The sequence below is a fragment of the Pandoraea sp. E26 genome (assembly GCF_000681415.1).
Lineage (GTDB): Bacteria > Pseudomonadota > Gammaproteobacteria > Burkholderiales > Burkholderiaceae > Pandoraea > Pandoraea pnomenusa.
The window spans coordinates 1-57,671 of sequence record NZ_AYXJ01000035.1 but is presented as its reverse complement, the minus strand read 5'-3'; the positions used below and the strand labels follow the sequence as shown (position 1 = coordinate 57,671).

General features: G+C 64.7%; 49 protein-coding genes (1 of these 49 running past the window's edge). 17 read left to right on the top strand and 32 right to left on the bottom strand.

The features are described 5' to 3' along the window. Both oxc and oxlT read right to left on the bottom strand, forming a co-directional pair. A protein-coding gene (gene oxc, locus W930_RS0122350) for an oxalyl-CoA decarboxylase (RefSeq protein ID WP_023596921.1) crosses the window boundary here: on the bottom strand, positions 1-35 show its 5' end (the start). It extends 1,756 nt beyond the left edge of the window; the window shows 35 of its 1,791 coding nt (coding positions 1-35); the start codon lies at positions 33-35; the stop codon falls past the left edge of the window. Positions 36-219: 184 nt separating this feature from the next. Further along, a complete protein-coding gene (gene oxlT, locus W930_RS0122345) occupies positions 220-1,566 on the bottom strand; it encodes an oxalate/formate MFS antiporter (protein ID WP_023596922.1) in 1,347 nt (448 codons plus the stop codon). A gap of 752 nt (positions 1,567-2,318) precedes the next feature. Between oxlT and W930_RS0122340 the strand changes: the two genes are divergently transcribed. The 7 genes from W930_RS0122340 to W930_RS0122310 all read left to right on the top strand — a co-directional run bounded on the left by W930_RS0122340 (position 2,319) and on the right by W930_RS0122310 (position 10,956). Next, positions 2,319-3,335 carry a 2-dehydropantoate 2-reductase gene (locus tag W930_RS0122340; RefSeq protein ID WP_023873587.1) on the top strand — a complete coding sequence of 339 codons (1,017 nt, stop codon included), beginning with the start codon at positions 2,319-2,321 and terminating at the stop codon, positions 3,333-3,335. 570 nt (positions 3,336-3,905) lie between these two features. Further along, on the top strand, positions 3,906-4,184 hold the full coding sequence (locus tag W930_RS28520) for a hypothetical protein (protein WP_141571129.1): 279 nt from the start codon (positions 3,906-3,908) through the stop codon (positions 4,182-4,184). A gap of 29 nt (positions 4,185-4,213) precedes the next feature. After that, complete coding sequence (locus W930_RS0122330) at positions 4,214-4,927, top strand: GntR family transcriptional regulator (RefSeq protein WP_023596925.1); 714 nt, start codon at positions 4,214-4,216, stop codon at positions 4,925-4,927. Between the two features lie 627 nt (positions 4,928-5,554). Next, on the top strand, positions 5,555-6,022 hold the full coding sequence (locus W930_RS0122325) for a formate dehydrogenase subunit gamma (RefSeq protein ID WP_023596926.1): 468 nt from the start codon (positions 5,555-5,557) through the stop codon (positions 6,020-6,022). Beyond that, a complete protein-coding gene (locus tag W930_RS0122320; protein ID WP_036642257.1) occupies positions 6,019-7,611 on the top strand; it encodes an NADH-quinone oxidoreductase subunit NuoF in 1,593 nt (530 codons plus the stop codon). Before W930_RS0122325 ends, W930_RS0122320 begins: the two co-directional genes overlap by 4 nt. A gap of 13 nt (positions 7,612-7,624) precedes the next feature. Then, entirely contained in the window at positions 7,625-10,489 is a 2,865-nt protein-coding gene (gene fdhF, locus W930_RS28515; protein WP_023596928.1) for a formate dehydrogenase subunit alpha, read from the top strand. Positions 10,490-10,722: 233 nt separating this feature from the next. Next, positions 10,723-10,956 carry a formate dehydrogenase subunit delta gene (locus W930_RS0122310; protein WP_023596929.1) on the top strand — a complete coding sequence of 78 codons (234 nt, stop codon included), beginning with the start codon at positions 10,723-10,725 and terminating at the stop codon, positions 10,954-10,956. A 144-nt stretch (positions 10,957-11,100) separates the two neighbouring features. Here W930_RS0122310 and W930_RS0122305 read toward each other — a convergent pair whose 3' ends face one another. Both W930_RS0122305 and W930_RS28510 read right to left on the bottom strand, forming a co-directional pair. Next, positions 11,101-11,949 carry an EamA family transporter gene (locus W930_RS0122305; RefSeq protein ID WP_023873583.1) on the bottom strand — a complete coding sequence of 283 codons (849 nt, stop codon included), beginning with the start codon at positions 11,947-11,949 and terminating at the stop codon, positions 11,101-11,103. Positions 11,950-12,300: 351 nt separating this feature from the next. Continuing rightward, the gene (locus W930_RS28510) at positions 12,301-12,777 is read right to left on the bottom strand and encodes a hypothetical protein (protein WP_023596931.1); all 477 of its coding nucleotides are present in this window, start codon (positions 12,775-12,777) and stop codon (positions 12,301-12,303) included. Positions 12,778-13,090: 313 nt separating this feature from the next. Here W930_RS28510 and W930_RS0122295 point away from each other — a divergent pair, with 313 nt between their 5' ends. Further along, positions 13,091-13,612 carry a DNA-binding protein gene (locus W930_RS0122295; RefSeq protein WP_023596932.1) on the top strand — a complete coding sequence of 174 codons (522 nt, stop codon included), beginning with the start codon at positions 13,091-13,093 and terminating at the stop codon, positions 13,610-13,612. Here W930_RS0122295 and W930_RS29340 read toward each other — a convergent pair. The 6 genes from W930_RS29340 to W930_RS29335 form a co-directional block, all read right to left on the bottom strand. After that, positions 13,596-14,882, bottom strand: coding sequence for a ShlB/FhaC/HecB family hemolysin secretion/activation protein (locus W930_RS29340; protein ID WP_144347384.1), 1,287 nt, complete (start codon positions 14,880-14,882; stop codon positions 13,596-13,598). The genes W930_RS0122295 and W930_RS29340 overlap by 17 nt on opposite strands. 239 nt (positions 14,883-15,121) lie before the next feature. Next, positions 15,122-15,286 (bottom strand): hypothetical protein, encoded by a 165-nt coding sequence (locus tag W930_RS30530; protein WP_155252878.1) that lies wholly within the window; start codon positions 15,284-15,286, stop codon positions 15,122-15,124. A gap of 82 nt (positions 15,287-15,368) precedes the next feature. Then, complete coding sequence (locus W930_RS0122285; RefSeq protein WP_023596934.1) at positions 15,369-16,982, bottom strand: bifunctional aspartate transaminase/aspartate 4-decarboxylase; 1,614 nt, start codon at positions 16,980-16,982, stop codon at positions 15,369-15,371. Positions 16,983-17,117: 135 nt separating this feature from the next. Then, a complete protein-coding gene (gene aspT, locus W930_RS0122280) occupies positions 17,118-18,803 on the bottom strand; it encodes an aspartate-alanine antiporter (RefSeq protein ID WP_023596935.1) in 1,686 nt (561 codons plus the stop codon). A 156-nt stretch (positions 18,804-18,959) separates the two neighbouring features. Further along, positions 18,960-20,648 (bottom strand): aspartate-alanine antiporter, encoded by a 1,689-nt coding sequence (aspT, locus tag W930_RS0122275; RefSeq protein WP_023873581.1) that lies wholly within the window; start codon positions 20,646-20,648, stop codon positions 18,960-18,962. Between the two features lie 819 nt (positions 20,649-21,467). Continuing rightward, positions 21,468-21,800, bottom strand: coding sequence for a YXWGXW repeat-containing protein (locus W930_RS29335; RefSeq protein WP_072619091.1), 333 nt, complete (start codon positions 21,798-21,800; stop codon positions 21,468-21,470). 283 nt (positions 21,801-22,083) lie between these two features. On the opposite strand from W930_RS29335, the gene W930_RS0122265 reads away from it, so the two are divergent. Then, complete coding sequence (locus W930_RS0122265) at positions 22,084-23,415, top strand: MATE family efflux transporter (protein ID WP_023596938.1); 1,332 nt, start codon at positions 22,084-22,086, stop codon at positions 23,413-23,415. A 67-nt stretch (positions 23,416-23,482) separates the two neighbouring features. On the opposite strand, the gene hisN is transcribed toward W930_RS0122265, so the two are convergent. After that, a complete protein-coding gene (gene hisN, locus W930_RS0122260) occupies positions 23,483-24,292 on the bottom strand; it encodes a histidinol-phosphatase (protein ID WP_023596939.1) in 810 nt (269 codons plus the stop codon). A gap of 210 nt (positions 24,293-24,502) precedes the next feature. Between hisN and rarD the strand changes: the two genes are divergently transcribed. From rarD to W930_RS0122240, 3 genes are all read left to right on the top strand, one after another. Then, positions 24,503-25,423, top strand: a complete 921-nt coding sequence (gene rarD / locus W930_RS0122255) for an EamA family transporter RarD (RefSeq protein ID WP_023873579.1) — start codon at positions 24,503-24,505, stop codon at positions 25,421-25,423. 136 nt (positions 25,424-25,559) lie between these two features. After that, on the top strand, positions 25,560-25,814 hold the full coding sequence (locus W930_RS0122250; RefSeq protein WP_023596941.1) for a hypothetical protein: 255 nt from the start codon (positions 25,560-25,562) through the stop codon (positions 25,812-25,814). Between the two features lie 313 nt (positions 25,815-26,127). Further along, positions 26,128-26,589, top strand: a complete 462-nt coding sequence (locus W930_RS0122240; RefSeq protein WP_023873578.1) for a universal stress protein — start codon at positions 26,128-26,130, stop codon at positions 26,587-26,589. A gap of 102 nt (positions 26,590-26,691) precedes the next feature. Here the strand turns inward: W930_RS0122240 and W930_RS0122235 are convergent, their stop codons facing one another. The 14 genes from W930_RS0122235 to W930_RS0122170 form a co-directional block, all read right to left on the bottom strand. Continuing rightward, on the bottom strand, positions 26,692-27,576 hold the full coding sequence (locus tag W930_RS0122235; protein ID WP_023596944.1) for a carbohydrate ABC transporter permease: 885 nt from the start codon (positions 27,574-27,576) through the stop codon (positions 26,692-26,694). Then, the gene (locus tag W930_RS0122230) at positions 27,573-28,469 is read right to left on the bottom strand and encodes a carbohydrate ABC transporter permease (protein WP_223272123.1); all 897 of its coding nucleotides are present in this window, start codon (positions 28,467-28,469) and stop codon (positions 27,573-27,575) included. Before W930_RS0122230 ends, W930_RS0122235 begins: the two co-directional genes overlap by 4 nt. A gap of 93 nt (positions 28,470-28,562) precedes the next feature. Continuing rightward, on the bottom strand, positions 28,563-29,867 hold the full coding sequence (locus W930_RS0122225; RefSeq protein ID WP_023873577.1) for an ABC transporter substrate-binding protein: 1,305 nt from the start codon (positions 29,865-29,867) through the stop codon (positions 28,563-28,565). Between the two features lie 85 nt (positions 29,868-29,952). Then, on the bottom strand, positions 29,953-31,140 hold the full coding sequence (locus tag W930_RS28490) for an ABC transporter ATP-binding protein (RefSeq protein ID WP_023596947.1): 1,188 nt from the start codon (positions 31,138-31,140) through the stop codon (positions 29,953-29,955). A gap of 235 nt (positions 31,141-31,375) precedes the next feature. Beyond that, on the bottom strand, positions 31,376-32,245 hold the full coding sequence (locus W930_RS0122215; RefSeq protein WP_023596948.1) for a carboxylesterase: 870 nt from the start codon (positions 32,243-32,245) through the stop codon (positions 31,376-31,378). Between the two features lie 2 nt (positions 32,246-32,247). Then, positions 32,248-33,129, bottom strand: coding sequence for a DUF4118 domain-containing protein (locus W930_RS29330; protein WP_023596949.1), 882 nt, complete (start codon positions 33,127-33,129; stop codon positions 32,248-32,250). A 255-nt stretch (positions 33,130-33,384) separates the two neighbouring features. Then, a complete protein-coding gene (locus W930_RS0122205) occupies positions 33,385-34,203 on the bottom strand; it encodes a M55 family metallopeptidase (RefSeq protein ID WP_023873573.1) in 819 nt (272 codons plus the stop codon). A gap of 24 nt (positions 34,204-34,227) precedes the next feature. Then, entirely contained in the window at positions 34,228-35,376 is a 1,149-nt protein-coding gene (locus W930_RS0122200; protein WP_023596951.1) for a P1 family peptidase, read from the bottom strand. Between the two features lie 20 nt (positions 35,377-35,396). Beyond that, positions 35,397-36,305, bottom strand: coding sequence for a glutathione ABC transporter permease GsiD (gene gsiD / locus W930_RS0122195; protein WP_023596952.1), 909 nt, complete (start codon positions 36,303-36,305; stop codon positions 35,397-35,399). A 10-nt stretch (positions 36,306-36,315) separates the two neighbouring features. Then, positions 36,316-37,236, bottom strand: coding sequence for a glutathione ABC transporter permease GsiC (gene gsiC, locus W930_RS0122190; protein ID WP_023596953.1), 921 nt, complete (start codon positions 37,234-37,236; stop codon positions 36,316-36,318). Between the two features lie 95 nt (positions 37,237-37,331). Beyond that, positions 37,332-38,891, bottom strand: a complete 1,560-nt coding sequence (gene gsiB, locus W930_RS0122185) for a glutathione ABC transporter substrate-binding protein GsiB (RefSeq protein WP_023873572.1) — start codon at positions 38,889-38,891, stop codon at positions 37,332-37,334. A 197-nt stretch (positions 38,892-39,088) separates the two neighbouring features. Continuing rightward, a complete protein-coding gene (locus W930_RS0122180) occupies positions 39,089-40,975 on the bottom strand; it encodes a dipeptide ABC transporter ATP-binding protein (protein WP_023596955.1) in 1,887 nt (628 codons plus the stop codon). Between the two features lie 117 nt (positions 40,976-41,092). Then, positions 41,093-42,049, bottom strand: coding sequence for an isoaspartyl peptidase/L-asparaginase family protein (locus W930_RS0122175; protein ID WP_023873571.1), 957 nt, complete (start codon positions 42,047-42,049; stop codon positions 41,093-41,095). Next, positions 42,046-43,185 carry a MurR/RpiR family transcriptional regulator gene (locus W930_RS0122170; protein WP_023596957.1) on the bottom strand — a complete coding sequence of 380 codons (1,140 nt, stop codon included), beginning with the start codon at positions 43,183-43,185 and terminating at the stop codon, positions 42,046-42,048. The genes W930_RS0122175 and W930_RS0122170 overlap by 4 nt, the downstream gene beginning before the upstream one ends. Before the next feature lie 424 nt (positions 43,186-43,609). On the opposite strand from W930_RS0122170, the gene W930_RS30700 reads away from it, so the two are divergent. Beyond that, entirely contained in the window at positions 43,610-44,020 is a 411-nt protein-coding gene (locus W930_RS30700; protein ID WP_023596958.1) for a hypothetical protein, read from the top strand. Here the strand turns inward: W930_RS30700 and W930_RS0122160 are convergent. The 3 genes from W930_RS0122160 to W930_RS0122150 all read right to left on the bottom strand — a co-directional run bounded on the left by W930_RS0122160 (position 43,994) and on the right by W930_RS0122150 (position 47,039). Continuing rightward, positions 43,994-44,551 carry a YggT family protein gene (locus W930_RS0122160; protein ID WP_023596959.1) on the bottom strand — a complete coding sequence of 186 codons (558 nt, stop codon included), beginning with the start codon at positions 44,549-44,551 and terminating at the stop codon, positions 43,994-43,996. The genes W930_RS30700 and W930_RS0122160 overlap by 27 nt on opposite strands. Before the next feature lie 64 nt (positions 44,552-44,615). Beyond that, positions 44,616-45,800: an enoyl-CoA hydratase/isomerase family protein gene (locus W930_RS0122155; protein ID WP_023873570.1), complete on the bottom strand. Its 1,185-nt coding sequence runs from the start codon at positions 45,798-45,800 to the stop codon at positions 44,616-44,618. Positions 45,801-45,905: 105 nt separating this feature from the next. After that, a complete protein-coding gene (locus W930_RS0122150; RefSeq protein ID WP_023596961.1) occupies positions 45,906-47,039 on the bottom strand; it encodes an acyl-CoA dehydrogenase in 1,134 nt (377 codons plus the stop codon). A 447-nt stretch (positions 47,040-47,486) separates the two neighbouring features. On the opposite strand from W930_RS0122150, the gene W930_RS0122145 reads away from it, so the two are divergent. From W930_RS0122145 to W930_RS0122135, 3 genes are all read left to right on the top strand, one after another. Then, positions 47,487-49,148 carry an acyl-CoA synthetase gene (locus W930_RS0122145; protein WP_235195575.1) on the top strand — a complete coding sequence of 554 codons (1,662 nt, stop codon included), beginning with the start codon at positions 47,487-47,489 and terminating at the stop codon, positions 49,146-49,148. A gap of 67 nt (positions 49,149-49,215) precedes the next feature. Then, entirely contained in the window at positions 49,216-49,983 is a 768-nt protein-coding gene (locus W930_RS0122140) for an SDR family NAD(P)-dependent oxidoreductase (RefSeq protein ID WP_023873568.1), read from the top strand. A gap of 137 nt (positions 49,984-50,120) precedes the next feature. Then, positions 50,121-51,131: an AraC family transcriptional regulator gene (locus W930_RS0122135; RefSeq protein ID WP_023596964.1), complete on the top strand. Its 1,011-nt coding sequence runs from the start codon at positions 50,121-50,123 to the stop codon at positions 51,129-51,131. Between the two features lie 89 nt (positions 51,132-51,220). Here W930_RS0122135 and W930_RS28475 read toward each other — a convergent pair whose 3' ends face one another. From W930_RS28475 to W930_RS28470, 3 genes are all read right to left on the bottom strand, one after another. Then, positions 51,221-52,576 carry an MFS transporter gene (locus W930_RS28475; RefSeq protein WP_023596965.1) on the bottom strand — a complete coding sequence of 452 codons (1,356 nt, stop codon included), beginning with the start codon at positions 52,574-52,576 and terminating at the stop codon, positions 51,221-51,223. Between the two features lie 90 nt (positions 52,577-52,666). Further along, entirely contained in the window at positions 52,667-53,749 is a 1,083-nt protein-coding gene (locus W930_RS0122125) for a porin (protein WP_023596967.1), read from the bottom strand. A gap of 405 nt (positions 53,750-54,154) precedes the next feature. Next, positions 54,155-54,970 (bottom strand): IclR family transcriptional regulator, encoded by an 816-nt coding sequence (locus W930_RS28470; RefSeq protein ID WP_023873566.1) that lies wholly within the window; start codon positions 54,968-54,970, stop codon positions 54,155-54,157. A gap of 726 nt (positions 54,971-55,696) precedes the next feature. Here W930_RS28470 and W930_RS0122115 point away from each other — a divergent pair. Next, positions 55,697-56,092 (top strand): transposase, encoded by a 396-nt coding sequence (locus tag W930_RS0122115; protein WP_024788698.1) that lies wholly within the window; start codon positions 55,697-55,699, stop codon positions 56,090-56,092. A gap of 280 nt (positions 56,093-56,372) precedes the next feature. Here the strand turns inward: W930_RS0122115 and W930_RS0122110 are convergent, their stop codons facing one another. Continuing rightward, on the bottom strand, positions 56,373-57,476 hold the full coding sequence (locus tag W930_RS0122110; RefSeq protein WP_023596970.1) for an NAD(P)/FAD-dependent oxidoreductase: 1,104 nt from the start codon (positions 57,474-57,476) through the stop codon (positions 56,373-56,375). Between the last annotated feature and the right edge of the window lie 195 nt (positions 57,477-57,671).

Below are 57,671 nucleotides of genomic sequence, written 5' to 3'. Positions count from 1 at the left end.
GCCTTGCCGACTGGCACGGTCATCGCAATGGACATAATTCTCTCCTCCAATTTTTCCGGTTTCAGTGTTGCGTCGTCTTGTCTGACGATTAGTGGGTGTTCCTGTACAGCTTCTCTACTTGCTCATCCGGTCGTGCAACCGGGCCCGGGAGGACCCGGATTGCACGCCGGTCAAACATTTCGCTAATCCATTCAGCCAGGCTGCTTCTCGGTGCCTTGCTTACGTGGTGCTGCGGCTCAGGTCCGCGGGCTTCACGATCGTCTCGCCGGATTGCTCCCGGTAGTCGTTGGCGTAACGCTGTGCCAGACGAGCCCGCATCGGCTTGAGGACGAACAGGGCGAGGAAGGCGGCAAAGGCGTTCATGGCGCAAGCAATCATGAACACGGCCTGCCAGCTCCCGGTCGACGAGGTGATGATGCTCGAGAAGGGCACCAGCAATGCGGCGGTCCCCTTCGCCGTGTACAGCATCCCCGCGTTGGTCGCGGCGTACTTCGAGCCATACGTGTCGGCGCACGTTGCCGGGAACAGGCTGTAGATTTCGCCCCAGGCAAAGAACACCAGGCCGGTCAGGATCACGAAGGCCACCGGGTGCTGGCCGAACTTCGCCAGCGCGTAGATCCCCGCGGCTTCCATCGCGAATGCGATGAACATCGTGTTTTCACGACCGATCTTGTCCGAGATCCAGCCGAACACCGGACGCGTCACCCCGTTGAGCACACGGTCGATAGCCAGTGCGAAGGTGAGTGCGGGCAGCGTGAGGCCGAGAATCGACACCGGCGCCTGATCCAGACCGTAGTCCTTGGCGATCGGGCCGAGTTGGGCCGTCGCCATCAGACCGCCGGCAGCCATCAGCACGAACATCAGGTACATCATCCAGAACACGGGCGAGCGCATGACTTCCGTCGGCTTGGCGTTGTAGCGCATGGCGCCCGGAGCCAGCTTCTTGAGCGCTTCGATCGATGCCGGCGGGTTGGCGAGCGCCAGACCAAGCACCAGCACGATGATCCCCTGCCCCAGACCGAAGGTCAGGAACGTGTTCTCATAGCCGCTCGACTTGATCATGTTGGCGATCGGTACCACGGTCAGCGCCGAACCTGCACCGAAACCGGCAGCCGTCAGGCCCGCGGCAAGACCGCGACGATCCGGGAACCACTTCAGCGCGTTGCCCACGCAGGTGCCATACACCGCACCGGCGCCGACACCGCCGACCGCCGCCGCGAAATACAGCATCGGCAGCGACGACGCATAGGCGTTCAAGACCCATGCCACGCCGCACAGCAAACCGCCGCCCACCACGACCGGGCGCGGACCGAACTTGTCGACCAGATACCCTTCGATCGGCACGAGCCAGGTTTCGGTCACGACGAAAATCGTGAATGCCACCTGAATGGCCGTGCGGCCCCAGTGATACTTCTCGTCGATCGGGTTGACGAACAGCGTCCACCCGTACTGCAAGTTGGCGATCATCGCCATGCAAATCACGCCGAACACGAGCTGAACCCAAGGGCTCGCGAACACGGATTGCTTACCGTGTTGATTAGTCGTCTCCACTTGTACCTCCTCCATCGGTTTCCAGTTGTTTGGCAGCTTCACAACAACAACACCTTCCGGATGGGGTCTGTGCCCCCTGGGTATGCTTTACGAGGTCTTTGCCTCGTCGACTTGTCTCTGATGCCTACGGGAGTCCATTGCGTTTTCCCGTAAATATACCGAACGAAATATACGATATATCAGATATAAGTCAACACTAATTTATTGCTGTCCTCGTTTTTCCCCTCGCGTGCCGAAGTCGTTTTCGTCCATTGCATCGACAACAACTCCGGCACGCGAGGCACTGTTCTAAGTGGCGGCTAGATACAGTAACGCCACTGTAGGACGAAGCGCCGCAACAACGCAATGCGAAAACACTAAGGAGTTAACCCGATCCCAGGGGCTTGTCCAACAAGGCGCTCCGCCCTTTTACATCGGGCTCCTTGGCAATTTTTAAAACGAGCACAAGACGATATTTTTGATAGTTTATTTCACAAGAACACGAACGACCCGTGGCCTCCCGTTGTCTGTAACACACCGTAATAATTCACTCATTCGACGCCTGACACGAATCCGTGCCCGCATTTCATTGCCGTTGGGCTCACAGATCGACTGCCCCGATTTTCGGCCATCTGCGGGGAAACCATGAGGGCAATTCGCCCGCGAATGCTTGGCGCTACCCGCTATGTGATATACGATATACAACATTTGGTATTAGTAGAAATTAGAACAACAAAACGGCCCATACCAGGCCCAGGTTTCGATTGACCTTTGGAGGGAGAGACTTCATGAAGATTTGCATCTATGGCGCCGGCGCCATCGGCGGCTATCTGGGCGTGCAACTCGCGCGTGCCGGAGCCGAAGTCAGTCTGGTTGCACGTGGCCCGCATCTGGCGGCCATGCGCGAGAACGGACTCAAGCTGCTGATCGATGGCGAAGAGCGCGTCGCCCAGTTGCGATGCACGGACGACCCGCGAGAACTGGGCCCGCAGGACTACGTGATCATCGCCCTCAAGGCGCACTCGGTACCGTCCGTCCTCGACGCGATGCAACCGTTGCTCGGCCCGGACACCGCCGTGGTCACCGCCGTCAATGGCATCCCCTATTGGTATTTCTACAAGCACGGCGGCGCGCTCGAAGGCACGACGCTCGAGAGCATCGATCCGGGTGGCCGCCAATGGCGCGAGCTTGGCCCGGAGCGCGCGATCGGCTGCGTCGTCTATCCGGCAACGGAAGTCGTCGCACCCGGTGTGATTCAGCACGTGTACGGCACGAAGTTCCCGCTGGGTGAAGCCAGTGGTGAGCGTACCGAGCGCGTGGAGAAGCTCTCGCAAATGATGGCCGCCGGCGGACTCGATGCGCCGATTCGCGACAACATCCGTGACGAGATCTGGCTCAAGCTCTGGGGCAATCTCTGCTTCAATCCGATTTCCGCCCTCACACACGGCACGCTGGACATCATCGCCAGCGATCCGGGCACGCGCGCCGTGGCCAAGGCCATGATGCTCGAAGCCAAGGCGATTGGCGACAAGTTCGGCGTGCATTTCCGGGTCGACGTGGAGCGGCGCATCAACGGCGCCGGCGCTGTAGGCGCGCACAAGACGTCGATGCTCCAGGACCTCGAGCGCGGTCGCGCCATGGAAATCGATCCGCTCGTGTCCGTCGTGCAGGAGATGGGGCGACTGGCGAACGTGCCGACACCGACGCTCGACGTCGTACTCGCCCTGATCAAGCAGCGCGAATTCATGACGCAACCGGATGCGGTCGCCGCCGCGCAGGAACGTCTTGCCGCCAAAGCCGCCTGAGCATGATCCAGGGCAGCCGACGCGCGTTGCTTTAATGAAACAGTCGCGGGCGGGGCACCGATCGTGTCCCGCTTGCACGATCTCCCTATATATATAGGCAGCACGATGGACGCGAACGGCGTGGGATGCGTTGCCGGGTGCCCACGCCGTTGCCCGCAATTGCCCATAGGTGCCGCCGCCGGGTCCCGGTCGCGGCCGATTTTTTGCCCGACCGATAGCCCAGCGCCACACAATCGGCCCATCGTCGACGCGGGCGGACGCGAACAAGAAGTGGGACGCCACGATGTGGCTTCGCGGCAACGCAATAACGTACGTTTGCACCACCCCGGACGTTTCGCCTCGCATGAAGGAAACCGCGCGCGAGCGCCGCGTCCCGAAATTTGCACCAACGCAAGCCGGACGGACATCCAAGGAGGTTAGCTGCCATTATCGAGTCACTGATGACTATCGGAAAAAGAGACAAATTTGGACGGCAAGAACGTCCGGTGACCTGAAGAACGTCCCGAAAAATGATGAATTTTGATATTCGGTATGTGGTATATCTTGAGACTTGTTGCGTTGCGACATACAATGCAAAGCAAGTTCTCCCCCACATTGGCTTACCGTTCAACGTTCATCAGGAGCTTCATCATGTTGGTCACTGTACTTACTCTGCTTGCCTTGGCTTCCGCCCTCGCCGCCGGTGTTGCGATGGTTCACCTCTACGTCGCGCTGCCGGCCTCGATGCTCGAAAAGGCCGAAACCAACGGTCGTTTCGCGTACCTGCCGGAAACCACGCAGGCAAACGAATCGGGTAAACTCGTCACGAAGCCGGCAACCATCGTGGGGCAGCAAGCATTGCGCCTCTGAAGGGGCCGTAATACCTAGGAGACTATTGCATGTCCCTGATCACCCCAACTCCGGCACGCGTGACTCCGCTCGTGCTGGAGCCGATCGACACGACCACGAGCTTTCGCAATCAGGCATATGCGCTGCTGAAAAAAGCGATCGCCGATGCCGATATCTATAACCAGAAAGAAGAAATTCGCCTGGATGAGCGTCAGCTCATCCAGGTGCTCGGCGTTTCGCGCACACCGATTCGCGAAGCCATGACGTTGCTGGAGCAGGAAGGCTTTCTCCGCACGGTCCCGCGACGCGGCATCTTCATCATCCGCAAGACCAAACGCGAAATCGTCGAAATGATCCAGATGTGGGCAGCCCTGGAGGGCATGTCCGCGCGGCTCGCCACGCTGAACGCGAGCGACGAGGAGATCGCCAAGCTGCGCCATCTCTTCGACGAGTTCGTGAACGCACCGCCGACCGACCACATTGAAGAGTATTCGGACGCGAACATCGACTTCCACCAGGCGCTGATCAATCTCGGCGGTTCGCAGGCCATCGCCAATACGATCAAGAACCTGTTCATTCACGTGCGCGCCATTCGCAAGGTGACGATTGCACAGAATGACCGGGCCGCCCGCTCCATTGTCGACCACCTGAAAATCATCACGGCGCTCGAGAAGCGGGACACCGAACTGGCTGAGAAGCTCGCACGCGATCACACGCTGGGGCTGGCCGCGTTCGTCGAAGAGCACTGCGACTTCCTCGAGTAATGCTGCCGACGTACGCCGCCAGGCTTCCGGCGACGTCCGTTCGACAAAAGGCCGGCGACATGCACATGTCGCCGGCCTTTTCCTTTTCCTTTTCCTTTTCCTTTTCCTTTTCCTTTTCCTTTTCCTTTTCCTTTTCCTTTTCCGTCTCCTTTTCGTTCCCGACGTCCGTCCTCGGCCTTCTCGCCGCTGCGCCTGCGCTTGTCCCCCGCCCCTGCCCGGCATCCCGCCTGTCCACTCCCGCGTTTCCCGAACTGCGGTAGCCGGCGCGGCACCCTCACCCGGCACATATGCATGGCGACGCCGAATTACGGGTAAACGATCCCGCCAAAGCCGGTCCGAATCTATTGCACGTATACCGTATATCATATATCGTGTTTCACATACTGACGCTTCGGCACCGGTACCAAGAGTTGACGAAGTAAGCAACGGGCGAGAGACCGAACCCGTGCGGCATATGGTGGGGGCTATGTGCCGCACGCTCGTCCGGCGCCGCGCTGATCGCTAGACCCGAGCAGCGTCGCCGGATGTGACCATTGGGTCTCTCGCCCCGGGGCAGGACAAGAACAGATAACCCAACACCCTAGGGCGCACCGTTCCCCACGGCGTGCCAAACAGGAGACATCAGCCATGCGCGAGGCTTTTTCCGTCGCGACGGTACAAGCGATTCTGGACGCCCATGCAGCTCAGGAAGGCCCCCTTCTGCCGATCCTCCATGACGTTCAGGAAGCTTTCGGCTTCGTTCCCCCCGATGCCGTGCCCGTCATTGCCAACGCCCTGAACCTGTCCCGCGCCGAAGTGCATGGCGTGATCACGTTCTATCACCACTTCCGCACCAGCCCGCCGCCGCGCCACGTCGTGCAGATTTGCCGCGCCGAGGCGTGCCAGAGCATGGGGGCCGACGCCCTGGTCGCGCACGCCGAACGCGTGCTCGGCTGCGCGATGCACGGCCACAGCGGCGATGTTGCGCTCGAGCCTGTGTTCTGCCTGGGCCAGTGCGCCACGTCGCCGGCCATCACGATCGACGACAAGCTGCACGCGCGCGTCACTCCCGAGAAATTCGACCGTCTGGTCGCCCGCGCCAAGGATGCTGTATGAGCCAAGCCACCCGTTCCGCCAAGGCCCCGGTGCGCCTTTATCTCCCGCGTGACTCCGCCGCCCTCGCACTAGGCGCCGACGAAGTCGCCGACGCCATCCGTGCGCAGGCCGCCAAGCGCGGCATCGAGATCGAACTCGTGCGCAACGGCACGCGCGGCATGCTCTGGCTCGAACCGTTGCTCGAAGTCGAGACGCCGGCCGGACGCGTTGCCTACGGTCCGGTGGAAGTCGATGACGTCGCCGGCCTGTTCGACGCCAACGCCACCGCCGGCGGCGATAATCCGCTCGCGCTGGGTCTGACCGAAGCGATTCCCTATCTCAAGAAGCAGGAACGCCTGACGTTCGCCCGCGTGGGCGTGACCGATCCGGTTTCTGTCGACGACTACGTCGCCCACGACGGCTACAAGGGACTGCGCAACGCACTCGCCATGGACGGCGCGGCCATCGTCGCGCAAGTCACCGAATCGGGGCTGCGCGGCCGTGGCGGCGCGGCGTTCCCGACCGGCATCAAGTGGAAGACCGTGCTCAACACGCCCGCCGACCAGAAGTACATCGTCTGCAATGCGGACGAAGGCGACTCGGGCACGTTCGCCGATCGCATGCTCATGGAGGGCGACCCGCTCGTGCTCGTCGAGGGCATGACGATCGCGGGCATCGCCGTGGGCGCCACGCGCGGCTACATCTACGTGCGCAGCGAGTATCCGCATTCCATCGAAGTGCTCAACGAGGCGATTGCCAATGCCGTGAGCGCGGGTTACCTCGGCGAGAACATCCTGGGCTCGGGCCAGACCTTCCATCTCGAAGTTCGCAAGGCCGCAGGCGCGTACGTCTGCGGCGAGGAAACGGCGCTGCTCGAGAGCCTGGAAGGCAAGCGCGGCGTGGTTCGCGCCAAGCCGCCGCTGCCCGCCATCGAGGGGCTGTTCGGTCGACCGACGGTCATCAACAACGTGATCTCGCTCGCGTCGGTGCCGATCATCATGGATCGCGGCGCCGAGTTCTACAAAAACTTCGGCATGGGACGCTCGCGCGGCACGCTGCCGATTCAGCTCGCCGGCAACGTCAAGTACGGTGGCCTCATCGAAAAGGCCTTCGGCGTGACGCTGCGCGAGATCCTTTACGACTACGGCGGCGGCGCCATCACCGGGCGCCCGCTGCGCGCTGTCCAGGTCGGAGGCCCGCTCGGCTCCTACCTGCCGGAATCGCAATGGGACACGCCGCTCGACTATGAAGCGTTCGCGGCGCTGTGGGCGGTGCTCGGACACGGCGGCATCGTGGCCCACGACGACACCGTGGACCTGGCCAAACTCGCCCGTTACGCGATGGAGTTCTGCACCATCGAATCGTGCGGCAAGTGCACGCCGTGCCGCATCGGCTCGACACGCGGCGTCGAAGTGATGGACCGGATCATCGACGGACGCGACCGCCCGAAACAAATCAAGTTGCTGCGCGACCTGTGCGACACCATGCTCGCCGGTTCGCTGTGCGCAATGGGCGGTATGACGCCCTACCCCGTGCTGTCCGCGCTGAACCATTTCCCGGAAGACTTCGGCGCGGCCGAACCGTCGAATCTGCCGACCAAGGCCGCCTAGGAGACCGCCCATCATGATGGACCCGATGTTTGAGAAGGATTACGGCACCCCGCGCCGCGAATCGACGCAGGAAGTCACGCTGGAGATCGACGGCGAGCAGGTCACCGTGCCCGCCGGCACCTCGATCATGCGTGCCGCCGCCGAAGGCGGCGTCAACGTTCCGAAGCTGTGCGCCACCGACTCGCTCGAGCCGTTCGGCTCGTGCCGCCTGTGCCTCGTGGAAATCGAAGGCCGCCGCGGCTTCCCCGCGTCGTGCACCACGCCGGTCGAGCCCGGAATGAAGGTGCGCACGCAATCGCCGAAGCTCCAGGAATTGCGCAAGGGCGTGATGGAGCTGTACATCTCCGATCACCCGCTCGACTGTCTGACCTGCGCGGCCAACGGCGATTGCGAACTGCAGGACATGGCCGGCGTGACAGGCCTGCGCGAGGTGCGCTACGGCTTCGACGGCGCCAATCACTTCGACAGCGAGAAGGACGAGTCGAACCCCTACTTCACTTACGACGCCTCCAAGTGCATCGTCTGCAACCGCTGCGTGCGGGCCTGCGAAGAGACCCAGGGCACCTTCGCCCTGACAATCTCGGGTCGTGGCTTCGAAGCGCGCGTGTCGGCGGGTCAGGACCAGCCGTTCATGGAGTCGGAGTGCGTGTCGTGCGGCGCGTGCGTGGCCGCCTGCCCGACCGCCACACTCCAGGAAAAGTCCGTCATTCATCTCGGCCAGGCCGAGCACGCCAAGATCACGACCTGCGCCTATTGCGGCGTGGGCTGCTCGTTCAAGGCAGAAATGAAGGGCAATGAGGTCGTGCGCATGGTGCCGCACAAGGACGGTCAGGCCAATGAGGGCCACGCCTGCGTGAAAGGCCGCTTCGCCTGGGGCTACGCCACGCACAAGGACCGCATTCTCACGCCCAAGATTCGCAAGAAGATCACCGATCCGTGGCAGGAAGTGTCGTGGGACGAGGCACTCGACTACGCGGCGTCCGAATTCAAGCGCATTCAGGCCAAGTACGGCCGCGACTCCATCGGCGGCCTGGTGTCCTCGCGCTGCACGAACGAGGAGGACTACCTCGTGCAGAAGCTGGTGCGCGCGGCGTTCGGCAACAACAACGTCGACACCTGCGCACGCGTTTGTCACTCGCCCACCGGCTATGGCCTGAAGGCCACGTTGGGCGAATCGGCCGGTACGCAGACATTCAAGTCCGTGGAGCATTCGGACGTGATCCTCGTGATGGGTGCGAACCCGACGGATGGTCACCCGGTATTCGGTTCGCGCATGAAGAAGCGTCTGCGTCAGGGCGCCAAGCTGATCGTGATCGACCCGCGTCGCATCGATCTGGTTCAAAGCCCGCACATCAAGGCCGACTACCATCTGCAACTGCGCCCCGGCACCAACGTGGCGATGATCAATGCCCTGGCGCACGTGATCGTCACTGAAGGACTCATGGCCGACGAGTTCATCGCCGAACGCTGCGAAGATCGCGCATTCAATCAGTGGCGTGACTTCATTGCGCGCGCCGAGAATTCGCCCGAAGCCACCGAAGCGCATACCGGCGTGCCCGCGCATCTCGTGCGCGGCGCCGCACGCCTTTACGCCACCGGCGGCAACGCGGCGATCTACTACGGCCTCGGTGTGACCGAGCACGCGCAGGGGTCGACGACCGTGATCGGCATCGCCAACCTGGCCATGGCCACGGGTAACATCGGCCGCGAAGGCGTGGGCGTGAATCCGTTGCGCGGCCAGAACAACGTGCAGGGCTCGTGCGACATGGGCGCCTTCCCGCACGAATTGCCGGGCTATCGTCACGTGTCGGATTCGACCGCGCGGGCGCTGTTCGAGGCCGAATGGGGCGTCGAGCTGCAAGCCGAGCCGGGGCTGCGGATTCCGAACATGTTCGACGCCGCGCTCGCGGGCACCTTCATGGGCCTGTACTGCCAGGGCGAGGACATCGTGCAGTCCGACCCGAACACGCAACACGTCACGCACGCGCTCGAGCACATGGAGTGCATCGTCGTTCAGGACATCTTCCTGAACGAAACCGCCAAGTATGCGCACGTACTGCTGCCGGGCTCGTCGTTCCTCGAGAAGGACGGCACGTTCACCAACGCCGAGCGCCGCATCTCGCGCGTGCGTCAGGTCATGCCGCCTCGCGCCGGTTACGCCGACTGGGAAGTGACGATTCAGCTCGCCAAGCGCCTGGGCTACGAGATGAACTACTCGCACCCGTCGGAGATCATGGACGAGATCGCTCGCCTTACCCCCACGTTCACCGGCGTGAGCTACGAAAAGCTCGATCGCGTGGGCAGCGTCCAGTGGCCTTGCAACGAGAACGCGCCCGACGGCACACCCGTCATGCACATCGACGAGTTCGTGCGCGGCAAGGGCAAGTTCCTGATCACGCAGTACGTGCCGACCGACGAGAAAGTGACCAAGCGGTTCCCGTTGATCCTCACGACCGGCCGCATCCTGTCGCAGTACAACGTGGGGGCACAGACCCGCCGCACGGCCAACAACCACTGGCACGACGAGGACCGACTCGAGATCCATCCGCACGATGCCGAGGAGCGCGGCGTGAAGGACGGTGACTGGGTCGGGATCCAGAGCCGGGCGGGCGAGACGGTACTGCGCGCCGTGGTGAGCGACCGCATGCAGCCGGGCGTGGTGTACACGACGTTCCACTTCCCGGAATCGGGGGCGAACGTCATTACCACCGACAACTCCGACTGGGCGACGAATTGCCCCGAGTACAAGGTCACGGCGGTGCAGGTCTCGCCGGTAGCGCAGCCGTCGGAGTGGCAGCGCCAGTATTCGGACTTCAATCGCCAGCAGGAAGCGTTCCACGATCATGCGGTCGCGGCGGCGCAGGCCAGTACCAACTGAGGCGAGGGCCCGCCCGGCAGGAGGATGCCGGGCGGCGCGCGGACATGGACAATCCGCGTCCAATGCCGGCTGACGAAAGCGCCGGCGAGCCTCGCCGTCTATTGCCACCGACGGTGCGGCGGACGCGAGATTGGCCATCGGCCGCGTCGCGACGCACAGCACAAGCAACACCTGCCGGCATTGGCCGGTTCGCACCACTCGAACAGAGAACGATTTCAGGGGACAGAAACATCATGGACACCGACAACCTGGTCAAGATGGCCAATCAGATCGGGGACTTTTTCGAGACGATGCCCGATCGCACCGAAGCGCTCGAGAACATCGCCGGGCACCTGCGGCGCTTCTGGGCACCGCGCATGCGCATGACGATTCTCGAACACCTCGAAGCCACCGACGGTCACGGGATGCGTGAAATCGTCGTGGCCGCGATCAACGCGCATCGCGCCGAGCTTTGGCCGCGCGGCTGATGCCGACATCGAGACGGACTCGCAAAAGCCGGGCGGCGGGCGACGGCTCGCGCGCTCGTCGCGCCTGAGGCATCCGATGCACCCGATTCAACCGATTTGGCCAATGCAACCGCTGCACCGGGCACTCCGGTTGCGGTAGGTGCCCTACGCGCCCAGCTTGATCAGAATCGCACCGCCCACGACGAGGCCGCATGCCACGACGCGACGGGCGTTGAGCTTTTCACGCAGGAACAACCAGCCCAGCAAGACCGCGAAGATCGCGCTCGATTCGCGCAACGCCGAGACCACACCCATCGGCAGGTATTGCAGCGCGAACACCACCATGCCGTAGGCGCACTGCGCCACGACACCCGCCCCGAGCGCTTCGCTCACCCGGCGCGGCGGCGCGAGCCACATGCCTCGCCATCCGCCCCGCAATCGCCAGACCGCCCCGACGAGTGGCACGCTCGCGAACAGATACGCCCACGCGATATAGCCGAAGCCGTTGCCGCTCGACAGACGCACACCGAATCCGTCGATGATCGTGTAGGTCGCGATGAACACGCCCGTGAGCAGGGCCGCCGGCACGCTGTCGCCCGAGAAGCGACGGCCGCGCAACGCCAGCGAGAGAATGCCCGAACAAATGCAGGCGATGCCCGCCACCGCCATCCAGGTCGGCCATTCCCCCGCGAGCAGCAGCGCCGCCCCCGAGATGAGCAGCGGCGAGATGCCGCGCGCGATCGGGTAGATCTGCCCGAACTCGCCGACCCGATACGCCCGGATCAGCGCCGCCGTGTAGGCCACCTGCGCGCACGCCGAGAGCACGATGAGCGGCCACACCTGCATCGGGGGCATGGGCAGCCAGCAGATGCCCACCACCGCCGCGATCAACTGGGGCACCGCCATCATGCCCACCTGCCAGAGACGATCGGGACTTGCGTGGAGAAATGCGTTCCAGGTGGCATGCATGAGTGCCGAGAGCAGCACCAGCAGCACGACGGGCGAAGTGGTCATGTCGATGGGAGGTGGCGGGAGCGTGTCGGAAAACGCGCGGCGGCGTAGCGCTCCGGCACGGGGGAAAACGGCCATTGTCGCAGCAGCCAAATTTTCGACATAGAGCCAACAGGGCGGATTCCCACGGAGCCAGACACCCGTGGAGGCCAGGGCACGCAAAAGTTGTCCACACCCTTTGTGGATAACCCACTGGATAACCTGCCACCACCTTTCCGGATGCCCCGTGAACAGGGGCTGTCAAGAGCCTTGCTCAAAAAACGATCAGCACTGGAACAAATATTAGGCTTGACGGTCTGCCCCCTCCCTGCTCAAGCGCCCTCCCCCTGGCTTGCCGACATATCGGCCTCCTGCTTAAGCATTCGGGACCGTTTTGTCGGACGCGGACGAGGCCGCGGGCCGCGATCCGCCGGCCGGCGACTGCGGCACGGCGCGCAATGCGGCAACGACCTGACTTTGGCCGAGCACGGCGTCCGGCGCCTGCTGCAATGCCAGACGATAGCGCTCGCCAAACTCGGCGTCGGCGTTGCGGAACAGCTTCGCGGCTTCGTCGGCGAGCGCGATGCCCGCGTCCGCAACGGGCGGCGTCTGCTCCATCCACTCGTCGATCGCGACGATCAGGCGTGAGAGCGGATCGAGCCAGCGGAACCACGGATCTTCCGTGAGCAACTGCACGAAACGCCCCGTCGGCACCGGTCCGAATACTGCTTCGTATTGCTGACGATCGTTGTCGATGAGCACCTTGTGTTGTGCAAGCAGCGCGCCGCGAAGCGTCTTCATCGCGGCAATCTGGGCGGCATCGGCCGGGAGGGTATCAATCGGTTCGGTCATCTCTCGCCCCTGGAGCGTCAGAAAGGTTAGGAAACGGAATTGGAAAGCGTCTTACACGCAGTTTAGGACTTAGCCCATAGCCAAGCGCCGTCAGGATCACGATACTACACGGGTCTCGCACACACCTCGCGAGGCCAGGCTTTCACTTCCCCGTGGGAGGCCTGCTTCCTCAGCCCGCCGACCCGGCGGGTTTTTTTTGCGCCTCGTCCACGCAAACGGCCCGGCGCCGCCATCCGCCTCATCCGGTCATGCCGATTCGTTTATCATCGGCACCGCCCTCACTCCGCTTATCGCCATGTCCACTGTCCTACGTATGCAAACCGTCGGTGTCATGGGTTCCGGCAAACAGCCGTGGATCGAGCTCGCCGCACCACTGGGCCGCGCCCTCGCGCTGGCCGGTTGTCACTTGCTGACCGGCGGCGGCCGGGGCGTGATGACGAGTGTGAGCGAAGCCTTCTGCGCGGTGCCGCAGCGCGCCGGACGCAGCATCGGCGTCGTGCCGACCGAGCCCACGGGCGACGACGGCACGTACCGGCCATTGCCCGGCTATCCGAATCCGTTCGTCGAAATTCCCATCGTGAGCCCGTTGCCACGCCATCAAACCGATGCGCCTGCGGGTACCCTCTCGCGCAATCACATCAACGTGCTCTCGAGCGACGTCATCGTCGCACTCCCGGGCGCGCACGGCACCCGCGACGAGGTCGGGCTCGCCGTTCGCTTCGGAAAACCCGTGATTCTCTTCGGGGATAACGCGCACTTCGCGGACATGCCGGCAATGCTCGTGCGAACGATGTCGCTCGATGCCGTGATGGCGTTTGTCAGAACGGCACGGTGAGCTTCGCGTCGATCGACTGGAAGCGGTAGGACCACCCGGGTGGGCCGGCCGACGAGGGCATCCATGGAGCGTTCAGGCGCTGCATGACCGACAGGTCGAGCTTCGACGTGCCAAGGTAGTGCGTGTGGCTCAGGCCCACCTCGGCGTAGCTGTCGTACGTGTGGATCGCGTTCGGATCCTCGGTGCGGCTGCGGTTGTAACGCAACTCGATCCCGGTCGTGCCATTGGAGGTGACATCGAACGCACGGCGCACGCGCCATTGCAACGTCTGCGTCTGTGTAGTGCCGGCGGCGATCTGGTCGGTGGCCGCATTGGTCGAGCCCCGGATCCCGACAGTCCAGTCCGAGTCGAGCGGCACGGAATAATTGGCCGTCAGATCGCGGTTCATGGCGTCGCGACGCGCGTTCTGCAAATCCTGACTCACCGTGGTATTGAACTGTCCGTACATGCCTAGCGGGTTTTTCATCAGCAGGTTCGCGGTGCCCTGCATCTTGCCCGTGGTGGTCATGCCGCTGTTGTTCACGCCGACGTTGAACTTGTAGGGCTGCTCGTTGAGCACCTGCAAACCGACAGCACCCTCCCCGCTCGTGCGACTGCGCGTCACGATCAACGGCAATTGCTCGTCGCGCACCACGAGTCCGCGACGCATGAGCATGCGGATGTTGCGGTTCGCGAGGCTCTCGTGGCGCGGCATGCCGCGCCAGCACGACGCGCGCGCGAGAAATGCGTTCGGCGGCGCGACGTCGGGCAGCGGTGCCGGCTCGGCCGCCGCCGCGGGAGCCGAAGCGGCGTCGATGTCCACGGCGGAAATCGCGGTACCGTCGGCACTCAACTCCGGCGCGACGGCGAAATCCGCGGCCGGCAGCGGTGGCGACGCCGGTATGGCCTGCGCGCCGCCATCCGCGAGCGCGGCGCCCGCGCCAACTTGCGCGTCCGCTGACGACGCATCGGCGGCCGATGCTGCCGACGCGGGTTGCGGCGCTTGGGCTATCGCATCCGCCGGCGCCGCGGAAGGGGCCGAAGACGTCGACCGGGAGGAAGCGGAAGCAGGTGTGCCCGTGGCGTCGGAGGTGGTGGAAGTGGTGGAAGCGGCGGCACGCGACGCCGCCTCGCGATCGACCGTGGCGGCGACGGCACCCGGGTCGGCGCCTGCGAACAGGGCAATCGGATCGGTGGCGGCGCCCGGGTCCGGTGTCACCGGCTCGGGTGGCGGCGGGGGCGGCACGAGATACTGAGGCGACAGGCCGCGATCCCACAATCCGTAGGACACGGCATTCCGCTCAGTGAAACACGGCGGATTGGGATCCGAAAACAAGGATTGTGCGTGCGCGCCCACCGGGAGTCCGGCAACCAGGCACGCGGCCAGCAGGAGGCGACTCCGCACGACCGGCTTTACCGACATTCGACACCTGAAAATCCCGCCCCACGCTGGCGCCGTCCCTCGGCGTTGTGCACCGGTTCCGACACGAGAGGCGATATAGCAACAAGCCGGTATTTTACGTCGATCGCCTATCGCCCCGCCAGCCAGAAAACATCAGAAATCGCCGGGAACTCTTTCTCCATATTGCCACTCATATCGCGTGACTTCCCCTGTAGTGATTTTTGCCCGCCCCGCGCGGGCATTTTTATTAAAAAAGCCCGGGAAATGATTCCCGGGCAATGGTCGATCGTCATGGAGGGACGATCGAGGGGGGCCGACGGGTGCCTCGCCAAGGTCGCGCGGCACCGAAATCTTCGGGACGTCGCCCGGCGCGGCTTACTTCTTCTTGCCGCCCTTGCTGCCGCCCGCCAGATACCGCTCGTTGTACTCATCCATGAGTTTGCGCACCGTCGCGCCGATCTGGATGTAGTCGGGCTCGTTCAGGTTGGCAAGCGACACGCGGCCCGACGGGTGGAGTGTGCCGAAGCCTCTCCCGGGCAGCAGTACCACGCCACTTTCCTTGGCGAGGCGGAACAGCACCTCCGACGGATCGATCGTCTTCATGAACCAATCGACGAAGCCCTTGCTGTAGATCTTCGTGCCCAATACCTCGAGATCGAGAATGTTGTAGTAGTCGACTGCGTTCGGCCCGGTCTCCTCCGTGATGCCGGCCGCGCGATACATCACGGCCTTGCGCCGGCGGATGATGCGCTTGACGGCGTGCTTGTAGGCTTCCGGCTCGTCCATCAGGCAGAACAGCGAGAACAGCGCCATCTGCACCTGCTGCGGCGTCGACAGTCCGGCGGTGTGGTTGAGCGCCACGGCGCGGCTGTCAGCCACCAGACGGTCGATGAACTTGAGCTTTTCGGGTTCGGTCGTGATCGATGAGTAGCGGGCGTTGAGGCCCTCGCGCTGCCCCTTGGGCAGCTTGGCGATCTTGTCGTCGAGCAGATTCTTCTCGTGGGTGGCGATCGCGCCCAGGCGCCAGCCCGTCGCACCGAAATACTTTGAATACGAGTAGACGAGAATGGTGTTGTAAGGCGCGATGGCGAACAGCGAGCGGAAGTCGTCTGCAAACGTGCCGTAAACGTCGTCGGTAAGGATGATGAGATCCGGGCGCTTCTTGACGATGCCGGCCAGATGTTCGAGCGAGGCGTCGTCGAGCTTGACCGACGGCGGGTTGCTCGGATTCACCAGGAAGAATGCCTTGATCTTCGGGTCGAGCAGCTTGTCGAGCTCCTTCTTCGAGTATTGCCAGCCCAGCGCCGGATCGGCGTTCAGGTTCACCTCGTGCAACTGATAGTCCGCCAACTCCGGAATCTCGATGTACGGCGTGAAGATCGGCATGCCCAGCGCGATGGCGTCGCCCGCCTGCAGCAGATGGTTCGTCTTGAGTGTGTTGAACAGGTACGTCATGGCCGCCGTGCCGCCTTCGACCGCGAACACGTCGAAGTTGCCCACGAACGGGTGCTTGCCGACCATCTCCCGGCGCAGGTATTTCGCGGCGATCTTCTCGGTGTTGCGAAGCATGCGGTCAGGCACCGGGTAGTTGCAGCCGAGAATGCCGTGCACCATCTCCGTGAGGAAGTCTTCGACGACGAGCCCCATCTGGTCGCGGACATACGAGATCGCCTTCTCGAGAAACTTCACGCCCGGCGCGTGCTGATTCTCGCGCGCGAAGTCCAGCCAACGGGCCTCGACGCCCTTGCCCGGCGGAATGCCGCCGACGCCTTCGGGCATGTAGGTGAACTGGCGCTGCGCCTCCGACAGCGCGAACAGGCCCAGTTGGAAGAAGCCGTGACGCGGTTCGAGCGCGAGGAAATTCGGGTTGCCGCGGCCGGCGTTCAGCATCGAGCGCTGCGCGCCGTTGTCCTGCGCGAGTTCGATCAGCGTGTCCTTGAATTCGAACGGGCTGAGTTTGGCGAGTGCGTCGAGTTCCTTCGATTTCATAGCAATTTCTCCATGAACAACCAGTAACAACCGATGACGAATCCGTCGCAAGGGCCTGACGCGTGCGTCAGGCCGGGGGAAGACGACGGACGATCCGGGCGAATGTCCTCACGGCATCCGGCCTTGGGCCCGCCGCTAGGCGAGCGACACGACCAGCGGTCCGAGCAGCGTGAGCAGCACGTTGGCAATGGCATACGTAATGGCGAACGGCACCGTCGGTATGTTGCTCTCGGCTTTGTCGAGAATCTCGCCGAAGGCGGGGTTCGCACTGCGCGACCCCGACAATGCGCCGGCCAGAATGGCGACGTTGTCGTAGCGCAGCACGTAGCGCCCGAACAGGTACGTGAGCAACAGCGGCACGATGGTGACGATGACGCCGGCGATAAAGATCGACACACCGCTTTGCTGCAGCGTCTGCCACGCCTGCGCGCCGGCGGAAAGCCCCACGCAGGTCACGAACGTGGCCAGACCTAGTTCCTTGAGCAACGAACTCGCCGCGAGCGGCATGGCGCCGAACGTCGGGTGCTTGCCGCGCAGCCATCCGAACACCAGCCCCGCGAGCAGCGCCCCACCACCGCTGCCGAGCGTGAGCGGAATACCGCCGACCTTGACGACGATGTAGCCGATGAGCAAACCGACCACGATGCCGATGCCCATGTACACATAGTCGGTCTTCACGGAATAGGCCACGGGATAGCCGGCCTCCTTCGCGGCGCGTTGCACGTCGCTGTCGGCGCCGTATAGGGTCACCACGTCGCCGTGGTACACAACGGTGTCGTCGAGCACGGGCACGGGCTGTCCCATGCGCATGATCTTCGCGATGTACACGCCGTGCTTGACGTCGCGCTCGACGCCCGCCTTGAGTTCGCCCAGCGTCTTGCCGTTGCCGCCCTTTCGGGCGAACACCACCTCCTGCATGCGCAGCGCGATATCGAGGTCCTGCGACGGGCGCTGCTCGTCGCCGAGCAGGCGCCACGCGTCGGTGGCGGCCTCGCGGCGCCCGATGAGCATCACGTCGTCGCCCGCCTCGAGCACCAGATCGTCGGTCGCGATGATGATCTTGCCCTTGCGCCGCAGGCGCTCGATGGTCACGCCGTCGGTCAGCTGCTTCTCGACGTCGATCACCCGCTTGCCCGCGCCGGTCGTCACCCGATACACGCGACCGACGAGCGCCGGCAGCGAATCGACCTGATCGGCCGACAGCACGGCACGTCCGCCGGCCATCGCGAGCTCGGCCTTCTTCGCGTCTTCCTTGAGCGTTCGGCCCATGAGCCTGGGCACAAGCGACGCGCACACAATGATCGCCCCCAGGCTGCCGAAGATGTACGTCACGGCGTAGCCGATGGCCACCTCCGACTGCAGCCGCTTGACTTCGTCGACCGGCAGGCCGAGGCGCGAGATGGCATCGCCCGCCGTGCCGATGATGGCCGATTGCGTAAGTCCTCCCCCGGCCACGCCTGCGGCAAGCCCCTTGTCGAAGCCGAAGAGCTTCGCGCAGATGAGCACCGTGACGAGGCCCGACGCCGCGAGGAACACCGCCATGGCGATCTCGCGCAGCGTCTTGCGCGAGAGCGAGCTGAAGAACTGCGGGCCGCTCTCGTAGCCCACGGCGTAGATGAACAGCGCGAACATGATGCTCTTCACGCCCGCGTCCACCGAAATGCCGATCTGGGAGACGACGACGGCCACCAGCAGCGAGCCGCCAACGCCTCCCAACTGGAACGAGCCGAATTTGATCGCCCCGATGGCGTACCCGAGGGCGAGCGACAGAAAGATCGCGACCTCCGGGACATGATTGAGAATCGAATGTACTAGTTCCACCGCAGAACCTCCGTCAAGAAATGGGGGCGGCGCGCGGCGCGCCCCGGATCGTGTCCGTGAGGCCGTCGTTTGCCGATGAATTCTTGCGTCCCTCCCTGCTTGCCCCGCACACCGGGATGCGTTGTCGAGGCTTGAACCGTGCGACGTGGCCGACGATCAACGCGCGAACTGATGGGCCACGAATACCACCGCCGGCCCCATGAGCGGCAGCAGCACATTCGACAGGGCATAGGTCACCGTGTATCCCACCACCGGCAATGCGCTGTCCGCCGTTTGCACCACCGCGCTGATCGCGGGCGTGCTCGCCTGCTGCCCCGCAATCGCACCGATCAGGATCGGCCCGTCGATGCGCAGCAACTTGTGTCCGACCCAGAGCGACACCAGCGCCGGCAAGAGCGACACGCAGATCCCGACGACCGGCAACGCCAACCCGTGTTCGCGAAGCAGTACGGCAGCCTGGGGGCCCGCCGACAAGCCGACGCACACCACGAATACGGCCAGTCCGAGATCCTTGAGCAATTCGTAGGCTGCCGGCGGAAATGTGCCCCATGTCGGACGCCGCGAGAGCAGCCAGCCACTGGCCAGTCCGCTGAGCAACGCGCCCCCGCCCGAGCCCAGGGTCATCGGCACACCGCCGATGCGCACCGACAGGTGGCCGATGCACAGGCCCACGATCAACGCGAGGCCCACGAACACGAGACTCGTCTTGTTGCCGTGCGGCACCGGCTTGCCGAGCACCTCGCCGGCGCGCTCGACATCGCTTTGCAGCCCCTGCAGCGTCACGACGTCGCCAATCTGCAGCGCGATCTTTCCGAGCGAGGGCAATTGCAGGCCCATGCGCTTCACGGACTTGACGAAGACGCCGTGGCGCACCTCCAGCGGCGCTTCGCGGCGCAATTCGGCGACCGTACGTCCCTCGGCGGCCTTGTTCGTCATGACATAGTCGCGCTCGACGAGCACGATCTCGTTGGTCTGCGTACCCGCCACTTCCGGGCCCACGAGCGCATGCGCTTCGAGCATGGCGTCGCGGCGCCCGACGAGAAGCAGTTCGTCGTCCACCTCCAGCACGAGCGGCTGGGCGACCGCCACCGCCGACGCGGCGCGCCACACGCGCTCGACCGCCACCCGCCCTTCGAACGCGCCTTCGACGGCCGCCACGGTCAGGCCGGGATGCGCGACGCGATAGCTGCGCCCCACCAGATCGGGAGCGGCAGGCGCCCCGAGCGTGTCGCCGTTGTCCTCGTCCATCTCGCGCGCGAGCCGCGCGCTGTCCTGCTTGAGATCGATACCCAGCAACTTCGGCGCCAACAAATTGGTGAAGAGCACGATCGTGATCAGACCGAAAACGTAGGTAAGCGTGTAGGCCGTCACCACGTTCGCCTGCCAGGTGCTGAAATTGTCCGGCGCGAGGCCGAGGCGGTTGAGCGCTTCGATGGCCGTGCCCACCATCGCCGACTCGGTCGCGGCACCCGCCGCGAGACCGCCGGCCGTGCCCGGATCGAGCCCCAGCACCTTCACCGCGATCATCACGATGCCGAACACGAACACCACTTCGATTATGGAGAGCACGCCGAAGCGCAGCCCGCGCAGGTTCAGGTTCTCCACGAACTGTGGCCCGGCGGAAAAACCCATCGCGAAAATGAAAAGGGCGAATGCAAAATCCTTGAGCGACCCCTCTGCCATGCAGCCGGTCTGCCCGACAAGCAGCGCAACGAGCAACGCACCGCACACGCCACCGAGCTGAATCGGGCCAAGCCTGATGCGTCCGAGCCACTGGCCCAGCACCACACAGACGAACACGGTGATCAACGGCACGGCATCGAACAGCGGAATCGAACACTGCATACAGGCTCCTGCCTAAGGTGCACGATGAATCCCCGGGGGATCCACAACCGACGATACGACGAGCTTCGCAACGCAACCGGCTCACACCGGGCTTCCTGGTGCGGGTCGGGTCAGGGAAAATTCAGAAGACGACAGACCCCATGTCGCGCGACATGCGGATCGAGACAGCAGACCGGTATCTCCGGCCTAACCAGCTTGAGCATTGCACCTCGGCGTGAATCCGCCGGGCAATGTTGTGGGAACCACGAGATACCGGGAGACGAGGCGTGTCCGGCAAAGGACACTTCGGTCAAAGCGTACGACGTTCATAGCGGATCCCAAGACGTTGAGACAACCCGATAATCGATGACGCTCGCCCCCTCCCGGAAGCCTTCAGGCGATACACCTCCAGTCACATGCGACGCATTGCAGTACTTTGCGCACATGCGCGATTCGCGCAACGGAACACATCAGTAATAAAAATTACGCGATCTGCGACTGTTCCGCGTTTCGTGGCGACGCGGTGTCGGCATAGTGTTGTTCAACGCTCTGGACGTGTCAATATGTTTCGCGTAACAAGCGCGCCGCGTGCGTGTCGATTGCTGTACGCATCGCGTTGAATTGGAATACTGACTAATATTCGTGCCCCCATAGGACCGCGCCGAGATGTCGATGAAGTCGATGAAGTCGCGGCACAGCGGTATCGGAAAGTTCGGTCGGCGGTCCGGGGGCGTCGTCCGCGAGGGTGAAAACGCTTCAAACAGGCGACTGACTGCGACGCCCTGTCACAGCCTTGTCACGCACGCATCGAATGCGCGTCGGAAGCCAGCGGGAGGCACATCATTCGGGTGCGCGAATTTCGTGGATCGTGCCCGGGCCCCAGCCGCTGCGTTCCCACTTGCCCTCACGCAACGTCCATTGATGCTCGCCGGTTTCTTCCCAGTGCGGGGCGGTGTAGCGCATGCCGGGACGCCTGGCTTCCATGTGACCGTCGACCCAGTCGTAGCGGCCGTCTTTCCATTGCCAATACCCCGGCACCCAGAACTGCCCTTTCGGTGCGGCGGGGGGATTCTCGAAGCGCGGCGGCGGCGGGCCTCGCTGCAACGTGACATCGGCGAGCACGGGCAGGCTCGCCAGACACAATACGACAGCCAGCGCGTGGCGACGATGCACGCGTGACGTCGCGGCGCGCAGGACGCGTGTCGACAATGTCTGGAACGAGGAGCGCAGGGGGAACACGGTAGACAGGGTAGACGCGGGGGACGCTGTGGATGCAGAGGCGGACGAAGACGCACACACGGTGGGGAGCGACGCAGACGACATACGCACACGGTCAATGATGGCGAGGAAGTTATGCATTGTACCGCCCGGACTTTATAATCGGGCGCACGCACAACCTGCCGCCGCGCGCGGCTTCCGACGGGGCCGCCATGAACGGTCGCCGCACCGACATCCCATGAACCCTGCCCCCGCGGCCGCCGGTCACCGGCAATTGCTTCGCCTGGCGCTGCCGATCGTGCTCGCCAACCTCACCCAGCCCCTGCTTTCGGCCGTCGACACGGCGGTCGCCGGTCATCTGCCGGGGCCGGCCTATCTGGGCGGCGTTGCGCTCGGGGCACTGCTGCTGAACCTGATCTTCTGGGGCTTCTCGTTTCTGCGCATGGGCACCACCGGCCTCGCCGCGCAGGCATTCGGCGCACGCGACGCCCAGGGACTGCGCGACACCCTCGCCCGCGCGCTGGCGCTCGCGTTCCTCATCGGCGCGGCGCTGCTCCTGCTGCGTCATCCGCTCGTATCGCTCGGCGTGTCGTGGCTCGGCGGCAGCGAGCAGGTCCAGTCGCTCGCACGCGAATATGCGAGCATCCGCATCGTCGCCGCACCGCTCGCCCTGGGCAACTACGTCGTGCTCGGCTACCTGCTGGCGTGCCAGCGCGTGCGCCAGGGCCTGGCAGTGCAGGTATTCATCAATCTGGTGAACGTCGCGGCCGTGCTGGTCCTGGTGCGCGGCTTCGATCAGGGCGTGGCAGGCATTGCCACGGCCACGGCGCTGGCCGATGTCCTGGGCTTCGCCCTGGGCGCCTGGTTGCTGTGGCGCTCGCGCACGCCCGGACTGGCGCCGCTGCGCCTGGCCACGCTCACGGAGCGCAGCGCCCTGTGGCGTCTGTTGCGCCTGAATGTCGATATCTTCCTGCGAACGCTGTTCCTGCAACTGGCGTTCGCCTGGTTCGCCCGGGTCGGCGCCCGGCTCGGCGACACCACCCTGGCGGCCAACGCCCTGTTGCTGAACTTCCAGACGTTCATGGCCTACGGTCTCGACGGCTTCGCGCATGCGGCCGAAGCGCTGGTCGGCGCCTACGTGGGCGCGCGCGAACGACAGGCATTGCTGCACGCGATCCGGCTGTCGCTGGGTTGGGCGCTGGCGTGCGCGAGCGGTTTCGCACTGGTCTATGCCGTAGCGGGCGGTGCGATCATCGACGCCCTCACCGACCAACCGGTGCTGCGCGAGACCGCGCGCGAATTCCTGCCGTGGGCCGTGCTCTCGCCGATCGTCGCCGTGTGGTGCTTTCAGCTCGACGGCGTGTTCATCGGTGCGACCCGAACCCGCGAGCTGCTCACTTCGTCGCTGGTCGGCTTGCTGGTGTTCGGTGCGGTCATGCCTTTCACGCTCGACGTCTGGGGCAATCACGGCCTGTGGGTCGCGCTCATGGCGTTTCTCGCCACGCGCGGCATCGTGCTCGGCGCGCTGCTGCCGCGCATCTGGCGCGGCCTGCCGCATCGGTCCGCCTGACCGGTCGCAATGCCGCAAGCACGCGCGGCGCCTGCCTTGGCGCGGCGGGGTGGCGTCAGCTGCGGAGTCAGTCGCCGCCAATGCACGCCAGTGCGGCGGCGTGCAAGTCCGCGTTGGCCGCGGCGAGCACGCGCCCCTGCGAGGTGAGCGTGAGCGGCTTGCCGTCCCAGTCGGTGATCACGCCGCCGGCCGCCTCGATGACGGGTGCCACGGCCAGATAGTCGTAAGTTTGCAGCCCCGCCTCCATGACCAACTCGATGTGCCCGCTGGCGAGCAGACCATAGGCGTAGCAATCGCCTCCGAAACGGCGCCGACTGACCGCCTTCGTCAACCGCTCGAAGCGCGCGTATTCGGCGGCATCGAAAATGTCGGGCGACGTGGCGTACACGGTCGCATCGGCAAGCGTCCGGACCGGACTGGTGGTGCACACCTCGCCACCGAAACGGGCTTCGCGCAGCCCCGCTGCGGCATCGTTGATGCCGATCCAGCGCTCCCCCGTTGCCGGAATGTCGATCACGCCGACGACCGGCTTGCCGCGGTGCAGCAGCGCGAGCAGCGTGCCCCACAACGGATGCCCCGTGATGAAACTGCGCGTGCCGTCGATCGGGTCGACCGACCAAACGTACTCCGCATCGAGCCCGGTCTTGCCGAACTCCTCGCCCCAGATGCCGTGCGACGGATAGCGCGCCGCGATCCTGTCGCGAAGCGCGGTCTCGACCTCGCGGTCGGCGATCGTGACCGGACTCTCGTCCGCTTTGTCGTCCACGGCAAGACGACGGCGGAACCAACCCAGCGACAGCGGCCGCACGGCGTCGGCGAGCGAGGCGGCAAACGCCGCATATTCGGCGACGGCAGGGGTGGCGGGGGCGGACGACATACACGATTCTCCTGCTGGGAAGCCACGCAAGGCGGCAACAATGGGAAACGTTCCGTAAAACGTTCGATCAAGCGCGATCATACGCGCGTGTGGATGCGTCATTCTGCACCCGACGTATGACAAGCGCCCGAATCTGGTGCAAATTTGCTATGCTCGCGGCCTGATTCCGGGGGTGCCAGGCCCCGCTTGACCTCATCTCACAGGATTCCCATGCTTTCCGGTCGCGGCGTCATGCTCTCTGTCTCGGCGTCGGTCATGTTTTCGATCATGCCGGCGCTCGTTGCGCAGTTGGCGCCCCTGTCCGGGCTGGACGTTTTCGCCTGGCGCATCCTGCTCACGCTGCCGGGCACGCTGGTCATCGTGGCCGCGCTGCGCCGCACGAACGTGCTGGCCAGCACGTTTTCCCACGTCTTGCATCGCCCCGGCCCGCTTGGCGCCGTGCTGCTTTGCGCCGCCATGCTGAGCGTCCAGTTGTGGCTTTTCGTCTGGGCGCCGCTGCAGCAACGCATGCTGGACGTCTCCCTGGGCTACTTCCTCTTGCCGCTGACCATGGTGCTGGCGGGCCGCACCGTCTACCAGGAACGGCTCTCACCGCTACAGACGGCCGCGGTCATTGCCGCCGCGCTGGGCGTCGCCCACGAACTCTGGGCAACGCGCGCCTTGTCCTGGGTCACCGCGCTCATCATGTTCGGCTATCCGCCATATTTCATGCTGCGCCGCCGCTTGCGACTCGACGCGCTGAGCGCGTTCATCATGGAGTTGCTCGCCATGACGCCCGTGGCCGCGGTCGTGCTGTGGCAGGCATGGCCGGACAATGCGCGGGTGATCGCCGAGCCGCGCTTCTGGTTCTGGCTGCCCGCGCTCGGGCTGCTCAGTGCCAGTGCCCTCGCGAGCACGCTGGCCGCCGCGCGCATGCTGCCCATCGGGGTGTACGGCATTCTCAGCTACGTGGAACCGGTGCTGCTGTTCGCCGTTTCCGTCTTCCTGTTGGGAGAGCCTTTCACCGAACGCGGCCTATGGACGTATGCCCCCATCTGGGTCGGCGTGGCATTGATCGTCTTCGACAGCCTGCGCACGCTGCGCCGCCAGCGCATCGTCGGCGCCTTTGGGAAATCGCCGCCGTCGGCCTGACCCGGGGGACCGGCGATCCGGCGATCCGACGATCCGCCGCCGTACCGGGAAGCCGGCGCGGCGAAGGCCGCCGGTGGCCCGGCGTGCAATGCCGAATCGCCGCGTTATACTCGCGAGAGCTTGTAAGACGACCCTTATGAAAAATCTCGCCAAGATCGCCATTCTGCTGTCCCCGGGGCTTCTCGCCGTCACCCTGTCCGCTTGCGGCTCGTCTGCGCCGCTGTTCACTTCGGACGGTCGTCCGACCCAGCAAATCCAGTGCTCGGCCACCGTGGCCGGCGATTGCGACCAGCGCGCGCGTACCCAATGCCAGCAAAAGGGCTACGACGTGCTTACGCGCGACGTGAGCGGCGGCGTGGCCAATATCGTGATTGCCTGCCAGCCGGGCTGATGCCGATCGTGGGCGCGCCATCACCCGGCGCCGGGGCATCGCGCTGAGGGGACCACACACCTCTGGCGTGCACACGCCGGCGGTTGGCATTACGATGCGTTATTGCGCGCGGTCAACTCCCACTCGTTGCGCGGGATGACTTTGGCCACGCGCGGTGCGAGAATGAAAGAGTCCTGAAGCGTTCCCGCCGGCCATCCGGCCACGAAAGCCTCCGGCCACCGCCCCTCCCATTTCCCTGTTGGGGAGCGACGTCGCAAGCGGCATCACGTCAGGCAGGCATTTCACGCAATCCCAGCCCAAAGAGGACACCATCATGTACGAACGCATTCTGGTTTCGATCGACGGCAGCACGCCCTCCAACCGTGCCATCGACGAAGCGGTCAAACTCGTCGCGCTCAGCCAGGGCAAGATCCGCCTGGTATCGGTTGTGCCGTCACTCGCCAACGCCTACGCCGCCGGCGCCTACAGCGGTTTCGTGCCGCTGGAAAGCCAGGAGTCGTTCGAGAAGGAAACGCACGAGATTCTCGCCACCGCTCAGGCCGACCTGAAGAAGCGCGGTGTCGATGCCGAGACAAAGATGATCACGCTCGAAGCCGGCACTGACGAAATCGCCGACGCCGTATTGCGCGAAGCGCAGGAATGGAATGCCGACGTGATCGTGCTGGGCACCCATGGCCGACGCGGCATCAACCGTCTGCTGCTCGGCAGCGTGGCGGAAACGCTGCTGCGCATCACCACCTTGCCCGTGCTGCTCGTGAAGGCCAGCGACAAGTAACTTCGCACGCCCAGGCACCCATGCGCCGGCCGGTATGTCCGGCGCAAATGAAAACGGCACGCCGCGCGCGTGCCGTTTTTGCGTGGCGCCTGCACCGCGCCGTCAGCGAATGCCGGCACGCATGAACGACTGCACGAATTGACGCTGAAACAGCAGAAATGCGATGAACAGGGGCGCTGCCGTCATCAACGTCGCCGCCGTGATCAGCGACCAGTCGATACCCTGATCGGTCGACGAAAACACCTGCAGTCCAACCGTGAGCGGACGCGTCTCGACCGAGTTCGTCACGATGAGCGGCCACAGGAAGTTGTTCCAATGGTGACTGATCGACACCAGCGCGTAGGCCACGTAGACCGGACGTGCGAGCGGCACATACACCCGCCAAAGCACTTGCCACGCACTGGCCCCTTCCACGCGCGCGGCATCGTCGAGCTCGCGCGGCACCGTCTTGAAAGCCTGACGCAACAGGAATATGCCGAACGCCGAGGCGAAGTACGGCAGCGCAATGCCGAGGATCGTGTCGCGCAGTCCCATCCAGGCGATCGTGCGGTAGTTCTCCACGATCAGCACGTCGGGCATCACCATCAATTGCAGCAGTACCACCATGAACGCGACCTCGCTGCCACGGAACGTGAAGCGAGCGAACGCATAGGCCGCGAGCGTGGCGAGTACCAGCTGCGCCGCCAGGATTACCGTCACGAGCACGAACGTGTTGACCAGATAACGCCCGAAAGGCGCGGCCTGCCATGCGTGCACGAAGTTCTCGAGCGTGAGCGGCGCGTCCAGGGAGAACCTCGTGGCATAGGCCGACGGATGAAACGCGCTCCACAGCGCATAGAGCAATGGCAGCAGCCACAGCAGGCCGAGCAGCCAGGCTCCTGCCACGTCGGGAAAACCGGTGTGGCCGGTCGAGGAAAACGCGGGCAGCGCCGCGCGGGCGTTGGCCGATGTGCCGCTCGCGGCGCCGGGATTGGCGGAAGTCGTCATTGATAGTGCGTGCGTGAGTCGAGCAGACGAAATTTCACAAGGGCCACGATGGCGAGCAGCGTCAGCAACACGACGGTGAGCGCCGCCGCATATGCGGTGTCCCAGAAGCTGAAGGCCACCTGATAGATGTAATACAGCAGCAGTTGCGTGGCGTTGTCCGGCCCGCCGCGCGTCATCACCACCACATGATCGACGAGGCGGAACGCATTGATGAGGGCATTGATCACCACGAAGACGGTCGTGGGCATGAGCAGCGGCCATTGCACCCGGCGGAAAAACTGCCAGCGCGAGGCGCCCTCGAGCGCGGCGGCTTCGGCAAGCGTGGGCGAGATCTGTTGCAGCGCAGCCAGATAGAAGATCATGAAGAAGCCGGCTTCCTTCCAGATCGTCACGACCATGAGCGCCGGGAGCGCCGTGCCGGGCTGGCCGAGCCAGTTGTGATCGCCCCAGCCCAGCGCCTGCGAGATCTGCGCAATCAGTCCGTACTGCGGTGTGTAGAAGAAGAGCCAGATGTTCGCCACGGCGATCATCGGCAGGATCGCCGGCGTGAAATACGCCAGACGCAGCAGCGCGCGCCCGGGCACCTCGCGATGCACCCACAAGGCCATGACGATCGACAGCCCGATCGCCACGGGCACGGTGACCAGTGCAAACAGCACGTTGTTGCGCAGCGCCTGCCAGAACACCGGGTCATCGAGCAGCAATTGATAGTTCTCAGTGCCGACGAAGATCGACGGCGCGCCGGCGCGCGCGGTCGAAAAGACGCTGTGCCACACCGTGGCGAGGGCCGGATAGTGCGTAAAGGCAACGAGCAGCACGAGCGCCGGCGCCAGCAGCAGCCACGGCACCCATGACGAGTGGCGCAGATCGGCGCGAGTCACGGTACGGTTCACGGAACGGTCCATCGAATCGATGCGTGGGACCGGTGCACGAGCGACGTCTGCCGCACGACGCCGGCCCCACATGTCAGGGCATGGCGGCGGCGATCAGCGTGCGTACGGACGCAAGATGCGATCCGCTTCGCGCTGCGCGTCGTCGAGCGCCTGCTTCGGCGACTTGGTGCCGGTCAACGCCGCCTGAAGCGCGTCGTTGAGGGCCTTCGTCACGCGCTGGTTGTCGTGCGTCGAGAACTCCGCCACGCTGCTGCCGAGCTGGTCGCGCGCCACCGCGGCGGCAGGCACCTTCCGCACGTAGTCCTTCATCGCCGGCGTCTCCCACGCGGCCGGCGTGACCGCCACGTAGCCCGTGTCGATGCCGAACTGCGCGGCACGCTCCGGCGTGGTGGCCCACTTGATGAACGTCATCGCCGCCTCCTTCTCCTGCGGCGTGCTCTTCTTGAACACGTAGAAGTTGCCGCCACCGGTCGGACTGCCGCCCCGCACCTTCGACGGCATCTTGCCCACGCCGAACGGGAACGTCGCGTTGGTGCGAATGTTGGTCAGGTTGCCGGTCGTCGTGTAGATGATGGCCGCCTTCTTCTCCAGGAAGTCCTTCGGCGTGGTGCCCCATTCGATCGATCCCGTCGGCATGGCCTTGTACTTCGCCGCGAGATCCACCCAGAACTGCAGCGACTCCACGGCCTGCGGCGCGTTGAGGAACGTCTTGTTGCCCGACGCGTTCATCAGCTCGATCCCGGCCGGCGTGGTGAACGCCTGGAACAGCCAGTAGCCGAAGCCCGTCGACGGCACCTTGATGCCCCACTGCGTCACGTTGCCCGAAGCATCGCGCCGGGTGAGCTTCTGCGCGTAGCTGGCGAGCTCGGTCCAGTTCGCCGGCGCGCGCTCGGGGTCGAGCCCGGCTTCGCGGAACATGTCCTTGTTCCAGTACATCACGATGGTCGAGCGCTGGAACGGCACGCCCCAGGTGTGACCGTCGATGCGCGAATTCATCATCAGCGCCGGGTAGAAGCTGTCGAGCCACTGCTTGTCGGCCGGCGTGTTCGCAATGCTGTCGATCGGCACCACGGCGTCTTCGTCGATCAGCGTAAACACGTCGGCGGCGGCGAGCACGGCGACCTGCGGCGGCGTACCCGCCTTTGCCGCCGTCAATGCCTTGACGACGGAATCCTGATACGTCCCGGCGTACACCGGCTTGACCTTGATCGTCGGATGCGTCTTCTCGAAGTCCGCCACCAGATCGTTGATGATCTTCGTGACGGGCCCGCCCACCGCGACCGGGTAATAGAACGTCAGTTCGACCGGCTTCTGTTGTGCCACGGCCGTGCCCGTCAGGCCGCCCAATGCCAGCGTGGCCAGAGTGGCTGCAAACGTTTTCAGAATCGTGCGTCGCATATCGCTTGGTTCCCCATGTAAGCGTTGTGGTGGTGTGACTGAAATCGATGTGGGCCACGATGGCCCGTCGGTCCGAGGTCCTGGCTCAGGCGTGCGGTTCCGGCGCACACGCCGACGCGACCGTCGGGGCGAGCGCGAACGCCGCCGGGAACGTGGCCTGCGCGCCGTTCGTCCGCGCACCGGGCGGCGCGAGCTTTTCATGCGGCGCGTCGAGGGCCATGCGCGCGCCGGTCGCTACGTCGAACAGATGCTGGTCCTCGGTACGCCACTGCAACCCGATGGCGTCGCCCGGCACGAATGGACGATGCCCCGGCACGCGTGTGGCGACCTCTCCCGCCGCGCCCAGCCTGCAGGCGACAAGCGTGTCCGCCCCGAGGTATTCGACAGCGCTCACCGTGGCGAGCACCGCCCCCATCGAAGTCGGCGACACCGCACGCACATCCTCCGGACGCAGGCCGAGCAACGCGGCGTCGAGCGCGCCGGCCGGCGCCAGCGCCGGGCCGGTCTGCCCGGCGGGCACGAGCGCATCGCCGTGACGCACGAGCTCGAGCAGGTGCATCGGCGGCGTACCGATGAAGCTCGCGGCAAAGCGCGTGGCCGGCGTGCTGTAGAGCGCGTGCGGTGCGTCGTTCTGCTCGATGCGGCCATGGCGCAGCAGCACGACCCGGTCGGCCATGCTCATTGCCTCGGTCTGATCGTGCGTGACGTAGATGAGCGTCATGCCAAGCTGCTGTTGCAGCGCGCGAATCTCGCGGCGCATTTCCTGGCGCAATTGCGCGTCGAGATTCGAGAGCGGTTCGTCCATGAGGCAGACCGACGTTTCGGCGATCACGGCCCGGCCAAGCGCCACGCGCTGCTGCTGACCGCCCGAGAGCTGGGACGGCTTGCGCTCGAGATAGGGTTCCAGGCCGAGCAACGATGCCACGCGCGCCAGACGCCGGGGATAGTCCCGTGCCGGCTCGCCGCGCACGCGCAACCCGAACAGCAGGTTCTCGCGCACCGACAGATGCGGAAACAACGCGTAGGACTGAAACACCATCGAGAGCTTGCGGCGTGCGGGCGGCAGTCCGGTCACGTCGTTGCCGCCGATCAGGATGCGTCCGGCGCTCGGTGTCTCGAGCCCGGCGATCATGCGCAGCAGCGTCGATTTACCGCAACCCGACGGGCCGAGCAGAACGACGAGCGTGCCGGCGTCGGCGGTGAAACTCACGTCGTCGAGCGCGTGTGTGTTGCCCCACTGCTTGCTGACGGATTCGATGACGAGCGATGACATGGAAGGCGCGCGGCGGCCGTTCGGAGACGGCGAAATCGGAAAAGCCCGACATTAACCGCCGATCGATGGCAGTTTGATGACATTGGCGTCGCGCGCGCACCGATGAAGGCCGCCGGTAGGGCGCACGGACGCCTTGCCTGTCTCGGGGGCTGGGAAAATCCGAGGAGATCGCAGTCGAGCGGCGCCGTCCGAAGACATGTGCCGCGGGCGATGGGCTGGTCCGTGCGGGCGGCTGTCAGGCCACGGCCTGACGGCGTTTGGCGCGCAGCAGCGCCTTGGAAATGATGCGGGTCTCCGGGCTCGCGGTCCCGGTGTGCCGGGCAATGGCGTCGCGGAAGAACCGACGTGTTTCGTCCGCCACGGTCTCGCGCTCGTTGTCCATCGTGAGGATGTGATAACTCTCGCCGAGCAGGCACTTCTGCTTCACTTCGGACGACACGCCGTCGTACACGATGCGCGCATTGTGCGGGCTGGCCGTATCGTCGTCGACCGCGTGCACGATCAGACAGTCCGCCGTCACGCGTTCGAGGCGCGCACGAACGTGCGCGGCAAGCCGCCGCGCGTTGTAGAGATGCGCGAGGGGCAACGAGGCCGATCCGATCTCGGAGGCGTCGTGCAACGACATCGACTTCGCGACGCGCGCGCGCAGGGCCTCGTTCTTCAGCCCGTACGGCGCCTTTTCCTGATAGCGATAGCGATGGCGCAGCGGCGTGTGAAACACCAGATCGATGAGCGGGTAATACCAGGGGATGGTCCAGCCGTCATACACCAGCGTGACGGCCAGCAGCGACAGCGCCGTCACGTCCGGCTCCGCCTGCGCGACCGCCAGGCTCAGCGTGGCCCCCATGCTCAGACCGCAGATCGATACCGTCTCGTGCGTCTCACGCAGCGCGCGAAACTTCGCGCGGGCGGCTTCGATCCAGGCGCGCCAGTCCGTGCACGGCGAGCCGAGTCCGTAACCGGCAATATGCGGCACCGATACGGTATAGCCATCACGCTGCAACGCCTTGGCCACCGGACGCATCTCGAGCGGCGTGCTGGAGAGCCCCGGCAACAGCAGTACGGCGTGCTCACCGCCCTTGTAGAAGATATCTTCCTGGAACATCGTCAAACCCCGCCGGAGACGACCGGCGTCTCATGGACATCGCGCGCATTGGCCGCCGGCGCAAGCGCATGCAGCGGCGTGACGGGACGCACGGCTGGCCCCGCGTGCAGACGCAGAATCACGTACGTGCCGACGTGGGCGCGAAAATACTGCAATTCGCAATGGAACGTCTCGTAGCCGCCTTCGCGCGTGCGGATGCGCAGATTGTGCGCACCGTGTTGCGGGCGCTCGCCGTCCGCCGAAAAAAGCCCTGCCAGTCGCACCGCATCGTCCGGGTGGAGCAAGGCGCGCAAGCCGTCGCGCCTGGCGACGTCCGCGGCAACGCCTGTCGCGCGGCGGAAGTGCTCGTCAAGGAATTCGTAATGCGTGGCCGGATTGGCCAGATAGAAGATCGTGTCGAGGTGCCGGGTCAGATACGTCATGAGCGCATTGCCCAACTGCACGGAATCGGACAGCACCATGCGCTCGTTCTCGGCGCGCAGCAGCATTTCATAGCGCGTCTGGGCCACCTCCGCGAACAACTCCGCGCGATACTGGGCGCGGCGCAAACGCTCGATCAGGACAACCGCGAGCGGCGTGACCATCAGGAAGCCCGCGACGATCATCGCGTCGCGACGGTCCAGTTGGGTCACGTCGCGAAACGGTGGCACGAAGAAGAAATCGAAGATGGGAATGCTGACGATCATCGCCATGACCGCCGGCCCGAGTCCCCAGAGAAATTCGACGATGATGACCGCACAGGCGAAAAATATGCCTGGCATCGCGTGGTCGAGCACCGGATGCAAAAGGCTGCGAACAAGGAACGCTGCCAGTACCACCATTAATGCGCCGACGTATCGTTTCGCGCCGGGTTCCGCCCAGCGTCGGGCGTTTTTGATATCCATGATTCCTCGCCGGCACGTCCCGGCGCTCGATGATCCGCTCTTGGCACCGATCATACGGTGCTGCTGTTACAAAATATTACGGATTATCGCACGCCGCCCCTTGACGTTCCGACGCGGGGAACCCTAATTCAGTGGCGCCTTAACAACAAGCCGGAGGCGGCCCAGCATCGGCGCGGGTTCGCGCGTGGCGCCGACGCGGTTGTCAGGGAAATCACGAAGGCCCGACCGCGCGGACTCCCCCAGCCGCCGCATCGTTCAGCGCAGCATGAACGACATGGCCGAGAGGCAATTGAGCATGCGCACGGCCGCTTCGACGCTCGGTGCGGCGAACTGCAGCGTCACGCCGTCGATCCGCTCCAGCGTCGGCCATTGGCAAAAGAGATCGGCCAGTGCCGTGGTCTGCGCCTGCAAACGCACTTCCACCGGCGTCTCCACCTTGAACGCATGCCATTTGCGCGGATCGGCGAGCGCTTCGCTGGCCGCGTCGCGGATCAGGTCGCAGGACTGGCTGGGGCTGAGCGTCATGCCGCTGCCCTGCCCCCAGGCAGCTTTCGTCTGCACGAAGCGCGCGTGCGGGAAGATCAGTTGCGTTTCTTCGCAGAAAACATCGTCGCCGCTGGCCATGACCACCGGCACCCCGCGCTCGCCCGCGAGCGCGCCGTAGAGCGCGGCCTCGCTGGCTTCGACGCCGCCCAGCCAGACACGTGCGAAGGCGAAGCTGTTGATCGTGTGCGCCAGAATTCCCGCACTTTGCGACTTGCCGTGATAACCGATCATGAACATGGCGTCACATCCGGCCTCGACCCCGGCGGCCATGCCGAGATAACGCGGCTTGCCCAGCACGAGGCGGGCGCGCGGATCGAGTTCGTCGGGCAGCAGGTTGCGAAAGCCGCCGTGCGAGTCGTTCACCATCACTTCGGTGGCCCCGCCAGCGAAGGCCCCTTCGACGGCCGCGTTCGCTTCGCGCGTCATCCAGCGGCGCGCACGTTCGTACTCGCCGTTGCCAGCGCGGGTCTGCTCGGCGTGGAATACGCCGGCGACGCCTTCGATATCGGTGGAGATCAGGATTCGCATGATGTCAGCCATGTCGGGAAAGGCTCACAGCGTCGCCCAGTCGGGCAGCACGTCGGCAAGCGCGCGCCGCACGTGCCCGTCACGCCCGAGCACCGATTCCGCCGCGAAGAGCGCGTGCAGAATCGCCTGTTCGGTGGCGTCGGCCGTGGCCTGAAAAATCGGATCGAGAAGGGGGTCGGGCACGAGCGCGGCCGGGGCGACACGCCCCATGGCATCGTGCGGCACGGTGTAGCCGGTGGTAAACGCCAGCGCCACGTCGCCGCTGCCGTGTCCGTAGACCGACCCGGTACGCGCCAGCCCGGCGCCGGTGCGCGTGGCCACACGGCGCAACTGGCGCGCGTCGAGCGGCGCGTCGGTCGCCACCAGCATGATGATCGACCCCCGCTCTGGCGCCGCATGCTGCGCCGGTTGTGCGAGCCGCTCGTCGAGCACCGGCCCGACGTGGCGGCCGGCGATCGTCAACTGCGATGGGCGCCCGAAATTCGACAGCACGAGTACACCGACGGTGAAGGTCGCCCCGGCCGTCTCGACGACACGCGATGCGGACCCGATGCCGCCCTTGAGCCCGAAGCTGGACATGCCGCGCCCCGCACCGACCGCGCCCTGCGCGAAGTCGGCTTGCGCGCTCGCGCGCGCCTGCGCATAGTGCGCCTCGGTCACGGCAAGCGCCTGCATGTCATTGAGGTAACCGTCGTTGCACTCGAGCACGGTCGGATTGAGCGACGGACCACCGCGCCCGATTTCCGGATTGGCGGAGATGGCCTCGCGCAACTGGCCGAGCACCACATGACTGACGGAAAAGGTGTTGGTGAGCGCTACCGGCGCCTCGATCACGCCGAGCTCGTCGATCTGCATCAGACCGACGCTCTTGCCGAAGCCGTTGATCACGGCCGTGGCGGCCGGGATCTTGGCGCGGAACGGGTCCCATCGGGCGTCGGGAACCGAGCCTGCCGGCAGGGCGGCCGCAGCGCCGGCGGAAGCGGCGGAAGCGGCGGAAGCGGCGGGCGTTGGGCACACGACGGTCACACCGGTCTGTAGCGGGCCGTCGGCCAGCGTGGCGTGCCCCACAAAAACGCCCGGTACGTCCGAGATCGCGTGGCGCGGCCCCGGGGGCAGAAGCCCCACATAGGGGGCACCGAACAAGGCCTCGCGAATGTCGGACGGCTGCGTCATGTCGCGCTCCGGCGAAATCGTCAGTGTCTGTCGAGCTTCGGATCGAGCGCGTCGCGCAGTCCGTCACCCAGCAGGTTGAAGGCGAGCACCGTCAGGAAGATGGCGAGGCTCGGGAAGATCGCGATGTGCGGCGCGTTGACCATGTCGGCGCGGGCCTCGTTGAGCATGGCGCCCCACTCCGGCGTGGGAGGTTGCGCGCCGAGTCCCAGGAACGACAGGCTTGCCGCCGTAATGATCGACGTGCCGATACGCATGGAGAAGTAAACCACGATCGACGACACCGTGCCCGGCAGGATGTGACGCATGATGATCGTCCAGTCGGAAGCCCCGATGGAGCGAGCCGCCTCGATGTACGTCAGATGCTTGAGCACGAGCGTGTTGCCGCGCACCAGGCGAGCGAACGCCGGAATCGAGAAAATCGCCACCGCCACGATCACATTGATCATGCCGTTGCCCAGCACGGCCACCACGCCGATGGCCAGCAAGATACCCGGGAAGGCGAAGAGCACGTCGGAGATGCGCATGACGATGCGGTCCCACCAGCCCTCGTAGTATCCGGCGAGCAGTCCGAGCACCGTGCCGATCACGGCGCCGAGCGCGACCGAGCCGAAGCCGGCGGCCAGCGAAATGCGCGTGCCTGCCAGCACCCGGCTGAAAATGTCTCGACCGAGCGAGTCGACCCCGAACCAGTGCGTGGCCGACGGCCCTGCGTTGAGCGCGTCGTAGTCGAAGAAGTTCTCGGGATCGAACGGCACGAGGTGCGGTGCGAGAATCGCGATGATGACCAGCAGCAGCACGAACGCCCCGGCCACCATGGCAATGTGCTGCTTCTTGAATTTGCGCCAGAATTCGCGCCACGGCGTGCGCACGCGACCTTGGCTGGCGACGGCCGCGCCATTGGCGGCGGTAGTGGTTTGACCCGCGTTCATGATGCGTGCCTCACTTGTAGCGAATGGTCGGGTTGATGACGGCGTACAGCACGTCGACCACGAGGTTGATCAGGATGAACTCGAGCGAGAACAGCAGTACCAGCGCCTGGATCACCGGGTAGTCGCGCATCTCGACCGAGTCGATCAGCAGGCGCCCCAGACCGGGCCAGTTGAACACCACTTCGACGACGATCGAGCCGCCGAGCAGAAAGCCGAACTGCAATCCCATCATCGTGACGACGGGAATCATCGCGTTGCGCAGTGCGTGCTTGAACACCACGCGCATCTCGTTCAGGCCCTTCGCACGAGCGGTGCGCACGAAGTCCTCGTGCAGCACCTCGACGAAAGCCGAGCGGGTGAAACGTGCCATCACGGCGGCCACCGCGGCGCCCAGCGTGATCGACGGCAGGATGTAGCTCTTCCACGAATCGGCGCCCATCGTGGGCAGCCAGCCGAGCTGTACCGAGAACACCTGCATGAGCAGCATGCCCAGCGCGAACGCCGGGAACGAGATGCCCGAGACGGCGAACGTCATGCCCAGCCGGTCGGGCCAACGGTTGCGCCAGACGGCCGAGGCCACGCCGAGACCCATGCCGATGATCACCGACCAGATCATGCTCACCAGCGTGAGCCACAGGGTCGGCATGAAACGGCTGCCGATCTCTTCGGAGACCGGTTGCTTGCTGCGCATCGACAGCCCGAAGTCGCCGCGCGCGGCGTGCGTGATGAAATGCGTGAACTGGGTGAGCAGCGGCTTGTCGAGACCCAGATCCTGGCGCACCAGCGCCACGGTGGCCTCGTCCGCCTGAGGCCCGGCGGCCAGACGCGCCGGGTCGCCCGGCAGCATGTGCACGAAGCCGAACACCAGCACTGCCACGATCAGCAGCGTGGGGATCAGGCCGAGCAGGCGTTTGAGAAAGTAATTGAGCATCGCAGTCTTGCCGAACGTCTTGCCAAACTAAGTCTTGCGGTTGGCCGCGCCGCCCAGTCCGGGCGGCGCGGGAACTTCACTTCAGCGCGATGCGCTTACTTCATCGAGATGTCGGTGAAGTTGAACGAACCGTCAGGCATGGTGTACACGCCCGACAGGTTCTTGTTACGCGCGTAAAGCAGCTTTTCCGTCACGAGGAACGCCCAGGGCGCGTCGTTCCAGATCTTCTGCTGCGCGTCGGTGTAGAGCTTGGTCTTCTCTGCACGGTCGGTCGTTTGCAGTGCCTTGTTGAAGTCGGCGTCCACGGTGTCGTTCTTGTAGTACGCCGTGTTGAACAGCTTCGGCGGGAACGACTCGGAGGACAGCAGCGGACGCAGCGCCCAGTCGGCTTCGCCGGTCGACGACGACCAGCCCACGTAGTACATGCGCACCGGCGCCTTCTCGGGGTCCGGAGCGGACTCGACCAGATCGACACGCTGACCGGCTTCCAGCGCGCGTACCTGCGCCTTGATGCCGACCTGCGCCAGTTGCTGCTGAACGAACTGGATCACCTTCTGCGCAGTGGTGTACGTATAGGCCGACCACAGCGTGGTCTCGAAACCGTTCGGGTAACCCGCTTCCTTGAGCAGTTCCTTGGCCTTGGCCGGGTTGTACGGCCACGGACCGGTCTTGGCCGCGTAGTCCACGCCGTTGGGCACCACACCGTCGGCCGGGGTGGCATAGCCGGCGAAGGCCACCTTCACCAGGGCTTCCTTGTTGATGGCGTAGTTGATGGCCTGACGCACGCGCACGTCATCGAACGGCTTCTGTTTCGTGTTCAGGCTGATGTAGCGCTGGATGATGGACGGGCCGGCGATCACGTCGACCTTGCCGCTCGACTTCAGGCCCGCGGCCTGCTCATACGGCACCGGGAAGGCGAAACCCGCTTCGCCGGTCTGCATCACGGCCGCACGGGTGTTGTTGTCGACCACCGGCTTGAAGGTGATCGTGTCCACCTTCGGATAACCCTTCTTCCAGTAGCCGTCGAACTTCTTCACCTTCACGTAGTCGGTGCGGTTCCACTCGACGAACTCGAACGGGCCCGTGCCGACCGGGTGCGAGGCGATGTCCTTGCCGTATTTCTTGAGCGCCTCGGGCGAGATGATCACGGCCGACGGGTGGGCCAGCGTGTTGATGAACGGCGAGAACGGCTCCTTGAGCGTGAACTTCACCGTATGCGGATCCACCACTTCCGTCTTGGCGATTTCCTTGTACAGGTTGTAACGCTTGAGCTTGTTATCGGGGTTCGTCACACGGTCGAAGTTCGCCTTGACGGCGGCGGCGTCGAAATTCGTGCCGTCCTGGAACTTCACACCCGACTTGAGCTTGATCGTGTAGACGAGGCCGTCGGGCGACACCGTGTAGCTGTCGGCCAGCACGTTGATGAGCTTCATGTCCTTGTCGAAACCGAACATGCCCTCGTAGAACGACTTGGCAACGGCCTGCGACAGGGTATCGTTCGCGTCGTACGGGTCCATCGTCGTGAACGTGGACTGCACGGCCATCACGACATCCTTGGCGGCGAACGCCGGGGCTGCACCGAATACGGCGGACGCCACGGCGACGGAAGCGAGCGCGGTTTTCCAGCGAGCGCCCAACAAAGCGTTTTTCGACATCTGTCTTTCTCCTTCTGGTCTGACGGGTTCGCCGCGAGCGAGTCTCGGGACTGCGCACCTTGGCGGGCCTAATGGCTACGACTTGCACTGCAACTGGGGACTGCCTGATCCGCCGGAACGTTTCATCGATCGACGTTCCGGACAAAACTCACATCGGGTACGGCTCACCGGACGCCGCCCCGATGCGTCGAAACTGTTCAATACGCGCCTGCCACGCGATGACGTGCGACGTAGTGCCCGGCGCCGACTTCCACGAGCGGTTGCACCTGCGGCTCGTCGCCGATGGCCCGAATCGGGCTCGGAATCTCTTCCGTGAGCAACTCGCGCTTGGCGTGACGGCGGGCCGGATCGGCAATCGGCACAGCGGACATCAGCTTCTTCGTGTACGGGTGTTGCGGATTCTCGAAAATGGCGCGGCGCGGCCCGATCTCGACGATCTGACCGAGGTACATCACCGCCACACGGTGACTGATACGCTCCACCACCGCCATGTCGTGCGAGATGAACAGGAACGCGATGCCGAACTCCTTTTGCAAGTCGAGCATCAGATTGATGATCTGGGCCTGCACCGAGACATCGAGCGCGGAAACGGATTCGTCGGCAATCACGACCTTGGGCTTGAGCGCGAGTGCCCGCGCAATGGCGATGCGCTGACGCTGTCCGCCCGAGAACTCATGCGGATAGCGTTGAGCATACTCGGCCGGCAATCCCACGCGCTCGAGCAGCTCGGCCACCCGCCTTTCGGCTTGCGCGCCGCTCGCGACCCCATGCACCAGCAGCGGCTCCATGATCGAGAAGCCAACGGTCAGGCGCGGATCGAGCGACGCGAACGGGTCCTGGAAAATGAACTGGATATCGCGACGCAACGTTTGCAGCGCGCGCCCGGCGAGATCGTGAATCGGCTTGCCGCCGAATTCGATGGAACCGCCCTGGCTGGCGACGAGCCGCAGCAGCGCACGACCCGTGGTCGACTTGCCACAGCCTGACTCGCCCACCAGGCCGAGCGTCTCACCCGGGTACAAGTCGAAACTCACCCGCTCGACGGCATGCACGCGTTGCGTGACGCGGCCGAAGAAGCCCGACGGCACGTCGAACCGGGCCACGAGGTCCTTGACGCGCAGGATCGGGCCGGCGTCGATGCGCACGGTCTGCTGCGGCGTTTCGGCAGCGGGCTTGGCGTCCGCCGGGGCGTCATAGCGCAACAGCGGAAAACGTGCCGGCAGGTCGGTGCCCTGCATCGAGCCCAGACGCGGCACGGCCGAGAGCAGTGCCTGCGTGTAGCGCTCGCGCGGCGCGGCGAAGATCTCGGCCGAGGGCCCCTCCTCCACCTTGTCGCCCCGATGCATGACCAGCACGCGATCGGCCACTTCGGCCACCACGCCCATGTCGTGCGTGATGAACACGACGCCCATGTGCATCTCGTCCTGCAATGCACGAATCAGTTGCAGGATCTGCGCCTGAATGGTCACGTCGAGCGCGGTGGTCGGTTCGTCGGCGATCAGCAGCCCGGGCTTGCAGGACAGCGCCATTGCGATCATGACGCGCTGGCGCATGCCGCCCGAGAGCTGATGCGGGAAGCGGCCGAGCACGCGACGGGCCTCGGGAATGCGTACGAGTTCCAGCATCCGCAGCGCTTCGGCGCGCGCGGCGGCGGCGTCCTTGCCCTGGTGCAGCCGGATCGACTCGGCGATCTGCTCCCCCACCGGGAACACCGGGTTGAGGGAGGTCATCGGCTCCTGAAAGATCATTGCCATGTCCGCGCCGCGAATGCTGCGCATGGTGTGTCCGCTGGCGCGCGTGAGGTCGACGAGCTTGCCGTTGCGCCGGCGCATGATCATCGAACCCTGCGTGATTCGGCCACCGCCGTTCTCCACCAGACGCATCGCGGCGAGCGACGTCACCGACTTGCCCGAGCCCGATTCGCCCACGATGGCGAGCGTCTCGCCACGGTCGACATGGAAGGACAGGTCGCGCACGGCCGTGACCACGCGCTCGGACGTCGCGAACTGCACGGAAATGCCACTCACGTCGAGCACGCGCTCGTCGGGCAACGAAATCGTTGGGGTTGTCTTGCGCTCTGCCACGCCTGTCCTCGCTAATCTTCGCTTGCTGAATCTGATGCTCTGGGTGTTGCCGATGCCAGCGGCCGGTGTCCGCTCGCGGGTGCCTTGCACGTGTCCTGGAGGTGACTTACACGTGCTTTATGCATGGATGGCCGTGACGGGCGTTTCGCCCACGCGCGCCACACCGCGATACATGCCTTCCGTGTTGAACGGCAGCGCCACGTTGCCTTGTGCGTCCACGGCGATCAAGCCGCCGCGGCCCTGCACGCGCGGCAAACGCTCGTGGATCACGCGCTCGGCCGCGTCCGCGAGCGACAATCCGGCATAGGCCATCAACGCCCCCACGTCGTAGCACGCCACGGCGCGAATGAACGCCTCGCCCGTGCCCGTCGCCGACACTGCGGCGGTGGCGTCGTTGGCGTAGCAACCGGCGCCGATCAGCGGCGAGTCGCCCACGCGGCCGACCGCCTTGTTGGTCATGCCGCCCGTGGATGTGGCGGCAGCCAGGTGCCCGTGGACATCGCACGCCACGGCACCGACGGTACCGAACTTGGTATCCGGATCGATCGGCTCGCGCTTGAGCGGAAAGTCGTGATCGAGGGCGACAGCGCTGTCCGCCAGCGCGCGCTGCCACTGAGCGTAGCGCGCTTCGGTGTAAAAGTACGACGGATCGACGAGCTCCGCGCCGTGGGCGGCCGCGAAAGCCTGGGCCGCGTCGCCGATGAGCAGCACGTGCGGGCTGTGTTCGAGCACCGCGCGCGCCGCAAGAATCGGATTGCGCACACGATGCACGCCCGCGATGGCGCCCGCTTCGAGCGTGGCACCCTCCATGATCGCCGCGTCGAGCTCGTGCGTGCCATCGTGCGTGAAGACCGCACCGCGACCTGCGTTGAACCGGGGGCAATCCTCCAGATGACGCACGGCTTCGGTGACTGCGTCGAGGGCCGAGCCGCCCGCGGCCAGCACCGCCTGACCCGCACGTAGCACTTCGGCGAGCGCATCGTGGTAGGCGTTGAGTTCCTCGGGCGGGGTATCCCGGCTGATGGTGCCGGCACCGCCATGGATGGCGATGACCGCACGTTGCGCGTGACTCATGATGCTTTGTCCTTTCTGTCCTGATTGCCCGGCACAGGGCGGGGCGTGTTCGGTGCGCCTTGCGGGGCGACGCTCGTTGCAGTGGCTGTCTGGGTCGTCTGCGCGGACGTTCCGGCACTCGCCCGCGCAGCGCCGCTCGCATTCGCGGCCGGCACGCCCTGGGCGACGACGACGCGTCCCATCACCGAGGCGGCGGTGGCCGCCGGGGCATTGGCCGGCGCGTTTGCCAGACCTCGGCCAGGCGCCGCCGGTGCAAGCGACGCCGAGTCGAGCCACGGCAACAGGAAATCCGTCATTTCGGTCGCGCGATCGACCGCGTGTTGGGCGCGCTGAGCGACGGCGTCGCACAACGCGTCGATCATGGCCAGCACACTCGCCTCGGAGTTGCTCGACAATCGCGGCTTGCTGCGCACGAAAATCACGATGTCGCCCAGCGGCGCGAGCGGCGACGTCGGGCTGTCGGTCAACACCATGACGGGCACGCCGCGCCCGCGCAGACGCCGGCAAAGCGTGATGGTGTCCGAGACATATCGCGGGAATCCGAGCGCGATCACCAGGTCGCCTTCGCGCAGTTTGAAGAGTTGCCGTGCCGCATGCGTCGATCCGCCCACCCCCACGACGGCCTGCACGTTTTCGCAATACGGATCGAGTCCGTGGTGCAACAGGCCGGCAAGATAGCCGCTCGCGCCCAGGCCTAGCACATAGATGCGGCGTGCGTGGAGTATGGCGTCGACGGCACGCTCGCACGTCGCGGCGTCGAGGTTGCGGCGCGTCCAGTCCAGATTCTCGATGGCCTGCGCCAGCGCTGCCGCCATGACGTCGGCACTCGCGCTTGCCTGCGCCTTGCTCGTGCGCAGACTCTCGATCGGCGCGAGCGTGGCTTCGAACCCCCGCACCATCGCGGCGCGACATTGCGGATAGCCGTCAAACCCCAGGGCGCGCGAGAATCGATTGACCGTGGCCAACGACACGCCGACAGCATCGGCAAATTCGTCGATTCGCATGGTCGCCGCACGAAACGTATTGTCGAGCACGAACGCCGCCATGCGCTGTTGCGCGGGCGTCAGATCGGGCATGGCACGCACGATGCGCTCGGTGAGCGGCAGATCGGCGGGCAACGAGTCGGCGTCCATCATGAAGGCAGGTAATCGATCAGAGTGAAGGAAAGTATATTTTCATTGGCACCCCGTCAAAAGAAAAAAAATAGTTCAAATGATGCGGTGACACGATGCCGCGCGGCCGAAAACCTTCCAAACCCTGTCAAAACAAGGGGGACACGTCCCCACCATACGTAAAATGCGGTCATACTAGGGGAAACCCGAATGCACGAACTTGCCGGACGCTTTGCGATCCGACATCAGGACAATTGCAGTCCACGCACTACCTCGCGACGGCCATGCGTCCGCCGCGAAACGTCAGGCAGCAAATTCACCGGACAGTCGCAGGACCGCCTGGGGAGGCTTGGTCGGAGGCGAGTCGTAACGTGCGGTAAATATCGCGTAGCCAAGGGCCGGTTTCGGCCCGGTACGCTGACGAGAATTCGCCTCAAGGAGTAGGACCATGCTGAGCCCGCATGAAATTGCCACGCTGTTGCTGGCAGCCGCATCCCTTGGACCCATCGATGCCGACGCGCTCGAGCCGCCGGAACTTGCCGCGCTCGAACAGGCGCGTCTGGTGCATGTCGACGTCGATGCGGGGCAAGCGAAAGTGATCGTGACCGAAGACGGTCATCGCGTATTGCGTCGTCTGGGCCTCGAGCGCCCCGTCGGCGAACGCGGCGACGCGTCGCGCATGGCGCGCAATTTGGGAGATGCCGAAAAACATGGGAACGGACGGCTTGCAACGATGCCGGCCACCGAATCGGCGAGCGCATCGTTCGACGCGCCGCCTCCGACCGGAACCGTCCGTGAATTGACGCGGGCAGCGGCGCTGCCCGCCGACGCGTCAGAGCGTCGCGAAAAACAGGCTTAGGCGCGCCAGCACGATCAGCAGGATCTGCATCAGCAGGAACAGCCCCAACGGCGACAAGTCGAATCCACCCACCATCGGAATGACGCGACGGATCGGGCGCAGCAGCGGATCGAGCAGGTGCTGCAGAATCGGCATCGCGGTCGCGCGCGGATTGACCCACGACAGCACGGCCATCAGCAGTGTGAGCCACATCACGAGGTTGGCGCCCCACTTGGCCACCAGCACCAGTGCCACCAGAAGACCGCGGGGAAACACCGATACGGGTGACACCCCCACGACCGCGGTGATCAGCACCAGATAGACGACGGCGCAAAGCCAGGCGCCAACCACGCACGCCCAGTCGATCCCGCCCACGCCCGGCAGAACGCGGCGCAACGGCAACACGATCCAGTTCGTGAACTGGAACACCCCTTGCGAGAGCGGATTACGCGGCGGCAGACGGGTGGCCTGCATCCACACACGCAGCAGTAGCAAGGCGCCGAACAGCGAGAAGACAAGGTCTAGCAACAGACGGGCGATTTCGACGAGCATCTGGACTCCAACGGATAGTGCGGTCTTCCGCAAAACCGGCATTGTCGCACGCGTTTGCCCGAGTTCAATCGTGTCCTAACGCTTTGAGCGGGTGAGCCTCGTCCGTCCAGGGTGAGACAAAGAAGGCGTCGACGGCGGACACCGGAACATCGTCCAGCGTGGCATAGCGCCAGCGCGGCTGCTTGTCCTTGTCGATCAGCAGTGCGCGCACGCCCTCGACGAAGTCGCCTGTGGCGAACGCATGATGGCCGAGCCCCAGCTCCATGCGAAACGCGTCGGCCAGATCGAAACGACGCCCCTTCTGCAACTGCCGGTCGGTCACGCAAAGGCTAAGCGGCGAGCGTTGCATGAGCATGGCCAGCGTGTCGGCTGCCCATGGCGTCTGCACATCCTCGGCAAGCGACGCCACGATACCGTGGACATCCAATGCACTGAAATGTCGATCGAGCGTGGCGCGTACTTGCGCAAGCGGTGCGGCGTCGGCCCACGTCCGGCCCAGAGGCAGGATGGCCGCGCGCAGTTGCGCGAGCGGATCGTCGGTGCCAAACGGGCCGGCCGTCATATTGCCCGTCATATTGCCCGCCAGGTCGCCAGCCCTGTCGCCCGCAGGCGGCGCAGACCAGTCGAAACGGCGGATCAACTCGCGCAGTCGCTCCGGCGCATCGCCCTGCAGCCAGACATCGGCCAGCCCGCAGTACAACGCGTCGGCGGCGGTGACGGTCGCGCCCGAGAGTCCCAAATAGCGCGCAAGCGTGGGCGCAAGATGTCCGAGGAACCAGCTCGCCCCCACATCGGGGAACAATCCGATCCCCGTCTCAGGCATTGCCAGGCGCGTGCGGTCGGTCACGATGCGCAGCGCGGCCCCCTGGGCAACCCCCATGCCGCCGCCCATCACAATGCCGTCGAGCAGCGCGATATACGGCTTCGGATATCGGTGGATCAGATAGTCCAGACGATACTCGTCGACGAAAAACGCCTGATGCGCGTCGCGATGCTGAATGCGGCTGTCGTAAAGCGCGCGGACATCTCCACCGGCACAGAATGCCTTCTCCCCCGCACCTTCGATCAGCACCGCACGCACCGCCGGGTCGGCGACCCACGCATTGAGCTGCGTCCACATGCTGCGCACCATGCCGTGGGTGATCGCATTCAAGGCGCGCGGCCGGTTCAGCGTAATGACGCCAAACCCATTGATCACGTCGAACAACACTTCGTCTTGCGCCTCAATGGCGCCGTCACGCAAATTCACTCGCCCTCCTTCCGGATCATGTCCCGCGGCACACACTGCCCGCGCCAACGGGAGTCATCTCGCGAAATCGCTCGTCTTGCGCCACCACGGGTATCGATGCGTGACTCAGCCCAGCGCGCGGGCGATCACCTGGCGTTGAATCTCGCTGGTGCCTTCGTAAATCTGGGTAATACGGGCGTCGCGGTAATGACGCTCCACCGGGTAGTCCTCGAGATACCCGTACCCACCGTGGATCTGGATCGCATGCGAGCACACCCACTCGGCCAACTCGGAAGCGTAGAGTTTTGCCTGCGACGCCTCCGACAGGCACGGCATGCCCTGCGTTCGCAGCGCCGCCGCGTGAAGAATCAGGAATCGCGCCGCATTGATGCGCGTGGTCATGTCGGCCAGCATGTTGGCGATGCTCTGGTGTTCGCGGATCGGCTTGCCGAACTGCTGACGCTCGTTCGCATATTGCAGCGCCGCCTCGAATGCCGCACGCGCAATGCCAAGCGCCTGTGCCGCAATGCCGATGCGGCCGCCTTCCAGGTTCGACAGCGCGATCTTCAGCCCCTGTCCCGGCTCGCCCAGCATCGCGTCGTCGCCCACTTCGCAATCGACCAGGGTGATCGGACACGTGTCTGAGGCCCGGATACCGAGTTTGTGTTCGGGACGCCCCACCTCGAAGCCCGGGGTGTCGGTCGGCACGATGAACGCCGAGATGCCGCGCTTGCCCGCCGCGGGGTCCGTCACGGCAAACACGATCGCCACGCCGGCCCGCTTGCCGTTCGTCACGAACTGCTTGCTGCCGTTGAGCACCCATTTGTCGCCGTGGCGCTCGGCGCGCGTGCGCAAGTTGTTCGCCTCGGATCCGGCCTGGGGCTCCGTCAGGCAGAACGCGCCGATCTTCCGGCCGGCGGCGAGATCGGGCAGCCAGCGCCGGCGCTGCGCGTCCGTGCCGAACTTCAGGATCGGCGCGCACCCCACGGAATTGTGGACGGACATCATTGTCGCGGTCGACGCACAGCCGACCGCGATCTCTTCCATTGCCAGTGCGTAGGCCGTGTAATCGGTGTAAGAACCGCCGTACTGCTCCGGCACCATCATGCCAAGCAGGCCGAGCTCGCCCATCTGCGCGACCATGGCGTCGGGCAGTGCACAGTCCCGATCCCATTGCGCGGCGTTCGGCGCCAGTTGTTCGCTGGAGAACGTGCGCGCCATGTCGCGAATCATGCGTTGGTCTTCGGTATAGAAATCCATGTTCTGTCTCCCGCGCCATGGCGTTGTCCGAATGGACCGCCGGCGCCTTTGCGATGTCGATGGATCCAGTGTAGGGATCGCACCGTATTGGCACCATAGCCAAAAACGGCAAATTGCATGAGCGGAATTGCCATCGGAATCGACCGATCTCCCCCTCGGTAAAACCCTTAACGCATCTGACGCAATGATCGGGGCCAGTCCCCGTAATGCCCGTCGCCCGGTCCCCGCGCGGGTTTCGGAGTGGATAAATCCATCACCAACTCTGACCCGTTTGGACATTGCCTGCGCCTGACGCCACGCATTACGATGAATTTCGACTTTGCCCCACCCAGCCCCGATAGCGTCGCGCCCCCACCCAGACGGCGCAAGGGGCGGTCGGCGGCCGGTATTCGCCCGATCGGATGGCGAATCCCCCGACGACCGGCTTCCGACTACAGGAGACAACCCATGATTTCGGATTACGCCGACACGTACCGGACGTTCGACCTCGATGCCACGGTGCGCGCCGTGCTGCACGGCGATCTCGAGGCGATGAACGCCTGCGTCGAGTGCTGCGACCGCCACGCGCTGCCCGGGCGCATCGCCCTTTTCTGGGAAGGCAGGGACGGCACGAGCCAGACCTGGACGTTCCGGCAATTGCAGACGCTCTCCGCACGCTTCGCCAACTTCCTGCGCGAACAGGGCGTGCAGCCGGGCGACCGCGTGAGCGGCCTGCTCCCGCGCACGCCGGAGCTGCTCGTGACGATTCTCGGCACCTGGCGCGCGGGGGCGGTGTATCAGCCGTTGTTCACGGCATTCGGCCCCAAGGCCATCGAACATCGGCTGAGCAGCGCGCAAAGCAAGCTCGTCGTCACGGACGGCGCCAACCGCGCCAAGCTCGAAGAAGTGGCCAACTGCCCGCCGGTGGCAACGGTCGGCGGCCCCCGCGGCCAGGGCGTGCGACGCGGCGACTTCAGCTTCTGGCACGAGATCGAGCAGCACGGCGCCGACTTCGAACCCGTCATGCGCCGCGGCGACGACCCTTTCCTGATGATGTTCACTTCGGGCACCACGGGCGCGGCCAAACCGGTCATGGTGCCGCTGCGCGCCATCATCGCATTCGCCGGCTACATGCGCGACGCCGTCGACCTGCGACCGACCGACACGTTCTGGAACATTGCCGATCCGGGGTGGGCCTACGGGCTCTACTACGCCGTGACGGGGCCGCTGGCGCTGGGCATCCCCACCACCTTCTACGACGGGCCGTTCACGGTCGAGAGCACCTACCGGATCATCCAGAAGCTGGGCGTCACCAACCTTGCCGGTTCGCCGACCGCGTATCGTCTGCTGATCGCCGGCGGCGACAAGGCTGCCGCCCCGCTCAAGGGGCAGTTGCGCGCGGTGTCGAGCGCCGGCGAGCCGCTCAACCCCGAGGTCATTCGCTGGTTCGCGCAGCACCTCGGCGTCACGATTCACGACCACTATGGACAGACCGAACTGGGCATGGTCGTGTGCAACCATCATGCGCTGTCGCATCCCGTGCAGGCAGGCGCCGCCGGCTTCGCCTCGCCTGGCCATCGCGTGGTCGTGCTCGACGACGAGGGCCGCGAATGCCCGATTGGCCAGCCCGGCGTGCTCGCGCTCGACCGAAAGCAGTCGCCGCTCATGTGGTTCGGTGGCTACTGGGAGCGGGAAACACCGGCATTCGTTGGTGACTACTATCTCTCCGGCGACACCGTCGAGCGCAATGAAGACGGCAGCATCAGCTTCGTCGGGCGCAACGACGACGTGATCACGTCGGCGGGCTATCGCATCGGCCCGTTCGATGTCGAGAGCGCCCTGATCGAGCACCCCGCGGTGGTCGAGACTGCCGTGGTCGGCAAACCGGACCCCGAGCGCACCGAGCTGGTCAAGGCCTTCGTGGTGCTGCACCCGCAATTCGCGCCAACGGACACCCTCGCGCGCGAGCTGCAGGAGCACGTCCGACACCGCCTGTCCACGCACGCCTATCCGCGTGAAGTCGAATTCGTCGCCGAGTTGCCCAAAACGCCGAGCGGCAAACTCCAGCGATTCATCCTGCGCAATCAGGAAATTGCCAAGGCCGCGCAGGCGTCGGCCGGCGCTCACTGAGCATTGACGCGGCACATCGTGGGCGTCGCACCTCGTCGCGTTTTATCACTTTCAGGACTCGCAACTCATGCAAATCAAGGATCGTGTTTTTCTCGTCACCGGCGCATCGTCAGGTCTGGGTGCCGCCACCGCCCGCATGTTCGTCGACGCAGGCGCCAGGGTGGTGCTCGGTGACATCAACGCCGAGGCGGGCGCGAAGCAGGCCGACGCGCTGGGCAAAGCCGCCCGCTTCGTTGCGACCGACATTACCCGGGCAGACGACGTGCAGCATCTCGTCGACACGGCGAAGTCGGCCTTCGGGCAACTGAACGGCGTGGTGAACTGCGCGGGCCTCGTGACCGGCGAGCGCATCCTGGGCAAGCAGGGTCCGCACCGGCTCGACAGCTTCGCGCGCATCATCAACGTCAATCTGATCGGCACATTCAACGTACTGCGCATCGCCGCCGCCGCCATGGCGGAAGGCGAGGCGGATACCGAAGGCGAGCGCGGGGTGGTGGTCAACACAGCGTCGGTGGCGGCGTTCGACGGGCAGATCGGTCAGGCGGCGTATGCAGCGTCGAAGGGCGGCGTGGCTGCGCTCACGCTTCCCGCGGCGCGCGAGCTTGCGCGCGTGGGCGTGCGCGTGGTGACGATCGCACCGGGGATTTTCGAGACGCCCATGATGGCCGGCATGACGCCGGAAGTGCAGGCCGCGCTGGGCGCCTCGGTGCCCTTCCCTCCCCGGTTGGGCCGTCCGTCGGAGTATGCTGCACTGGTGCGCCATATCGTCGAGAACACCATGATCAACGGAGAAGTGATCCGCCTTGACGGCGCTCTGCGTATGGCGCCGAAATGAAGCACCCGGCGCAACCCGCGCCGAAAGCGAAATCGGACAGCACCGATCCGTGATTCGGATGGTGCCGGATTCGTCGATGGAGGCCGGACTGCTAGAATCCTTGCGTCCCCCTGCTACGACGTTCCGTTTCGCGACGCATGGAAAAAGGCAGCATCTCGATACACTTCGTTATCAACGCATTGGCGCACGTCGAGCGACTCGGCGGCGATTCGGCGGCATTGCTGCGAGCCGCCGACATCGCCCCGTCGTTGCTCAACCATCCGCAGGGCCGCGTGTCGGCCGACCGCTACGCGCATTTGTGGCGACTGATCAGCCTCGCACTCGACGACGAATTCTTCGGGCAGGATTCGCGGCGCATGAAGGTCGGCAGTTTCGCGATGCTGTGTTACAGCGTTGTCGCCTGTCATACGCTGGAGCAGGCGTTGCAGCGTGCGTGCCGCTTCATGGGTCTGCTGCTCGACGACCTCGAAATGCAACTCGTGCAGGACGGCGATCTGGCGCGGCTCGAAGTGCATGAGCGACCGGATATGCAGGCGCCGAGGATCTTCGGTCATGAAACCCTGCTGATTCTGTTCTACGCCCTGACTTGCTGGCTGATCGCCCGCCGTGTGCCGTTGAGCACCGCCTATTTCGCCTATCCCGAGACGGTCTACAGCGACGAATACCGAACGATGTACTCGCCGCGGCTGGTCTTCAACGCGCCGCACACGGCCATCGAATTCGACGCGACGTGCCTCGCGTTGCCGGTGGTGCAGAACGAGGTCTCCGTGAAGGACTTTCTGCGCGCCGCGCCGGGCAACATCATCCTCAAGTACAAAAACACGAAGGGAATGGTGGCTCGCGTGCGCCGACGCCTGAAGGCGATGCCGACAGACAGCTGGCCGGCATTCGACGCGTTGGCTGGCGAATTCCACACCACGGCCTCGACGTTGCGACGTCGGCTGGAAGAGGAAGGCCAGTCGTATCAGTCGATCAAGGACCAATTGCGACGCGATCTCGCGATCCATGCGCTGTGTCACACGTCCAAGCCGATGATGGAGATCGCCCTGTCGTTGGGTTTCGCCGATCCGAGCGCGTTTTTTCGCGCCTTTCGGAAGTGGACGGGGGCCCGTCCGGGCGATTACCGGCGGCAGGCCGTAGAGGCCTGACGCGGCGCGACCGACCCGGTCCGCGCCGACGGATACCGCTCGCGCCCGATTCGGCCGGATCGGACTTCAGCCGTTGGGCGAACCTGACTTCAGGCGGTACGTGCCTTGGCTTGCGCCGGGTTGTCCTGCGCGTCGTCATCGAGTTCGATGCGCTTGACTTCGCCGAGCAGAAGCAGATAGCAAAGCACGCCTGCAATCGCGAACAGGCTGATGAGGCCCAGTGCCCAACCGAACGATCCGGTGGCCTTGACGATGAACCCAATGGCGATCGGCGTGACGATGCCCGAGAGATTACCCGCGAAGTTCACGGCCCCGCCCGTGATTCCGACCATGCCCTTCGGCGCGATGTCGGCAACGAGCGACCACGATGCCGAAGCCACGCCTTGCGCGAAGAACGCGAACGACATGATGGCGATGACGAGCCAGTTGGCGTCCGTGAGGACGGTGAGCGACATCGTTGGCACCAGCAGCAAGCCGGTGACGATCGGCGTCTTGCGCGCGGTCCCCACGGCAACGCCGCGCCGTAGCAACCAGTCCGAGAGCAGGCCGCCGCAGACCACGCCGATCGACGCGGCGACGAACGGCACCGAGGTCATGCCGCCGGCCTTGAGCACCGTCATGTGACGTTCCGTGATCAGGTAGGTCGGGAACCAGGTCAGGAAGAAATACAGCGACGACAGCGACGCGAATTTGCCCACGCAGATCGCAATGATCTGGCGGTTGCGGAACAACACCAGCAGCTTGCGCCACGGGAATTTCTGCGGCGCCGCGCGAGCTTCGGAGCGTGATTCGACGAGCGCGCCGCCGCTGCGGATGTGCGCGAGTTCGGCGGCATTCACCCAGGCGCACTTGTCCGGATCCCGGTAGCCCGCGAACCAGACACCGGCCCAGACGATGCCCATCAATCCGGTGGCGTAGAAGATCTCACGCCAGCCCCACGTATGCGCGATCCAGAACAACAGCGGGGTGAGCGCCGCCATGCCGATGTACTGGCCGACAAGGTAAATGCTCGTCGCCACGCCTCGCTCGCGTTGCGCAAACCAGATCGACACCACGCGGTTGTTCACCGGGAACGTCGGCGCTTCGGCTACGCCCACGCCAAGGCGCATGCCGAACAGTGTGACGAAGCGTGACGTGAATCCCTGCAGGAACGTCAACACCGACCAGCTCAGGATGGCGATCCCGTAAATGGCGCGCGTGCCGAACCGATCGATGACCCAGCCGCCGGGAATGTTGGCGATCACATAGGTCCACGCATACGCCGAGAAAATGAAACCGAGCTCCACGGGGCCGAGACCGAACTCCTGTTTGAGCATGGGTGCGGCCACGGAAAGATTGGCCCGGTCGACATAGTTGATGACCGTGCCGACGAAGACCAGAAAGAGCATCCAGTAGCGCACGCGCGACGGGCGCTGCGAGGATGACGGGGTCGGAGAAACTGACATGATGAGTCTCGTTGAATCGGGCAATGCGTGCGGGGTCGATGCCCCGCCGCGGGAAAACCTGCGCTCGCCCACGCAGGAGGACGTGGCGACTTAGAAGCTGTGATACATGCCCAGACGCAGCAATACCTGATCGTGGTTGCTCGATGCACCGATCGGATACGAAGCGGCGTGGTTGTTGCCGGCTGCGGCGATATACGTCACTTGCGCCTGTAACTGGGTACGTTTCGAGAACGAGTACAGATCACCCGCTTCCATCTGGTTGTAGTGCGTATGGTTGAACGACGAATAGGAATAGCCCAACGTGAGCGCGTTCGCTTCCGTCACGCGATACTCCGTACCGACGTCGTAGTTGAACATATTGCCCGAGCCACCCGGGGCGCGAACCTCGCTGCGCGTGTAGAGCGCGTGCACATTCCAGCGCGACGAGATGCGGTACGAGGCGCCGATGCCCGTATTGTTCACGGCGTCCGACCTGAAGACATTCGTTGTCGACAGCCCTGACTGGCCGAAGATGGACGAGATGCCCAGACGCGACGAGAAATCGAACGTCCGCTTGTTGATGCTCACGTAGGTCGCCGCCACGGACAGCGGTCCGTTGTCGTACTTCAGGTATGCCCCCATCGTGCGACCCAGCGCATTGCCGCCGGCAAAGCCATACATCAGACCACCGGTCAAACCATGGAAGCTCGCGCTGTTCCACTTCACCGCATTATCGATCTGCGAAGAATTGGCCAGATTGTCCAGGTTTCCCGGATGATAAGCGTACAGATTGTGTTGCCAGAAGCCGTTCGAATAGCGAATCGAGACATCCTGCATGAAATCGGTTTGATGGCCGATCGACACCGTCCCGAAACGGTCGCTCGACAGACCGACCCATGCCTGACGGTTCCAAAGCACACCGCTGTTGATCAGCGCGCCGGTATTCGTGTTGAAGCCCTGCTCCAGCTGGAACACGGCCGCCAGTCCGCCGCCAAGATCCTCCCGCCCCTTCAGACCGAAACGATCCGGTTGCCCGATGCCGGCATCTGTCTTGAACAAACGACCGCCGCCCTGATTGCTCACGTACGTGAGGCCATCGTCGACCGTTCCGTAAATCTGCAACGAATTGCCTGCGGCATGTGCCGCGCCAGCGCATGCCAAAAGGCAGGCGATGCCGATATTGCGTCTCTTCACCTTCGACTCCTGTTGGGCTCCCTGACGTGTCGAGGCGGGCCGTGCCCCCCCTGTGCCGGAACCGTCGACGTCATCGACGTTCCGTCCAACGCGTCATTTTGTCTTATCTATGAAACGATGATTAATAGGTGAGACAATTATGTCGAAGAGGATTTGGCGCGACAAGCAGAAAATTAGTTGGGAGTCATTGATGTTGCGCAAACGCTAATGAAAAAACTTGCGCGCAGCAGGGCGAAGGCGCGGAGACATCGCAGGGGCGCGCCGTGGGCTCTGAACAGAGAAGGCACCGGGTCCGACGGGCCGAGGGCGGGGATACGCGAGGTCGTTCGACCGCCCTACCCGTCTGGGTGCAATGCTGAGGTGGACCGGCGCGAGACGACGCGCCGGCCAATCGGAAAACCGGCGTTACTTCGCGGTTGCGGACAAGGTGTCTGCGCCGTGGCCCCGATAATTGAGTTTGTGCGAGAGTTCGTCGGCCGCCGAAACGACCTTCTCGACGATCCCGCTCTCCAACAGATCCGCTTCCACGCGGGCCTGGGGAATCGTCACGCTGATCACCGCGCAGATTTGACCGCGATGGTTGCGTACAGGAGCGGCGATCGTCGAAATATTCTGCTCGAAGAACGCCTGACTCATGCTGTAACCACGAGCGACATCTTCCTGCACGACACGATGGAGCGCTTCGACCGTCGTCGGCGTATGCGCCGTGTAGGCCTCGAGCTTGCGCTCCGGGTACAGCTGCTTGAGCGACGTCAGCGAATAGTCTCCGAGCAGAATGTGCCCGACGGCCGTCGCGTGCGCGGGCAAACGCGTGCCCACGCGCACCGTGCCGAACACCAGTTCGCGGCTGGCCGCCTTCGCCACGAAAACCGCATCGCGCTGGTCCAGAATCAGGATATGGCTCGAGAAGCCCGTCACGTCGCGCAGCTTCTCGATGACCGGCGTGCCGAGATCCGTCAGCTCCAGCGAATTCAGATACTCGAAACCCAGCCGGAGCACGGCCACCCCGAGCCGATAATGACGGTCGTCGCCCGCCTTCTCGATGAAACCCTCCGCTTCGAGCGTCTGCAACAGCCGGAATACCGTCGAGCGGGGAATGTCCAGACGCCGCGCGAGATCGGCACCGGCGAGCACGGGCTCGCGGGCCGAAAACGTCATCAGAATGCGCAGGCCTCGCTCGAGGCCCGGTACGGAATATTTATTATCGCTGTCGTTGCTCATGCCGTTTGCGCACAGTGGCGCCGACCGGCGTGCGGGCGAGTCCGCGCGGCCGATAGACGATATCCATGGGAGGCGCACATTATAGGCTACGGTCCCGCCGCTCGGCCATGACGATGGCGCACGCCCCCGCCGGGCCACTTTCTCACCCGGCGATAACCGGTTGCGCCCTTCGTGTGCCGGGTTGCGCCCGTTCGCGCGACACCGTGCCCAAGATGGGCGCAGACGGGCACCCATCTTGGGCGAACCGCCTTGCACGAGGGGCATGCACCGCAATGGGGGTAATTCCGAAGCGCGTCGACTCCCGCTTTTTGTCATCATTGCGGCTGCAAGCTTGACAAGCTGGCGCAAGTGGAGCGAGACATCATGGCCGGAGCCGAGAAAAACAAACGATCCGGACTGGCCAAACCGCCGTATCCCTTTTCTCCTGACGCTTTTGCGATTGCCTATCCCAATAGCCGCCCAGGAGCTGCGCCCACCTGCCAAGTGGGCGTTTTTTTGCTGGCCAAACGCTCCCTTCGCAGTGTGGTTCGACCCGCCCTCGGCGTTCTTCACGAGAGAACCCGATGCCCTGGCATGCTTGTTGCTTGTATTTCCAGCATCGGGGAACGACGCCGCCTTGGCCGAGGTTTCACAGAGAAGCACGTACTGGATAGCATCGGTGCGGCGCGATCGTGAAGTCCGGACTCGCCCCCTGCGGCGCCTCCGTTTGTTTTGGGTCGAGGTGTTATGTTTACTGAACTGAGCGACGTTGAATGGCACGCCCTGCGTGATCTGATTTGCGACCGACCGGTCCGTACGGAACGACGCGGGCGCCCTCAAGTCGAGCAGCGCACGCTGACCAATGCTGTCTTGTGGGTGCTGTTCACTGGCGAGAGCTGGTCCAAACTGCCCATGCAGTATCCTTCCGTTCCGACTTGCCGCCGCAAGCTGAACGAATGGCGCGAGTCGGGCATGCTCGATACGATTCTGAAACGCCTGCAACAATCGGGGCGCGACATCAGCGCCTGCGCGGGTCAAATCAGCAAGCCGGCGCGCAGCACGCCGTGTGGCGACACCGATCGCCTGCGCGGTGTGTTCTGGACGAACCCGGCGTCCTGGAAACCCCCGGTCGCCGTGCGCTGAACGGGGTTCGCATGGCGCCAGTGCCGCCTCGGCACGGGCCATCACACGGTTCTCCCCCCTCAGGCATGCCGCGCCACGTTCGCGGCACCGTGGTTCGAGACCGACGGGGTTGGTCAGAGCGTTGAAATGTGCGGGACGCGACCGGGCAGCGATGCCTGGCGCCTCCTGCGCCAGCGCGGGTTCGACACCGCGCCGCTCCTTCGCGAGATTTGTACGGAATTTGTACGGAATCGGTGCTCGAATCGTCGTCGCCGCGGTCCTCGCCGGACGCGTTGCAACGTCAGAGTAACGCGCGCACCGCCTCGGCGATCGCAAGCGATGCCGTCAATCCCGGGGATTCGATGCCGAACAGGTTGACGAGCCCGGCCACACCGTGCACTTCGGGCCCATCGATACGGAAGTCCGCAGCCGGCTCCCCCGGTCCGCTGATCTTCGGTCGGATGCCCGCGTAGCCCGGCTGCAGCGTATTGTCTGCCAGCCCCGGCCAATAGCGGCGCACTGCCGCGTAGAATCCATCGCCATCCGACGGATCGACCGTGTAGTCGATCTCGCTCACCCACTCCACATTGGGGCCGAAACGCGCTTGTCCGGCGAGGTCCAGCGTGAGATGCACCCCCAGGCCTCCGGGCTCCGGAACCGGATAGACCAGGTGCGTGAACGGAGCACGCTGCGCGCACGAGAAATAGCTGCCCTTGGCGAAGTAGCGCAGCGGGATGTGTTCGGGCGCCAGTCCGTCGAACGTGCGCGCAATGTCGACCGCGCACAGCCCGGCGCTGTTGATGACCGTATTGGCGAGCAGCGTCGAGCGCATGCCGCCGGTCTCGACGTCCAGCTCGATGCCATGGATGCCGCCCACGCGCGCGCCGACCACACGCGCGTCGAACGCGAGCATGGCGCCGGCATTTTCCGCGTCGCCCTGCAAGGCGAGCATGAGACCGTGACTGTCCACAATGCCCGTGGAAGGCGACAACAACGCCCCGAACGTGCGCAATGCGGGCTCTCGGCGCGACACCTCGTCGGCCGTGAGCCACTGAAGGTCGTCGACGCCGCTGGCCCGTGCGTTCGCCGCAATCGCTTCGAGCTCGTCCACCTGGTGATCGGTGGTCGCCACGATCAGCTTGCCGCAGCGACGATGCTCCACGCCGTGCGACGCGCAGAATTCGTAGAGCCGATGCTTCCCCTCGACGCACAGCGTTGCCTTGCGCGAGCCAGGCGGATAGTAGATGCCGCCATGGATCACTTCGCTGTTGCGCGAGCTCGTGCCGGTACCGATCGCTCGCTCGGCCTCGAGAATGACCACCTCACGACCCGCCATCGCCATTTCCCGCGCGACGGCCAATCCCACCACGCCCGCGCCGATCACGACGCAATCGACCTTGTCCATTGCTCTTCCCTGATTCACTTTCGATACCCCGGCAATGCCCCGGGGCTTCCGATTCGCATGAAGACGCTCCCAACGCACCGACGTGACCGCCACGCCTCCTCATGCGGATCGGTTGCGGGGCCGGCGCCAGCTCGATTGCTCATGCCGAGGCCAGCCCCGCAACGTCACGACTTCCCTGTCCTCACCGGCTTACAG

Bases quoted from the DNA above. Each gene is read 5' to 3' on its own strand.
- W930_RS30530 (WP_155252878.1), bottom strand. From the start codon at position 15,286: ATGACGATCGACCATTGCCCGGGAATCATTTCCCGGGCTTTTTTAATA.
- W930_RS28470 (WP_023873566.1), bottom strand. From the start codon at position 54,970: ATGAGCAACGACAGCGATAATAAATATTCCGTACCGGGCCTCGAGCGA.
- W930_RS0122240 (WP_023873578.1), top strand. From the start codon at position 26,128: ATGTACGAACGCATTCTGGTTTCGATCGACGGCAGCACGCCCTCCAAC.
- W930_RS0122250 (WP_023596941.1), top strand. From the start codon at position 25,560: ATGAAAAATCTCGCCAAGATCGCCATTCTGCTGTCCCCGGGGCTTCTC.
- W930_RS0122110 (WP_023596970.1), bottom strand. From the start codon at position 57,476: ATGGACAAGGTCGATTGCGTCGTGATCGGCGCGGGCGTGGTGGGATTG.
- W930_RS0122215 (WP_023596948.1), bottom strand. From the start codon at position 32,245: ATGTTCCAGGAAGATATCTTCTACAAGGGCGGTGAGCACGCCGTACTG.
- W930_RS28490 (WP_023596947.1), bottom strand. From the start codon at position 31,140: ATGTCATCGCTCGTCATCGAATCCGTCAGCAAGCAGTGGGGCAACACA.
- gsiC (WP_023596953.1), bottom strand. From the start codon at position 37,236: ATGCTCAATTACTTTCTCAAACGCCTGCTCGGCCTGATCCCCACGCTG.
- gsiB (WP_023873572.1), bottom strand. From the start codon at position 38,891: ATGTCGAAAAACGCTTTGTTGGGCGCTCGCTGGAAAACCGCGCTCGCT.
- W930_RS0122150 (WP_023596961.1), bottom strand. From the start codon at position 47,039: ATGGATTTCTATACCGAAGACCAACGCATGATTCGCGACATGGCGCGC.
- aspT (WP_023873581.1), bottom strand. From the start codon at position 20,648: ATGCAGTGTTCGATTCCGCTGTTCGATGCCGTGCCGTTGATCACCGTG.
- fdhF (WP_023596928.1), top strand. From the start codon at position 7,625: ATGATGGACCCGATGTTTGAGAAGGATTACGGCACCCCGCGCCGCGAA.
- W930_RS0122330 (WP_023596925.1), top strand. From the start codon at position 4,214: ATGTCCCTGATCACCCCAACTCCGGCACGCGTGACTCCGCTCGTGCTG.
- W930_RS0122310 (WP_023596929.1), top strand. From the start codon at position 10,723: ATGGACACCGACAACCTGGTCAAGATGGCCAATCAGATCGGGGACTTT.
- W930_RS0122160 (WP_023596959.1), bottom strand. From the start codon at position 44,551: ATGCTCGTCGAAATCGCCCGTCTGTTGCTAGACCTTGTCTTCTCGCTG.
- W930_RS29330 (WP_023596949.1), bottom strand. From the start codon at position 33,129: ATGGATATCAAAAACGCCCGACGCTGGGCGGAACCCGGCGCGAAACGA.
- W930_RS0122320 (WP_036642257.1), top strand. From the start codon at position 6,019: ATGAGCCAAGCCACCCGTTCCGCCAAGGCCCCGGTGCGCCTTTATCTC.
- W930_RS0122225 (WP_023873577.1), bottom strand. From the start codon at position 29,867: ATGCGACGCACGATTCTGAAAACGTTTGCAGCCACTCTGGCCACGCTG.
- rarD (WP_023873579.1), top strand. From the start codon at position 24,503: ATGCTTTCCGGTCGCGGCGTCATGCTCTCTGTCTCGGCGTCGGTCATG.
- W930_RS28520 (WP_141571129.1), top strand. From the start codon at position 3,906: ATGCAAAGCAAGTTCTCCCCCACATTGGCTTACCGTTCAACGTTCATC.
- W930_RS0122285 (WP_023596934.1), bottom strand. From the start codon at position 16,982: ATGAAATCGAAGGAACTCGACGCACTCGCCAAACTCAGCCCGTTCGAA.
- W930_RS30700 (WP_023596958.1), top strand. From the start codon at position 43,610: ATGCTGAGCCCGCATGAAATTGCCACGCTGTTGCTGGCAGCCGCATCC.
- W930_RS0122145 (WP_235195575.1), top strand. From the start codon at position 47,487: ATGATTTCGGATTACGCCGACACGTACCGGACGTTCGACCTCGATGCC.
- W930_RS0122140 (WP_023873568.1), top strand. From the start codon at position 49,216: ATGCAAATCAAGGATCGTGTTTTTCTCGTCACCGGCGCATCGTCAGGT.
- W930_RS28510 (WP_023596931.1), bottom strand. From the start codon at position 12,777: ATGACCGAACCGATTGATACCCTCCCGGCCGATGCCGCCCAGATTGCC.
- hisN (WP_023596939.1), bottom strand. From the start codon at position 24,292: ATGTCGTCCGCCCCCGCCACCCCTGCCGTCGCCGAATATGCGGCGTTT.
- gsiD (WP_023596952.1), bottom strand. From the start codon at position 36,305: ATGAACGCGGGTCAAACCACTACCGCCGCCAATGGCGCGGCCGTCGCC.
- W930_RS0122340 (WP_023873587.1), top strand. From the start codon at position 2,319: ATGAAGATTTGCATCTATGGCGCCGGCGCCATCGGCGGCTATCTGGGC.
- W930_RS0122200 (WP_023596951.1), bottom strand. From the start codon at position 35,376: ATGACGCAGCCGTCCGACATTCGCGAGGCCTTGTTCGGTGCCCCCTAT.
- W930_RS0122205 (WP_023873573.1), bottom strand. From the start codon at position 34,203: ATGCGAATCCTGATCTCCACCGATATCGAAGGCGTCGCCGGCGTATTC.
- W930_RS0122170 (WP_023596957.1), bottom strand. From the start codon at position 43,185: ATGATGGACGCCGACTCGTTGCCCGCCGATCTGCCGCTCACCGAGCGC.
- W930_RS0122115 (WP_024788698.1), top strand. From the start codon at position 55,697: ATGTTTACTGAACTGAGCGACGTTGAATGGCACGCCCTGCGTGATCTG.
- oxlT (WP_023596922.1), bottom strand. From the start codon at position 1,566: ATGGAGGAGGTACAAGTGGAGACGACTAATCAACACGGTAAGCAATCC.
- W930_RS28475 (WP_023596965.1), bottom strand. From the start codon at position 52,576: ATGTCAGTTTCTCCGACCCCGTCATCCTCGCAGCGCCCGTCGCGCGTG.
- W930_RS0122325 (WP_023596926.1), top strand. From the start codon at position 5,555: ATGCGCGAGGCTTTTTCCGTCGCGACGGTACAAGCGATTCTGGACGCC.
- W930_RS0122175 (WP_023873571.1), bottom strand. From the start codon at position 42,049: ATGAGTCACGCGCAACGTGCGGTCATCGCCATCCATGGCGGTGCCGGC.
- W930_RS0122305 (WP_023873583.1), bottom strand. From the start codon at position 11,949: ATGACCACTTCGCCCGTCGTGCTGCTGGTGCTGCTCTCGGCACTCATG.
- W930_RS0122295 (WP_023596932.1), top strand. From the start codon at position 13,091: ATGCAAACCGTCGGTGTCATGGGTTCCGGCAAACAGCCGTGGATCGAG.
- W930_RS0122135 (WP_023596964.1), top strand. From the start codon at position 50,121: ATGGAAAAAGGCAGCATCTCGATACACTTCGTTATCAACGCATTGGCG.
- W930_RS0122265 (WP_023596938.1), top strand. From the start codon at position 22,084: ATGAACCCTGCCCCCGCGGCCGCCGGTCACCGGCAATTGCTTCGCCTG.
- W930_RS0122235 (WP_023596944.1), bottom strand. From the start codon at position 27,576: ATGACGACTTCCGCCAATCCCGGCGCCGCGAGCGGCACATCGGCCAAC.